Origin of the sequence: uncultured Erythrobacter sp. (assembly GCF_947499705.1) — a bacterium.
In the GTDB taxonomy this organism is placed as follows: Bacteria; Pseudomonadota; Alphaproteobacteria; order Sphingomonadales; family Sphingomonadaceae; genus Erythrobacter.
The window spans coordinates 392,069-448,635 of the sequence record NZ_CANMPJ010000002.1 but is presented as its reverse complement, the minus strand read 5'-3'; the positions used below and the strand labels follow the sequence as shown (position 1 = coordinate 448,635).

At 60.7% G+C, this 56,567-nt stretch carries 55 protein-coding genes (1 of these 55 cut by a window edge); 21 read left to right on the top strand and 34 right to left on the bottom strand.

Annotated features, from left to right (window positions below):
* Positions 1-3: 3 nt before the first annotated feature.
* A complete protein-coding gene (locus tag Q0837_RS15015; protein WP_298470732.1) occupies positions 4-285 on the bottom strand; it encodes a S4 domain-containing protein in 282 nt (93 codons plus the stop codon).
* Positions 282-2,843 carry a helicase-related protein gene (locus tag Q0837_RS15010; RefSeq protein ID WP_298471785.1) on the bottom strand — a complete coding sequence of 854 codons (2,562 nt, stop codon included), beginning with the start codon at positions 2,841-2,843 and terminating at the stop codon, positions 282-284. The genes Q0837_RS15015 and Q0837_RS15010 overlap by 4 nt, the downstream gene beginning before the upstream one ends.
* A gap of 328 nt (positions 2,844-3,171) precedes the next feature.
* Between Q0837_RS15010 and Q0837_RS15005 the strand changes: the two genes are divergently transcribed.
* Genes Q0837_RS15005 through Q0837_RS14985 form a run of 5 tightly spaced genes read left to right on the top strand, consistent with a single transcriptional unit; the run spans position 3,172 to position 7,558 of the window.
* Positions 3,172-4,827, top strand: a complete 1,656-nt coding sequence (locus Q0837_RS15005) for a M23 family metallopeptidase (protein ID WP_298470731.1) — start codon at positions 3,172-3,174, stop codon at positions 4,825-4,827.
* A gap of 57 nt (positions 4,828-4,884) precedes the next feature.
* Positions 4,885-5,880, top strand: a complete 996-nt coding sequence (hemB, locus tag Q0837_RS15000; RefSeq protein WP_298470729.1) for a porphobilinogen synthase — start codon at positions 4,885-4,887, stop codon at positions 5,878-5,880.
* Positions 5,873-6,445: a GNAT family N-acetyltransferase gene (locus Q0837_RS14995; RefSeq protein ID WP_298470727.1), complete on the top strand. Its 573-nt coding sequence runs from the start codon at positions 5,873-5,875 to the stop codon at positions 6,443-6,445. The genes hemB and Q0837_RS14995 overlap by 8 nt, the downstream gene beginning before the upstream one ends.
* Positions 6,438-6,989: a GNAT family N-acetyltransferase gene (locus Q0837_RS14990; protein ID WP_298470725.1), complete on the top strand. Its 552-nt coding sequence runs from the start codon at positions 6,438-6,440 to the stop codon at positions 6,987-6,989. Before Q0837_RS14995 ends, Q0837_RS14990 begins: the two co-directional genes overlap by 8 nt.
* The gene (locus tag Q0837_RS14985) at positions 6,977-7,558 is read left to right on the top strand and encodes a gamma carbonic anhydrase family protein (protein ID WP_298470723.1); all 582 of its coding nucleotides are present in this window, start codon (positions 6,977-6,979) and stop codon (positions 7,556-7,558) included. Before Q0837_RS14990 ends, Q0837_RS14985 begins: the two co-directional genes overlap by 13 nt.
* A gap of 188 nt (positions 7,559-7,746) precedes the next feature.
* Here Q0837_RS14985 and Q0837_RS14980 read toward each other — a convergent pair whose 3' ends face one another.
* Positions 7,747-8,259 carry a DUF1993 family protein gene (locus tag Q0837_RS14980; protein WP_298470721.1) on the bottom strand — a complete coding sequence of 171 codons (513 nt, stop codon included), beginning with the start codon at positions 8,257-8,259 and terminating at the stop codon, positions 7,747-7,749.
* Positions 8,260-8,310: 51 nt separating this feature from the next.
* A complete protein-coding gene (locus tag Q0837_RS14975) occupies positions 8,311-9,903 on the bottom strand; it encodes a cisplatin damage response ATP-dependent DNA ligase (protein ID WP_298470719.1) in 1,593 nt (530 codons plus the stop codon).
* A gap of 98 nt (positions 9,904-10,001) precedes the next feature.
* Between Q0837_RS14975 and Q0837_RS14970 the strand changes: the two genes are divergently transcribed.
* Positions 10,002-10,313 (top strand): hypothetical protein, encoded by a 312-nt coding sequence (locus Q0837_RS14970; RefSeq protein ID WP_298470717.1) that lies wholly within the window; start codon positions 10,002-10,004, stop codon positions 10,311-10,313.
* Between the two features lie 22 nt (positions 10,314-10,335).
* Here Q0837_RS14970 and Q0837_RS14965 read toward each other — a convergent pair whose 3' ends face one another.
* From Q0837_RS14965 to Q0837_RS14945, 5 genes are all read right to left on the bottom strand, one after another.
* Entirely contained in the window at positions 10,336-11,367 is a 1,032-nt protein-coding gene (locus tag Q0837_RS14965; protein ID WP_298470715.1) for a ligase-associated DNA damage response exonuclease, read from the bottom strand.
* Positions 11,368-11,404: 37 nt separating this feature from the next.
* Positions 11,405-13,474, bottom strand: a complete 2,070-nt coding sequence (locus Q0837_RS14960; protein ID WP_298470713.1) for a S9 family peptidase — start codon at positions 13,472-13,474, stop codon at positions 11,405-11,407.
* A gap of 93 nt (positions 13,475-13,567) precedes the next feature.
* Positions 13,568-14,479, bottom strand: coding sequence for an ADP-ribosylglycohydrolase family protein (locus Q0837_RS14955; RefSeq protein ID WP_298470712.1), 912 nt, complete (start codon positions 14,477-14,479; stop codon positions 13,568-13,570).
* Between the two features lie 12 nt (positions 14,480-14,491).
* A complete protein-coding gene (gene clpA / locus Q0837_RS14950) occupies positions 14,492-16,903 on the bottom strand; it encodes an ATP-dependent Clp protease ATP-binding subunit ClpA (RefSeq protein ID WP_298470710.1) in 2,412 nt (803 codons plus the stop codon).
* 119 nt (positions 16,904-17,022) lie between these two features.
* Positions 17,023-17,226: a DUF1192 domain-containing protein gene (locus Q0837_RS14945; RefSeq protein WP_298470708.1), complete on the bottom strand. Its 204-nt coding sequence runs from the start codon at positions 17,224-17,226 to the stop codon at positions 17,023-17,025.
* 125 nt (positions 17,227-17,351) lie between these two features.
* Between Q0837_RS14945 and Q0837_RS14940 the strand changes: the two genes are divergently transcribed.
* The 6 genes from Q0837_RS14940 to Q0837_RS14915 all read left to right on the top strand — a co-directional run bounded on the left by Q0837_RS14940 (position 17,352) and on the right by Q0837_RS14915 (position 23,848).
* Complete coding sequence (locus Q0837_RS14940; RefSeq protein WP_298470706.1) at positions 17,352-18,365, top strand: NAD(P)H-quinone oxidoreductase; 1,014 nt, start codon at positions 17,352-17,354, stop codon at positions 18,363-18,365.
* Positions 18,358-18,975 carry a glutathione S-transferase family protein gene (locus Q0837_RS14935; RefSeq protein WP_298470704.1) on the top strand — a complete coding sequence of 206 codons (618 nt, stop codon included), beginning with the start codon at positions 18,358-18,360 and terminating at the stop codon, positions 18,973-18,975. The genes Q0837_RS14940 and Q0837_RS14935 overlap by 8 nt, the downstream gene beginning before the upstream one ends.
* A 114-nt stretch (positions 18,976-19,089) precedes the next feature.
* The gene (locus Q0837_RS14930; RefSeq protein WP_298471782.1) at positions 19,090-20,025 is read left to right on the top strand and encodes a UDP-2,3-diacylglucosamine diphosphatase; all 936 of its coding nucleotides are present in this window, start codon (positions 19,090-19,092) and stop codon (positions 20,023-20,025) included.
* A 71-nt stretch (positions 20,026-20,096) separates the two neighbouring features.
* A complete protein-coding gene (locus tag Q0837_RS14925) occupies positions 20,097-21,134 on the top strand; it encodes a glycosyltransferase family 1 protein (protein WP_298471779.1) in 1,038 nt (345 codons plus the stop codon).
* Between the two features lie 103 nt (positions 21,135-21,237).
* Positions 21,238-22,014, top strand: coding sequence for a DUF1013 domain-containing protein (locus Q0837_RS14920; protein WP_298470702.1), 777 nt, complete (start codon positions 21,238-21,240; stop codon positions 22,012-22,014).
* 142 nt (positions 22,015-22,156) lie between these two features.
* Positions 22,157-23,848, top strand: coding sequence for a long-chain fatty acid--CoA ligase (locus Q0837_RS14915; protein WP_298471776.1), 1,692 nt, complete (start codon positions 22,157-22,159; stop codon positions 23,846-23,848).
* Between the two features lie 76 nt (positions 23,849-23,924).
* On the opposite strand, the gene Q0837_RS14910 is transcribed toward Q0837_RS14915, so the two are convergent.
* Complete coding sequence (locus tag Q0837_RS14910) at positions 23,925-24,347, bottom strand: polymer-forming cytoskeletal protein (RefSeq protein WP_298470700.1); 423 nt, start codon at positions 24,345-24,347, stop codon at positions 23,925-23,927.
* A 7-nt stretch (positions 24,348-24,354) separates the two neighbouring features.
* On the bottom strand, positions 24,355-25,452 hold the full coding sequence (locus Q0837_RS14905) for a M23 family metallopeptidase (RefSeq protein ID WP_298470698.1): 1,098 nt from the start codon (positions 25,450-25,452) through the stop codon (positions 24,355-24,357).
* A gap of 353 nt (positions 25,453-25,805) precedes the next feature.
* Here Q0837_RS14905 and Q0837_RS14900 point away from each other — a divergent pair, with 353 nt between their 5' ends.
* From Q0837_RS14900 to Q0837_RS14870, 7 genes are all read left to right on the top strand, one after another.
* Positions 25,806-26,462 carry a nicotinate-nucleotide adenylyltransferase gene (locus tag Q0837_RS14900; RefSeq protein WP_298470696.1) on the top strand — a complete coding sequence of 219 codons (657 nt, stop codon included), beginning with the start codon at positions 25,806-25,808 and terminating at the stop codon, positions 26,460-26,462.
* 123 nt (positions 26,463-26,585) lie between these two features.
* Entirely contained in the window at positions 26,586-26,942 is a 357-nt protein-coding gene (rsfS, locus tag Q0837_RS14895; RefSeq protein ID WP_298470695.1) for a ribosome silencing factor, read from the top strand.
* 128 nt (positions 26,943-27,070) lie between these two features.
* A complete protein-coding gene (locus tag Q0837_RS14890; RefSeq protein ID WP_298471773.1) occupies positions 27,071-27,493 on the top strand; it encodes a 23S rRNA (pseudouridine(1915)-N(3))-methyltransferase RlmH in 423 nt (140 codons plus the stop codon).
* Entirely contained in the window at positions 27,462-28,766 is a 1,305-nt protein-coding gene (locus Q0837_RS14885; protein ID WP_298470694.1) for a peptidoglycan DD-metalloendopeptidase family protein, read from the top strand. The genes Q0837_RS14890 and Q0837_RS14885 overlap by 32 nt, the downstream gene beginning before the upstream one ends.
* 133 nt (positions 28,767-28,899) lie before the next feature.
* Positions 28,900-30,237, top strand: a complete 1,338-nt coding sequence (locus Q0837_RS14880) for a S41 family peptidase (RefSeq protein ID WP_298470691.1) — start codon at positions 28,900-28,902, stop codon at positions 30,235-30,237.
* Between the two features lie 19 nt (positions 30,238-30,256).
* Positions 30,257-30,727: a disulfide bond formation protein B gene (locus Q0837_RS14875; protein ID WP_298470690.1), complete on the top strand. Its 471-nt coding sequence runs from the start codon at positions 30,257-30,259 to the stop codon at positions 30,725-30,727.
* A complete protein-coding gene (locus tag Q0837_RS14870) occupies positions 30,724-31,245 on the top strand; it encodes a demethoxyubiquinone hydroxylase family protein (RefSeq protein WP_298470688.1) in 522 nt (173 codons plus the stop codon). The genes Q0837_RS14875 and Q0837_RS14870 overlap by 4 nt, the downstream gene beginning before the upstream one ends.
* A 127-nt stretch (positions 31,246-31,372) precedes the next feature.
* Here Q0837_RS14870 and Q0837_RS14865 read toward each other — a convergent pair whose 3' ends face one another.
* A complete protein-coding gene (locus tag Q0837_RS14865) occupies positions 31,373-32,716 on the bottom strand; it encodes a nucleotide sugar dehydrogenase (RefSeq protein WP_298470687.1) in 1,344 nt (447 codons plus the stop codon).
* A 115-nt stretch (positions 32,717-32,831) separates the two neighbouring features.
* Between Q0837_RS14865 and Q0837_RS14860 the strand changes: the two genes are divergently transcribed.
* Positions 32,832-33,557 (top strand): hypothetical protein, encoded by a 726-nt coding sequence (locus Q0837_RS14860; protein WP_298470685.1) that lies wholly within the window; start codon positions 32,832-32,834, stop codon positions 33,555-33,557.
* Positions 33,558-33,563: 6 nt separating this feature from the next.
* On the opposite strand, the gene Q0837_RS14855 is transcribed toward Q0837_RS14860, so the two are convergent.
* A complete protein-coding gene (locus Q0837_RS14855) occupies positions 33,564-34,577 on the bottom strand; it encodes a GDP-mannose 4,6-dehydratase (RefSeq protein WP_298470684.1) in 1,014 nt (337 codons plus the stop codon).
* Positions 34,578-34,671: 94 nt separating this feature from the next.
* Here Q0837_RS14855 and Q0837_RS14850 point away from each other — a divergent pair, with 94 nt between their 5' ends.
* Positions 34,672-35,163, top strand: coding sequence for a hypothetical protein (locus Q0837_RS14850; RefSeq protein WP_298470683.1), 492 nt, complete (start codon positions 34,672-34,674; stop codon positions 35,161-35,163).
* Here the strand turns inward: Q0837_RS14850 and Q0837_RS14845 are convergent.
* From Q0837_RS14845 to Q0837_RS14745, 21 genes are all read right to left on the bottom strand, one after another.
* Entirely contained in the window at positions 35,160-36,389 is a 1,230-nt protein-coding gene (locus Q0837_RS14845) for a hypothetical protein (RefSeq protein ID WP_298470682.1), read from the bottom strand. The two genes, Q0837_RS14850 and Q0837_RS14845, sit on opposite strands and share 4 nt — an antisense overlap.
* Complete coding sequence (locus Q0837_RS14840) at positions 36,389-38,593, bottom strand: polysaccharide biosynthesis tyrosine autokinase (RefSeq protein ID WP_298470681.1); 2,205 nt, start codon at positions 38,591-38,593, stop codon at positions 36,389-36,391. Before Q0837_RS14840 ends, Q0837_RS14845 begins: the two co-directional genes overlap by 1 nt.
* Positions 38,594-38,608: 15 nt before the next feature.
* On the bottom strand, positions 38,609-39,331 hold the full coding sequence (locus Q0837_RS14835; RefSeq protein WP_298470680.1) for a polysaccharide biosynthesis/export family protein: 723 nt from the start codon (positions 39,329-39,331) through the stop codon (positions 38,609-38,611).
* 15 nt (positions 39,332-39,346) lie between these two features.
* Positions 39,347-40,828 (bottom strand): O-antigen ligase, encoded by a 1,482-nt coding sequence (locus tag Q0837_RS14830; RefSeq protein ID WP_298470678.1) that lies wholly within the window; start codon positions 40,826-40,828, stop codon positions 39,347-39,349.
* 4 nt (positions 40,829-40,832) lie between these two features.
* The gene (locus Q0837_RS14825) at positions 40,833-41,963 is read right to left on the bottom strand and encodes an NAD-dependent epimerase/dehydratase family protein (RefSeq protein ID WP_298470676.1); all 1,131 of its coding nucleotides are present in this window, start codon (positions 41,961-41,963) and stop codon (positions 40,833-40,835) included.
* A complete protein-coding gene (locus Q0837_RS14820; RefSeq protein ID WP_298470674.1) occupies positions 41,960-42,871 on the bottom strand; it encodes a hypothetical protein in 912 nt (303 codons plus the stop codon). The genes Q0837_RS14825 and Q0837_RS14820 overlap by 4 nt, the downstream gene beginning before the upstream one ends.
* Positions 42,868-43,914: a Gfo/Idh/MocA family oxidoreductase gene (locus Q0837_RS14815; protein ID WP_298470673.1), complete on the bottom strand. Its 1,047-nt coding sequence runs from the start codon at positions 43,912-43,914 to the stop codon at positions 42,868-42,870. The genes Q0837_RS14820 and Q0837_RS14815 overlap by 4 nt, the downstream gene beginning before the upstream one ends.
* A 118-nt stretch (positions 43,915-44,032) precedes the next feature.
* Positions 44,033-44,824 carry a WecB/TagA/CpsF family glycosyltransferase gene (locus Q0837_RS14810; protein WP_298470671.1) on the bottom strand — a complete coding sequence of 264 codons (792 nt, stop codon included), beginning with the start codon at positions 44,822-44,824 and terminating at the stop codon, positions 44,033-44,035.
* Between the two features lie 4 nt (positions 44,825-44,828).
* Positions 44,829-45,800 (bottom strand): GDP-L-fucose synthase, encoded by a 972-nt coding sequence (locus Q0837_RS14805; RefSeq protein ID WP_298470669.1) that lies wholly within the window; start codon positions 45,798-45,800, stop codon positions 44,829-44,831.
* Positions 45,801-45,803: 3 nt separating this feature from the next.
* On the bottom strand, positions 45,804-46,871 hold the full coding sequence (gmd, locus tag Q0837_RS14800; RefSeq protein WP_298470667.1) for a GDP-mannose 4,6-dehydratase: 1,068 nt from the start codon (positions 46,869-46,871) through the stop codon (positions 45,804-45,806).
* Positions 46,872-46,910: 39 nt separating this feature from the next.
* On the bottom strand, positions 46,911-47,639 hold the full coding sequence (locus Q0837_RS14795; RefSeq protein ID WP_298470665.1) for an FkbM family methyltransferase: 729 nt from the start codon (positions 47,637-47,639) through the stop codon (positions 46,911-46,913).
* Positions 47,640-47,723: 84 nt separating this feature from the next.
* The gene (locus Q0837_RS14790; protein ID WP_298470663.1) at positions 47,724-48,167 is read right to left on the bottom strand and encodes a DapH/DapD/GlmU-related protein; all 444 of its coding nucleotides are present in this window, start codon (positions 48,165-48,167) and stop codon (positions 47,724-47,726) included.
* Complete coding sequence (locus Q0837_RS14785) at positions 48,164-49,132, bottom strand: hypothetical protein (RefSeq protein ID WP_298470661.1); 969 nt, start codon at positions 49,130-49,132, stop codon at positions 48,164-48,166. The genes Q0837_RS14790 and Q0837_RS14785 overlap by 4 nt, the downstream gene beginning before the upstream one ends.
* Before the next feature lie 11 nt (positions 49,133-49,143).
* The gene (locus Q0837_RS14780) at positions 49,144-50,433 is read right to left on the bottom strand and encodes an O-antigen ligase family protein (protein ID WP_298470659.1); all 1,290 of its coding nucleotides are present in this window, start codon (positions 50,431-50,433) and stop codon (positions 49,144-49,146) included.
* The gene (locus Q0837_RS14775) at positions 50,430-51,026 is read right to left on the bottom strand and encodes a DapH/DapD/GlmU-related protein (RefSeq protein WP_298470657.1); all 597 of its coding nucleotides are present in this window, start codon (positions 51,024-51,026) and stop codon (positions 50,430-50,432) included. The genes Q0837_RS14780 and Q0837_RS14775 overlap by 4 nt, the downstream gene beginning before the upstream one ends.
* Positions 51,027-51,056: 30 nt before the next feature.
* Complete coding sequence (locus Q0837_RS14770) at positions 51,057-52,337, bottom strand: hypothetical protein (protein WP_298470656.1); 1,281 nt, start codon at positions 52,335-52,337, stop codon at positions 51,057-51,059.
* Between the two features lie 27 nt (positions 52,338-52,364).
* Entirely contained in the window at positions 52,365-53,231 is an 867-nt protein-coding gene (locus tag Q0837_RS14765) for a hypothetical protein (protein ID WP_298470654.1), read from the bottom strand.
* A gap of 21 nt (positions 53,232-53,252) precedes the next feature.
* Positions 53,253-53,774, bottom strand: coding sequence for a hypothetical protein (locus tag Q0837_RS14760; RefSeq protein ID WP_298470652.1), 522 nt, complete (start codon positions 53,772-53,774; stop codon positions 53,253-53,255).
* Between the two features lie 9 nt (positions 53,775-53,783).
* Positions 53,784-55,163, bottom strand: a complete 1,380-nt coding sequence (locus tag Q0837_RS14755) for a hypothetical protein (protein ID WP_298470651.1) — start codon at positions 55,161-55,163, stop codon at positions 53,784-53,786.
* Positions 55,160-56,272 (bottom strand): Gfo/Idh/MocA family oxidoreductase, encoded by a 1,113-nt coding sequence (locus Q0837_RS14750; RefSeq protein WP_298470649.1) that lies wholly within the window; start codon positions 56,270-56,272, stop codon positions 55,160-55,162. The genes Q0837_RS14755 and Q0837_RS14750 overlap by 4 nt, the downstream gene beginning before the upstream one ends.
* Positions 56,269-56,567: the 3' portion of a zinc-binding alcohol dehydrogenase gene (locus Q0837_RS14745; protein ID WP_298470647.1), read on the bottom strand. It continues 694 nt past the right edge of the window; only the last 299 of its 993 coding nucleotides appear in the window; the start codon falls outside the window, past its right edge; its stop codon occupies positions 56,269-56,271. The genes Q0837_RS14750 and Q0837_RS14745 overlap by 4 nt, the downstream gene beginning before the upstream one ends.

Here is a 56,567-nt window from a genome sequence, read left to right as displayed (position 1 = left end):
GATTTAGCCGCTTCGGTCAAGCTCACGATAATAGGACTTGGCAAGTGCGGGCGAAGCCCGTCGCTCGGGCAGCGAGAGCACCTCGACTACCCGAACATCGTTGCCGATTACTAAAGTCAACACGTCGCCGATACTGATATTCTCGGATGGTCGCAGCACATGTTTTCTATTGCGGCGCAAAGTGCGCTTCTCGATCATCGAACAGGCGATTGATCGGGTTCGGGCAAAGCGCAGGTAGACCAGAAGTCGGTCGATCCGGATGGTCTCCTGCGCGTTTTCGCTCATCCGCCGAGCAGATCCGCCAATCCATCGAATGCGCCGCTGGCGCGTGCTGGGCCGGTGTTGGACTTCTTATCGCGAGGTTTTCCGCGTTGATTGCGGTTTTGCGGCGATTTGGTGTTGCCGTTCTTTGGGCCGCCTTTGCGTTTGCCCTTGCGCTGATTGGCATGGCGAGGATGGTCTGGCCTCCCGCTGGTGCGGTTGGGCCGCCAGGTCCAACTGTCCGGCGCGGCTGGTCCAAATGCTCCCTCGGCCAGGGCGCGTGCGCGTTGAAGGCGGAATCCGGCGCTGCCGAGCAGGCGGCGCGCATTCTCCTCTTCGAGCCCGATGGAGATAGGCAGTGCTAGATCGAGTCGGAAACGTGGGTGACGCTCTTTGGACGTCTTATCCGTCGCCTTTGCACGGGCATCAAAGGCGGCGCGCAGGATCTTCTCCGCAAGGTCCACCCGGATTGTCTGACCGCCCGCCGGGCGATACCCCGCCGGAAGACGCTTTGCCTCGGCCAGAACGGGAAGCATTGCCGGTTCGAGCGGACGTTTGTCCAATCCCAGAGCGTGTAGAAGCTGCCGCGGCGCAGGCTTCAGCAGATCCCGCGCGAAGATGTCCAACGCGCCGAATGTCACCCCTAGTTTGCGCAGGAACGGGCGCATTTCCTTGGGCAGATGCTCCAGCCCAGCTTTTTCGCGGCTCACGACGCCGCGCGCATCGATAAGCGTGATCAACAGTGCGCGCGCCTGCGACCCAGCTTCGGGATTGCGCGCGGCTTCTGCCAGTTTGCGTAAGGGTGCCAATGGTTCGAGCTGCTTTTCGAGCCAGGCGGACAAGCCCGCCTCCAATTCCGTCCGCGGACCATCGGCAAGCATCGAGATTTCACGCGCCAAATTCAGGCGCGCTGCTCCAAAGTCCTCAGGCATCTCAATGGTCGCCAGCGAGCGCCCCTGCCAACAGATCGCGCCGCGCACCAATTCAAGTTCTGCGAGCCCTTCCCCCAGCAGCCATGTCGCCCGCTGCGCTAGGATAGACGGCATCGCCTTCTCGCCTGCCGACAGCAGCATCTTGCGGTCCGCCACGGTGGCATTGGGATCGACCGAAAACCGGAATCCGTCCAGCCGCCCGATCGCTTCACCTTCGACGGTCACCTTGCCATCGGGTTCGAGCGTCACGGGCAGCGCGCTGGCATCTTGTCCAAGCGATTTCATTAGTATTGTCGTCCTCCGATTCACGAACCGCTCGGTTAGCCTCGCATGCAGCGCATCCGAAAGCTTCGCTTCGACCGCACGGGCACGCGCCGCCATCTCATCACGCGCGAGCACCCAGTCTGGCCGCTGGCAGATATAGGCCCAGGATCGGATCGCGGCTATCCTTCCCTGCAAAGTGTCGATGTCGCCCTGCATCCGGTCGAGTTCTGCGATCCGTGCAGCGACGAAGTCTGCTCCCAAATAGCCTTCATTGAGATCCTGCCACAGCCTTGCGACAAAGCGGGCATGCGGATCGACGCCGATTTGGCGGAAGTCTGGTAGTGAGCACGCTTCCCAGAACCTTCGCACCGAGCCGTGCCCTTTGACGGTTTCGGCGAGAGGTTCGCTGGCGAGGCGTTTGAGTACCGCGAGATCAATTGCTTCCGGTGCAGCGCGCAGGACATCGTTTCGCGGCTTGCTTTCAAGATCGCCGATCAGGACTTTGACCGTGTCGAAACGCGGCTCTGCTTCGCGCCAGTAGAGTTTGGTCAGCGGCGCAAATTTGTGCTCCTCGATCGCGAAGACTTCTTCCTCGGTGAATTCGAGCGGAGCGCCCGAGCGTGAGCCTCCGCCTGCCAGCGTCCCAAAGCTACCATCGCGCTGGTGCCGTCCAGCACGGCCTGCGATTTGCGCCATTTCCGAAGGCGTGAGTCTGCGCTTGCGCTTGCCGTCGAACTTCGAAAGCGCCGCGAAAGCGACGTGATGCAGATCGAGATTGAGGCCCATGCCGATTGCGTCGGTGGCGACGATGTAGTCGACATCGCCGTTCTGGAACAACTCGACCTGTTTGTTGCGCGTTTCTGGCGAAAGTGCGCCCATGACCACCGCCGCGCCGCCGCGAAAGCGCCTGAGGGCTTCGGCCATCGCGTAGACTTGCTCGACCGAGAAGGCGACGACCGCACTGCGCGGCATCAGACGTGAAAGCTTGGTCGTGCCGGAATGGGTGAGAGTCGAGAAACGCGGGCGCTCGACCAGTTCCGCATCGGGGATCAACGCTTTGACGATTGGCTCCAGCGTCGCCGAGCCGAGAATCATGGTCTCTTCGCGGCCGCGCGCATTCAGCAACCGGTCCGTGAAGATATGGCCACGTTCGGGGTCCGCGCCGATCTGTGCTTCGTCGACCGCAACGAAGGCGTGCCCGCCTCCCATCCGGTCCATCGCTTCCGCCGTGCAGCAAAAATAGCGTGCGTCGGGTGGTTCGATCCGCTCTTCGCCGGTGATTAGCGCAACTGCCTTGGCGCCCTTGATCGCCCGAACCCGGTCGTAGACCTCGCGCGCCAACAAACGCAGCGGAAAGCCCATCATGCCGCTCGAATGGGCGCACATCCGTTCGATCGCGAGATGGGTCTTGCCGGTATTGGTTGGGCCGAGCACGGCGCGCACGCGGCTGTCGGAGGAATGCACTGTCACAACAAACAACATGTGTCAGGCGAAACCGGCTGGGGCAATGCCGCTGCCAAGCTGACCCACGGTTGGACGATATCAAACGCCGCTTTGCATCCGCTGCCCGCATAGGGGAAACACCCTACCGCGTATGCGAGTCGCTTGGCCGATGGTTAAGTGCATATTTACCTTGATTGGGCAGGGATAACCGCCAAGAACGCGCAAGAGAGTTGAGGTTGTGCACCGCACCATTGGGGCGGTCAAAGGACACATGTTGGATCACGCAAGCGATATGAGGGATGATGATCGGGCCGAGCCCGAACCCTTTGGCGCGGGCGCGTTGGTTCCATACCTCAAGAATGCGGCGCGTGCGGCACCTCCGACCAAGCAACAGGCGTACAAGCGTCAGGCGCTCTCTCGGGTGCGCAATTTCAGCGATCGCTACGACGAATGGAAGCTTTCGGCGAGTGCTTGGTTCGATGGACTCGACCTTGCGCCGGACCTTGCCGAGAATATCGGCAGCCGCAGGTGGTTTCGCGGTGTTGGTACGATGCTGGGGCTGGGTGCATTGGCGCTAGCCTTCTGGCCGAATATGACGCCGCTTGAAGCGCGTCCTGCGATGCCAGCGGATGAAGAGATCCGCGACGAGTTTCGCAGTCAGATGATCATGCCGCTGGCACTTGGTGCAGATAGCGGTCGCCGTATGGGGCCGACATCGGACGTGATCCCGCTCACCAACGCACCCGAGCGCCCGCAGATCGAATTGGTCGCAACGCTTTCGGAAGGCGACAGTTTCGCAACCATGCTGCGCCGAGCCGGCGTGTCTCGCGGTGATATTGGCCGGGTCAGCGCTCTTGTGGGCGAGGCCATGCCGGTGAGCGAGATCGCGTCGGGAACGAAGATCGACATTGTGCTTGGTCGCCGTGCCGGGCCCGATGCGCCGCGTCCGCTTGATGCTCTGGCGTTTCGCGCGCGGTTCGATCTTGAGCTCAAGATTGCAAAACAAGGCGAGGATGGCGAAGGCGCACTCACGCTTGAGCGCAATTTCATTCGCGTAGACGACACGCCGCTGAGATTGCGTGGGACCGTTGGACCGAGCCTTTACCGATCAATGCGCGCGGCGGGCGTTCCGGCGAGCGCTGCGCAGGAATATCTCAAGAAGATCGACGATCATGTCGATATGGACCGCGACGTGCGCTCAACAGATGAATTCGACATCATCGTCGCCTATCGGCGCGCGGCGACCGGAGAGCGGCAGGCCGGGCAATTGCTCTATGCCGGGATCGACCGCGGCGGAAAGCCCAAGACGCAGCTGATGCGCTGGGGTACAGAAGGCCGTTTCTTCGAAGCATCAGGCGTCGGCGAGCAGCGCCGCGGTTTGCTCGCACCGGTTCCAGGCCCGATCAGTTCGCGCTATGGCATGCGCCGCCACCCGATCCTTGGTTATCGCCGGATGCATTCGGGCATGGATTTCCGCGCACGTCGCGGCACGCCAATCGTTGCCGTGACCGATGGCCGGGTCGTTTCTGCCGGGCGCGCAGGCGGCTGCGGTATCACGGTCAAACTGTCGCACGGCAACGGTCTGCAGACCCGTTATTGCCATATGAGCCGGATGTCGGTGCGCAGCGGCCAGAACGTGAAGCGCGGCCAGGTTATCGGGTATGTCGGCTCGACCGGCCTTTCGACCGGACCACACCTCCACTACGAAATGTATCGTAATGGCCGCGCGATCAATCCGGCCAGTGTCTCCTATGTCACGCGGTCCGAATTGACGGGCACCGAATTGCTCGATTTCCGCCAGCAATTGATCAAACTGCGCGAGATCGAACCCGGCGCCGCGCTGGTCGATCTTGAGCCGCTCAAGACCGAAGTCGAAGAGCCAGTGCGGGAGATCGAGAAGATCGACAACGCGCAAGAGATCGACTGAGTTCGAACGCTCCGGCGTGATTGCGCCGCTTCGCAAATTCCGGCAACACTCCGCGCCATGACTGGTAGCTATCCCAACACCCGCCTGCGTCGCACTCGCGCCACAGGCTGGAGCCGAACTCTCCACCGCGAAACCATGCTTTCGCCGGCTGACCTGATCTGGCCGCTGTTTGTGACCGAAGGGCAGGGCGTAGAAGAGCCTATCCATTCGCTGCCGGGTGTTTCGCGCTGGTCAGTCGATGGCATCGTGGCCCGGGCAAAGGAAGCGGTTGCACTGGGCGTGCCGGTGGTCGCCCTGTTCCCGAACACGCAGCTAGACCGCCGCAGCGATGACGGCGCCGAAGCGCACAATCCCGACAATCTGATGTGCCGCGCGATCAAGGCGATCAAGGATGCCTGCGGTGACAATATTGGCGTGCTGACCGACGTCGCGCTCGACCCCTATACCAGCCATGGACAGGACGGGCTGCTCGACGACACCGGCTATGTCGTGAACGATGAGACCGTCGCGGTGCTGGTCGATCAGGCCATCAATCAGGCCGAAGCTGGCGCAGACATCATCGCCCCGTCGGACATGATGGATGGCCGCATCCACGCCATCCGCATGGCGCTGGAAATGGGCAACCATCCCAACGTCCAGATCATGAGCTACGCGGCCAAATATGCCAGCGCGTTCTACGGCCCGTTCCGCGATGCAGTGGGATCGGGTGGTCTGCTCAAAGGCGACAAGAAAAGCTATCAGATGGACCCGGCCAATAGCGACGAGGCTCTGCGCGAGGTTGGGTTCGATATCGCCGAGGGTGCAGACAGTGTAATGGTCAAGCCCGGCCTCGCCTATCTCGACATCGCAAGGCGTGTGAAAGATGCATTCGGTGTGCCGGTTTTCGCCTATCAAGTGAGCGGCGAATACGCGATGATCGAAGCGGCTGCAGCAGCTGGCGCAGGCGACCGCGACGCGCTCGTTCTCGAAACGCTGATGGCCTTCAAGCGCGCCGGCTGCAGCGGTGTTTTGACCTATCACGCACCGGTTGCAGCCCGACTTCTCAATGGCTGACTTTCGCCACGAAACCGAACGGCTGATCCTGCGCGATTGGCGTGAGGAAGATTGGGAGCCGTTCTGGCAGCACCTCAACACCCCCACTGTCATGCGCCATCTTGGCGGAGTTGCCGATGCCGAGACTCGCCAACGAGCGCAGGAACGGCTGATCCAGTACAATAACGAAGCCGGGCACACTTTCTGGGTGGTCGAGCGCCATGATGATGGCGGGCACTTATCCGATGAAATCCTCGGTTTTTGCGGATTGAAGCTCTGCAACGAACCGAAGGGCCCGATTGGCGACGTGGAAGCAGGCTGGCGGCTGCGCGAAGATGCTTGGGGCCGCGGCTACGCCAAAGAAGCGGCGCAAGCTTCGCTTGATCTTGCCTTTGAGCGGTTTGACGCGCCGCATGTGATTGCGCTGACTGTCGAGGAAAACGTCGCAAGCTGGGGCCTGATGAAGCGGCTTGGCATGAAGCGCCGTGAGGACATGGATTTCCCCGACACGGTCTCCTGGGCGCTTGGCGAAACCATCATCGTCTACCGGATCGAGCGGGACGAGTGGGAAGCGCAGCATGGGTGATCTTGTCCTCGAAACGGAGCGGCTGGTTCTGCGAAAGATCGACGAGAATGACGCGGTTCTGCAGCACCGGCTTTTGAACACGCCCACTGTGATGGCGCATCTGGGCGGGGTGAAGGAACTGCACGAAATCGAAGCGAAGCACGCCAAAACAATGGCGAGTTTCGCCCGCAACGGTTTTGGTTTCATGATGATGATCGAAAAGGCATCCGGCGATCTGGTTGGCCATGCCGGATTGAAGCAGGTCGATAATCCGCTCGCTGCCAATACCGGTGACTATGAGATCGGGTGGCTGGTTCGCGAGGATCGCTGGCGGCGTGGCTACGCATACGAAGCGATGAAAGGGGTACTCGAATGGGCTTTTGGCTCGATCGGCGCCCCGCATGTTGTCGCGTTGACCAGCGAGTCCAACATCGGAAGCTGGAAGCTGATGGAAAAGCTCGGCATGCAACGTCGCAAGGACCTCGATTTCGATGATCCCGGATTTCCGGCTGAGGACAATCCCACAATCCAGTATTCGCTCACCAAAGAGCAATGGGAGACCTGACCATGTATCGCCCCGGCGTGAACATCATTCCGATCCACGGCAAAACACCTCGCATTCACGAGACCGCCTTTGTCGCACCCGGATCGACCATCATTGGCGATGTCGAGATTGGGGCGGAAAGCTCGATCTGGTACAATTGCGTGGTCCGTGCGGACGTCTTCAAAATCCGGATAGGCGAGCGGAGCAATGTGCAGGATGGCAGTGTGCTGCATTGCGATCCGCCGCGGCCGGGAGATGAAGATGGCTCCCCGCTGATCATCGGAGACGATGTGCTGATCGGCCATATGGCGATGGTGCATGGCTGCACGATTCTGGATCGCGGGTTCGTGGGTCTTGGCGCGATTGCGATGAACAAGTCGGTCATTGGCCACGACGCGATGTTGGCCGCCGGTGCGATGCTGACTGAAGGCAAGGTCATGGAAGACCGCATGCTGTGGGCGGGTCGCCCGGCAAAGCCGATGAAGGAGCTATCCGACGCCGCGATTGCCGGAATGCGAGCGGGCGTGATGCACTACACCGAAAACGCCAAGGCGCATGCGGTGGCCGTGTTCGAGTGCGGCCTGGATTAGCGCCCCGACCGCGTCTTCGAAGTTGACACAATTGACATGCTTTCACCCGCCTATTCTGAGAACAAGTCTCTGACCTAAAAGAGAAAAGTAGGTCGAAAGCGAAGTTGACACTTGTCCAACTCGATTGCGGTTCACGATTTCAAAGAACCCCTTCGCCGTGGCACGAATTGACCCGTGTAGGAAAGTGATCAGCCGGGAGCCTGGCTGAGATGCTGCATCATGTGCGGGACCAGATCGGCCTTCCCAAGCTCCACGCCGTTGCTGCGCATGATCGCGTAGGCGATGCTGACGTGGAAATAGAAGTTGGGAAAGGCCCAGTCGCGCACATAGTCGGCGGCTGACAGGCGAAACTTCATGCCGTTGGGCAGGTCCAGATCGACCATTGCCTCATCGGCGATAAAGGCGTCGTCCGCGACAGTATCGAGCATGGCCAGCGTCTCCGCGATCCGGGCTTTTGCGTCTTCGAGGCTGGTTGGATCTTCTTCGTTCGATACGAAGTCGGCGTTGGCCAGGCTGTTGAGAGCTTGACGCGGGAAGTTTGCCAGCATGCGGATCTGCGTGGCGAACGGCAGCATATCGTCGGCCAACCGGCCTTCCATCAGAGTGCCGGCGGATTCGTGGGCGGCGGCCTTGCCGAGCATCCCGGAAAGCGCGCGGAGCATGTTGCGCCAGGTCGAAATAGTGTGGGTCTGTAGGGTCATAGCGAACTCCAGTTTCAATATGCAACTGGAATAGCGTGCCGTCCGAATAGGTCAATCTCTAATGAGTGCGCGCAGGCTTTCGATCCGATCCGCCTCGTGCACCGGCTTGTCCCAACGGATACGGTGGATGCGAGGGAAACGCATGGCGAGACCGCTTTTGTGGCGCTTCGACGAATGCACGCTGTCGAACGCGACTTCGAACACCAGAGTGCGCTCCACCTCACGCACCGGGCCAAAGCGGTTGAGCGTGGTCTGGCGGACGAGCTTGTCGAGCTTCTTAAGCTCTGCATCGGTGAAGCCGGAATAGGCTTTGCCCACGGGCAGCAGCTCTGCGCCGCTGTCAGGATCGCCGTCCCAACAGCCGAAAGTGTAGTCGGAATAGAAGCTGGAACGCCTGCCGCTGCCGCGCTGCGCATACATCAGCACGCAATCGATCAGCAGCGGATCGCGCTTCCATTTGTACCACAGTCCGACCTTGCGCCCGGCGATGTAAGCGCTGTCGCGGCGCTTTAGCATCAGCCCTTCGATCGCATCATCCCGCGCGCCTTCACGGATTGTGGCGAGGTGATCGAAGTCGTCTGCCTCCACAAGCGCGGAGAGATCAAAATGGCTGTCTGGCAAGCGCGGTATCAGCGTCTCAAGTGCGGCGCGGCGTTTGGTCCATGCGTGTTCCCGCAGATCGTCACCTTCGACGATCAAGGCATCGTACAGCCGAACAAAAGCAGGCGCTTCGGCGAGCATCTTTTTCGAGACCTTCTTGCGCCCCAGCCTTTGCTGAAGTGCATTGAAGCTAGCCGCGCCGCCTGCTTCACCGCCTTGCGTAACGCCGCGCACCAGCAGCTCCCCGTCGAGCACCGCGTCCATCGGCAGGACGTCGAGCAATTCGGGGAAGGTCGCCGAGATATCGTCGCCTGATCGCGAATAGAGCCGCGTCTCACCCGCGACCCGCACCAATTGCACTCGGATACCATCCCATTTCCATTCGGCGGCGTACTCGGTGAGGTCGACCACCGTGTCCTCTAATGGATGGGCCAGCATAAATGGTCTGAACAAGGGGCGGTTGGAAACATCAGGTGGGTCCGCGCCATCTGCCGCCCAGGCGAACAGCTCCGGATACGGCGCATCTAATGCGTGCCAATATTCCTCGACGTCTTCGACTGACACATCGAAGGCCTGCGCAAACGCGGTCTTCGCTAGACGCGCCGAAACTCCGATCCGCATTCCCCCGGTTGCCAGCTTGATGAGTGCAAAGCGGCCATTGGCATCAAGTCGATCGAGCAGCTTTGGTAGTTCGCTAGGCGCAGTCGCGCGGGTCAGGCCGGACAGAAGCTCGACAACCTGAGCTACAGTCGGTGGATCATCGTCGATCTCACCTTCCGGCCACAAAAGGCTCGCCGTCTCCGCCGTATCGCCGACAAAATCGCGGCTAAGCGACCAGAGCACCGGGTCTACGCGGTCCTTCATCAAATTGCGTATGGTCGAGCTTTTCACCGCCGGAAAGTCCAACTCCCCCGTCAGCGCGGCCATCGCCCAGCCGCGATCGGGATCGGGCGTTTCGCGCAAATACTCCGCCAGTAACGCAAGCTTGCGGTTGCGGCTGGTGGTGTAGATCAAGGCGTCAAGCAGGGCGGCAAAGCGCTTCATCGATTGGCTCTGGTGTCTTCATCGCACGGACATATCAACGCCTTACGGCTTTGCCGCACACGACTTCTCGTGACCCAACAGTTGAGGGAACCCAATTCATGAAGCTCACTTCGATCGCCGCGGCTCTGATGCTTGGCGCTGCCGTAACCACTCCTGCTTTGGCTGATGGTCACGGCGACCATGCAGAGGCGAAAGCTGCGAAATATACGATCGACACTCCGATCGAAAAGCTGGTAGCCGATGCAAAGGCCAAGGCGGTGCTTGAAAAGCATCTGCCAGGCATTGATCAGCACCCCGCCTACGGTGAGTTCAAGACGATGAGCCTGAAAGCGATTCAACCTTTCTCGCAAGGCGCGATCACGCCAGAATTGCTGGAGAAAATCGCCGCTGATCTCGCCGCGATGACATGATTCGGTGGCGCGGGCGAGGGTGCTAGTCATCCTCGTCCTCGCGCCCGACCAGAGCCAGAGCGCGGGCCTTTCGCTGCCTTAGCTCACACCAGCGCAGCAGCGCTTCTTCGCGGCCATGCGTGATCCAGGTTTCGGTGGGGTTCACTTCATCGATAGTCTGAGTGAGCTCATTCCAGTCGGCATGGTCGGAGATGACCAGTGGCAGCTCTACGCCGCGTTGCCGAGCGCGGCCACGCACCCGCATCCAGCCACTTGCCATAGCGGTGATCGCCTCGGGGAGACGACGAGACCAGCGGTCGTTGAGCGCAGAGGGCGGGGCGACGATAATCGAACCGCGCATGTCCTCTTTCGCGTGATCGCTGACCAGGCGAAGCTCGCCTAACGCAACCCCGTGATCCTCATACAAGCGGCGCATCTTCTCCATCGCACCGTGGAGATAGATCGGATCGCGATGGCCCGCAGCACGCAATTCGGCGATCACGCGCTGCGCTTTTCCCAGCGCATAGGCGCCGACCAGCACACAACCATCGGGATGGTCAGCCAGCGCCTTGAGCAGCTTCGCCATCTCGTCTTCAATCGGGGGGTGATTGAACACCGGCAATCCAAAAGTCGCCTCGGTGATGAAGATGTCGCAAGGCGTGACTTCGAACGGCGCGCAGGTCGGATCGGGGCGGCGTTTGTAGTCGCCGGTGATGATCACTCGCTCGCCCGCATGTTCGAGCAGGATCTGGGCGCTGCCTAGTACGTGGCCCGCCGGAATGTAGGTTGCTGCAACATTGCCGGGCAGCTTGATCGTCTCGCCATATTGGACCGGCGTCGCTTTGGTTGGGATCTCGCCATCCGCATCCTCTGCTCCGGTTTGGTAGCGCAGCTTCATGATCGCCAGCGTTTCAGGTGTTGCGACAGTTTCGCCATGCCCGCCGCGTGCGTGGTCGGCGTGACCGTGGGTGACCAGCGCGCGGTCCACTGCGCGGCCCGGATCGACCCAGCAATCTGCCGGGACGATATGCACGCCCCACGGTTCGGGCTTGATCCAGGAAAAGGGCGCACTCACGCCAAATTAAACCGCCGAATGCGCGCGCATGTTCCCGTTATTCCGCCGCTTTGTCGGTCCGGTACTTGTCGAACCAAGCGGTGACGGCATCGGTCTTGGCCGCGAGCTGGCTGGGCGACATGGTCAGGTCGCCGTGGCTGCCACCGGGCGTAACCAGCAGCGCGGTGTCGACACCCTGTAGTTTGAGCGCGCCATAGAATTGCTCGGCTTCGCCGCGCGGCGTCCGGTAATCTTCCGCTGCGACCAGAACCAGCGTCGGGGTTGTGATATTCGGCACAGCTTTCAGCGGCGAGCGATCCCAGTATTCCTCGGGCTTCTCCCACGGCTTGCCCTTCATCCAGTAGCGACCGAAGAATGGATAGCCGTCGCTCATCAGCGCCATTGTCGTCCAGTTGATCACCGGCTTGTTGGAGGCTGCCGCTGCGAACCGGTCGGTCTTGCCGACCATCCACGCGGTCAGGATGCCGCCGCCCGACCCGCCGGTGACAAACAGATTGTCAGGATCGGCATAGCCTTCTGCGACAGCTGCATCGACGGCCGCCATCAGCTCGGCATGGTTGGAGATCGGGTAGTTTCCATCAATCCGCGCCGCGAATTCAGCCCCATATCCGGTTGATCCTCCCGGATTGGTGAACAGCACGGCGTAGCCCTTGCTCGCATAGAGCTGATAATCGCTGGCGAAATGCGCGCCATAGGCCGCAAACGGCCCGCCATGGATTTCTAGGATCACCGGGACGCGCGTGCCCGGCTGGTAATCAGGCGGCAGCAGGATCCAGCTAGGAATGTTTGTTCCATCGGGTGCAGTTACCGAGATTTCGCGGGTTTCGCCGAGGCGCTTGCCTGACAGTTTCAGGTCGTTGAGCGCCGTGAGCCTGCGCGATTGCCTACCCCGCAAGACCGAGACATCCGCAGGGCGGACCGCGCTGCCGCTGGTGAAGGCGAGCGCGCCGCCATCCGAAACACTCCAATTGCCGCCGGCATAAGGGCGCGAATAGCCTGGGGTTACGATCCGCGCGGAAAGTGGATCGACGCTGCCCGAGGTGGAAACGCGCGCGACGCGGTAAACGCCGTCATCCTGATAGCCGGCGAATAGTCCGGCGTCGCTCCATTCGATGCTCTCGAAATCGCGATCAAACGACTCCGCAATGCGGCGTTTGTTCGATCCATCGGAGTCCATCAGGTAAAGTTCTGATTGGTGGTAGGCTTTGCCTTCATCATCGACGCCGAGATAGGCGATGCGCCGCCCATCAGGGCTGACTTGCGGGCTGAAATCGGGTCCGTCGCGGTCGGTCAGTGCGGTGATCGAACCCGCAGCCAGATCGATCGCGTAAATCTCACTATCGATCCCGGCGAGTTCCCAATCCTCATCGCGATTGCCGCTGATCAGGATACGGCTACCATCAGGTGTCCATTCAAGTGAGCCGGAATGGTTGCGATCGCCGGACGTCAGCTGGCGCGGTGCACCGCCAGTGGCCGCAACGACGAAAATCTGGGTGAAGCCCGGCTTCAGATAGCCCGCGCCGTCGATCCGGTAAGTGACCTTGTCGGTAATCGTAGGCGGCGCTTTCCATTCCGCGCCTTCGGGTTTGGGCGGGGCGCTGCCAAGGCTGACCGGTTTGGCGGGGACGCGCGCGGTGTAGGCGATTTGCGACCCATCGGGCGACCAGCTGATGCCGCCTGGGCTTTCGGGCAAAGCCGTGATGTTGGCGCTCGCGCCGCTTTCCATCCAGCGCACATGCAATTCCGGCCCGCCGCCGCTTTCGGTGGAGATATAGGCGATCCGCGATCCATCGGGCGACCAGCGCGGCGCAAAATGCGCGCCTTCGCCCGTGACCAGAGGAGTTTCCTCACCGCCCTCCACATCGATCAGCCAGATCGAGGTGACGGCGCTATCGGTCATGATGTCGTTGGTGCGCCGGACATAGGCGATCTTGGTCCCATCCGGGTTGATCTGCGGATCGGCGGCGACGCTCAGGCCGAACAGGTCCTTGCCCTCGAAATAGGGGCTGGGTGCAGTGGTATCGGAATTGTCGGTGTGCTCGTCAGCCGCAAGCGGGCTGGCGAGCACCATCGCTCCGGCTGCGAGGGAAAAGTAGCGTGCAAACATAATCGGCCCCGAATTGCTTCGGAGCCGATCAATCACAGATTACGCGGTATGGCCAGCATCACTTCTGCGACAGGTCGATTAAGCGGCGTGAAATCAGGCTTCGCGGATCAATCTCTCGCCAAGATCAATCAACTCGTCGCGCCACGCGAGCTTTTCCAGCCAGTCCGCAGGGATCGCCGACATGCCGTACAACGCTCCGGCGAGCTGTCCCGTGATCGCAGCGGTCGTATCGGCGTCATCACCAAGATTGGCGGCGAGCAGCACTGCTTCAGAAAAGCTGTCAGTGTTGGCGACGCTCCAAAGAGCAGCCTCAAGACTGTGCGCCACATAGCCGGAACTGGAAATCTCATCGCGGGCCTTATCGCGCCAGCCACCACTAAGGATTTCCGCAATCGGAGCTGAGGTTGCACATTCCTGACCCGCCGCCAGTGCCTGTTCAAATTCTCCGGTCCGAATGGCTTCTGCCAGGATGAGCGAGAATGCCTCGCAGGCCTCAAGACAAGTCTCTGCGGCATGGGTCACGCGGCCTTGATCCCGCGCCGCCTGCCGCATTTCGTCTTGCGGTCGTCCAATTCCCCAAAGCACGACTGGTGACAGGCGCATCAACGAGCCATTGCCTGCGCTCATAGGGTCGGTTGACCCGGCGAACGGATCGCCAGTGCTCTCGAAATGAGCCAGCGCGGTTTGCGTCGTTATGCCAATATCAAAGCAGTCGCCCGTCGGGCTGTACACACCCCATCGCCACCAATTCACAAAGCGGCTGGCCAAATCTCGCGCATTCAGGCCGTCATTCGCGGCGAGACTTTCAGCCAAAGCCAGAGCCATGGAGGTGTCGTCAGTCCAAACCCCCGGCTCCAGCTCAAACGGGCCGCCGCCAACCATATCGGTCAGCGGCGCGTAGCTGTCACGCGTCCGAAATTCGAGCGTCGTGCCCAGCGCATCACCGGCAGCGAGGCCGATGAATGCGCCAAGCGCGCGGTCATGCGCAGCGGAGCTTAGTGCCATCGCCGGCCTGGATCAGCCTTCGCTGCCGTCCGATTTGCCATTGCTACCAGAAGCTTCGGGCTTAGCGTCTCCGTCTTTCGCTGGCGGCGCTTTCTTTGCTGCCGGCTTCTTTTTTGCCGGTGGCTTGCGCTTTGGCTTTGTTTTCGGCGGAGCGGGTGTGAGTTCGAAGCTTGGTTTGCCGTCCTTGATGCTGACATGCACCTCGCCGCCATCGGCGAGCTTGCCGAACAGCAATTCTTCCGCGAGCGGCTGCTTGATCTTATCCTGAATCAGGCGGCCCATCGGACGCGCGCCATAGAGCTTGTCGTAGCCCTTGTTCGCGAGCCATTCGCGCGCATCGCCATCGAACTGGATGTGGACGTTCTGCTCGGCCAGCTGCAATTCAAGCTCGAGGATGAACTTGTCGACCACGCGGGCGACGGTGCTCTTGCCGAGATAGGCGAATGGCACAATCGCATCCAAGCGGTTGCGGAATTCCGGGGTGAACATCTTCTTCACCGCTTCGGAGCCTGCATCTTCCTTCGACACGTCGCCGAAACCGATGCCTTGGGTTGCCATCGCGGCGGCACCGGCATTGGTCGTCATGATCAGCACGACATTGCGGAAATCGACCGTCTTGCCGTGGTGGTCGGTCAGCCGGCCATTATCCATCACCTGCAACAGGATGTTGAACAGATCCGGGTGCGCCTTTTCGATCTCGTCGAGCAGCAGTACGCAATGCGGGTTCTGGTCGACAGCGTCAGTCAGCAAGCCACCCTGATCGTATCCGACATAGCCCGGAGGCGCGCCGATCAAGCGCGAGACGCTGTGGCGTTCCATATATTCGGACATATCGAACCGCTTGAGTTCGATCCCCATGATCGAAGCGAGCTGACGCGCGACTTCGGTCTTGCCGACGCCGGTCGGGCCGCTGAACAGGAACGAGCCAATCGGCTTGTCCGGATCGCGCAGGCCGGCGCGGCTCAGCTTCATCGCAGTGGCCAGGCGGGTGATCGCCTCGTCCTGGCCGAACACGACATGCTTCAGATCGCGATCGAGGTTTTCGAGCGCTTTCTTGTCGTCCTTGCTGACCGATTTCGGCGGGATGCGCGCCATAGTCGCGATGACCTGCTCGATTTCCTTGGCGGTGATCTTCTTCTTGCGGCGGCTGGGCGGAACCAGCATCTGCATCGCGCCAACTTCGTCGATCACGTCGATTGCCTTGTCGGGCAGCTTGCGGTCATTGATGTAGCGCGCCGACAGCTCGACAGCGGTTTTGAGCGCGTCGGGCGTGTACTTGACGTTGTGGTGCTCTTCGAATGCCGTGCGCAGACCTTTGAGGATCTTGATCGTGTCCTCGATGGTCGGCTCGTTCACGTCGATCTTCTGGAACCGGCGCAGCAATGCGCGGTCCTTTTCGAAGTGATTGCGGAATTCCTTGTAAGTGGTCGAACCGACGCAGCGGATCGTCCCACCTGAAAGCGCAGGCTTGAGCAGGTTGGAAGCGTCCATCGCCCCGCCGCTGGTCGCACCGGCACCGATCACGGTGTGAATTTCGTCGATGAACAGGATCGCGTCGGGCATGCCTTCCAGCTCGGCCACGACCTGCTTCAAGCGCTCTTCAAAGTCACCACGATAGCGGGTGCCCGCGAGCAGCGCGCCCATATCGAGCGAGTAGATCACTGCAGGGGCGAGCACTTCGGGCACATCGCCTTCGACGATCTTGCGCGCGAGCCCTTCGGCAATCGCTGTCTTCCCGACGCCGGGGTCGCCGACATAGAGCGGGTTGTTCTTTGAGCGGCGGCACAGGATCTGGATCGTCCGATCAACCTCGGGGCCGCGACCGATCAGCGGATCGACCTTGCCGGCTTCGGCCTTGGCGTTGAGGTTGACCGTAAACTGATCGAGCGCGGTCTCTTTCTTGTTGCCGCCTTCTTTAGTTTGCTCGGGATCGCCCGGCGCGCCTTCGTCGGAGCCTTCGGGATTCTTCGATTCGAGCTGGCGACCGCCTTTGCCGATGCCGTGGCTGATGTAACTCACCGCATCCAACCGGCTCATATCCTGCTGCTGCAGGAAATAGACCGCATAGGAATCGCGCTCGGAAAACAGCGCCACCAACACGTTTGCGCCCGTCACCGTGTCCTTGCCCGAGGACTGTACGTGCAGGATCGCGCGCTGAATCACCCGCTGGAAACCGGCGGTTGGCTGAGGATCGGCGTCGTCTTCGGTTTTGAGCGACTGATATTCCTGATCGAGATATTGCTTCACCACCTCGCCAAGCTCGGCAAGGTCGACCCCGCATGCCGCCATCACCTGCGCGCCGTCTTCGTCATCGATCAGCGCGAGCAGCAGGTGCTCCAATGTCGCATATTCGTGACGACGCTCCGACGCATTGGCGAGCGCGTTGTGCAGGGTTCTTTCGAGATTCTGGGCAAAACTGGGCATGAAGTGTCTCTAGTCGCGGGCAAAAAGGGCTCCGGGAGAGGGAGCGATGGAGAGGTAACAAAAGTAATATGGTGCAGTGACGCACAATTGCGAATCCGAATTAAGGAATTCCAACTGCGTCACTGAGAGGACTTCCCAAACAGCGCATCGGCAGCGGCGCGGTGGGCTGAGGCCTTGTCGCGGTGCGCCTTGACCCGGGCGATCTCCGTTTCGAGCAACGCGATACGCTCGGTCAGCTCGTCTTGGGAATATGGCGAAAGATCTTCAGTCGCGAGCTTGCTCGCGGCGTCTCCCTTGGGGCGGGGAAGATCAATGTCATCCATTGCTATCAACATCGCAAGACAGGCCGCTTGCTGTCAATGTGCGAGAGCGGTATTCGCTCCACCGGGGAAACGAGTGGTGGCCTTTGCGCTACACTCGCTTCGAAACAGGGCTAGGTGGGCACCAGATGACCGAGACTGTCATTCCTGATGTAATGAACGCGATTGGCTTTGCCGCGCCGGGCGGACCGGAAGTGCTTGCGCTGGAGCAGGCGGCGGTGCCGCAACCCGGCGCGCAAGATGTACTGATCAAGGTGGCCTATGCCGGTGTGAACCGCCCGGACTGCATTCAGCGCGCGGGGCACTATCCGGCCCCTCCCGGCGCTTCACCTATTCTGGGACTTGAGGTTGCTGGTGAAGTGATTGCTGCCGGGGCCGAGGTCCCGCGCGAGATGATCGGGGCAAGGGTCGCAGCTTTGACGCCGGGCGGAGGCTATGCCGAATATTGCACCGCGCCGTGGCAGCATTGCCTACCTGTGCCTGATGAAATGGATTTGAAGATCGCGGCAGCGCTGCCCGAGACCCTCTTCACCGTGTGGCACAACGTGTTCGAGCGCGGCATGGCGCGCGATGGTGAGCGGTTGCTCGTCCATGGCGGCACCAGCGGGATCGGTACGATGGCGATCATGCTCGCGAGAGCGTTCGACATCGAAGTGATCGTGACCTGTGGTGACGAAGCCAAGTGCGAAGCAGCGCGGCAGATCGGCGCGGACCTGGCGATCAATTACCGCGAGCAGGACTTTGTCGCGGCGGTGAAGGAGCACACGGGCGGTGAGGGTGTGAACATCGTGCTCGACATGGTGTCGGGCGATTATGTGCCGCGCAATCTCCAATGCCTCGCCGAAGACGGTCGCCATGTGACTATCGCGGTGCTCGGCGGGGCGAAGGCCGAGCTGTTCATTCCGATGGTGATGATGCGGCGGCTGACTCTGACGGGATCGACCCTGCGCCCGCGTTCCGATGCGTTCAAGGCGGCGCTGGCGGATGAGATTGCCGCAAATGCCTGGCCGTTGTTCACGACCGAGGAGCTTGCTCCGGTGATGGATCAGACCTTGCCGCTAGCCGAAGCCGCCGCAGCGCATGCGCGGATGGAAGCGGGCGAGCATATCGGGAAGATTGTGCTGGAAGTCACCGGTGGCTGAGGCGCTGCTCCTCCACGAAGACCCTCGCAGCGGCAATTGTTACAAGATCAAACTGACCGCTGCGTTGCTCGGGTTTCCGCTCGAAGCATATCAGTATGATATCCTGAAGGGCGAGACGCGGACGCCCGAATTTCTCGAGAGTATCAACGCTCATGGTCGCATTCCGGTACTCCAGATTGGCGAGCGGTTTCTTCCTGAGAGCAACGCGGCGTGCTGGTTTCTCGCCGAAGGGTCGCCTCTGATACCGGAAGACCAGTTCGACCGCGCGCAAATGCTGCGCTGGATGTTCTTCGAACAGTATAGCCATGAACCGAACATCGCGACTTTGCGATTCTGGTGCAAATTTGTCGGGCTCAACAATCTGAGCGAGCAGCAGCGCGATCAGATGACGGCCAAGCGGATCGCGGGTCAGGACGCGCTTTCCACAATGAACGGACATCTCGAAGGTCGCGATTGGTTTGTGGGATCGGCTGCTACACTCGCCGATGTTGTACTGTTCGCCTACACGCAGGTGGCGGAAGAGGGTGGTTTCGACCTCTCAGCCTATCCCGCCGTTCAGGCCTGGCTGAAGCGGGTCCCAACCTTGCCCAAATACATTGCGATGCAATGAGACAAAGTTGAGCTTTCGCGAAACGGTCACAGATCCGTGAATCGCCTGTAACAAACGTCTGCCAAGGCGCTCTGGACAAGATGCAAAGTCCAGGGATTTGCCATGACCGACTTTATGCTGTCCGACCCACGCAACGCTGCCGGATCTGACGATGAGCTGTGCGGCGCGGTGGCAAGTCTTCCTCTGGCCGAGCTCAACATTCCCGAGCCCGAAAGGCCCGAAAAGGGCGGGCCGGATCGGCGCAAATACCGCACGATCTGGATTAGTGATGTCCACCTCGGCACAAAAGGCTGCAACGCCGAGATGTTGATCGATTTCCTCGACCACACCGACAGCGAGACGATGTATCTGGTCGGCGACATCATCGACGGTTGGCGGCTCAAGAAGAAGTTCTACTGGCCATCGACCCACAACGACATCGTCTGGCGGATTATGAAACGCGCTAAGCGCGGGACGAAGATCGTCTATATTCCCGGCAATCATGACGAAATGTTCCGCCAGTTCACAGGTCTCAATTTCGGCGGGGTCGAGATCCGCCGCGCCGCCTTTCACGACACCGCCGACGGTCGCCGGCTGATGGTGCTGCACGGCGATGAGTTCGACGCGGTTATGCTGTCGCAGCGCTGGCTCGCCTTCGTGGGCGACTGGGCTTACGTCACCGCGATGCAGCTCAATGTGTTGGTGAACGCGGTGCGCAAGGCGATGGGCAAACCCTATTGGTCGCTGTCGAAAGCAGCCAAGCACAAGGTCAAAAACGCGGTGGAGTTCATCGGGAAATATGAGGAGGTTGTTGCCAAATCTGCGGGCGAGCGCGGGGTCGATGGTGTGGTCTGCGGCCACATCCACACAGCCGAGTTTCGCACCTTCGAATTTGGAGGAAAACCGGTTGAATACTGGAACGATGGCGACTGGGTCGAAGGTTGCAATGCTCTGGTTGAGCACCATGATGGAAGCATGGAAATCCTCAATTGGCCCGATGAGATCAAGCGCCGTGAGGCTCGCGAAAGTGCCCGGGTAACAATGGTGGACCGGGCCAAGGAGGCCGCGTGACCTCGCTGAGATCAGGCAGTTCTGATCAAGCGCCTCCAGCAGGCGCGCGGCCCGGTACCCATCCCGAATCCATCGCTATCGTCACCGATGCCTGGCACCCGCAGACGAACGGAGTGGTGCGGACGCTGACGACCACTTGTGACATGCTGCGCGACTGGGGGCACGAGGTCACGGTGATCTCGCCCGAACAATACCGGTCTTTTCCTGCGCCGACCTATCCCGAGATTCGGCTGGCCTTGACCTGGCCCGGCGCGGTGGGACGCGAACTCGCGCGGGTTGCCCCGGACGCAGTTCATATTGCCACCGAAGGTCCGCTGGGCTTTGCAGCGCGGCGCTATTGCGTGAACCGCAAAGTCCCCTTCACGACTGCCTACCACACGCAGTTCCCGGACTACATTTCGCGGCGCACTGGCCTCTCCACCAAAGTGTTCTGGCCCTATATTCGCTGGTTTCACGGCCCGGCGCAGCGGATCATGGTCGCGACCGAAACGATCCGGAAACAGCTTCGCGAACAGGGCCTGACCAAGCTGCATCATTGGAGTCGGGGCGTCGATCTATCGTGCTTTTCGCCTTCCGCTCCTCCTCCACCGGAATTCGCCGATCTTGCTGGCCCGATCCTGCTTTATGTCGGTCGGGTCGCGGTGGAGAAGAATATCGAGGCGTTCCTCAGGTGCGATCACCCCGGAACGAAAGTGGTGGTGGGCGACGGACCTGCGCTGTCTTCGCTCAAATCCAAATTTCCGGATGCGCTGTTCATGGGCAAGCGCACAGGCACTGAACTCGCCGGGTTCTATGCCGGAGCAGACGTGTTCGTCTTTCCGAGCAAGACCGACACATTCGGCCTCGTCATGATCGAATCGCTCGCTTGCGGCACCCCCGTCGCTGCTTACCCGGTAGCCGGTCCCATCGATATCCTGACTCAGCAAGTCGGCGTCATGGCTGACGATCTGGCAGGTGCAATCGATGGAGCACTCACCCGCGACCGCGCCCAATGCGCAGCTTTCGGTGCCGACTATAGCTGGGAATCCGCGACCCGGCAGTTTCTGAGCGGACTGGTAGCGCTGGAGGAAGAGGAATGCGTTTCGCTGCGGACGGCGCCGGCGATCTAGACACGTCACCCTTTTCCTTGCCGAACGCCCAGCATTCGCCTATCTACTCGCTCGCAACGGCCGCTCCGAAAGGGGCGGCCCTTCTATTTTTACGGAGATTCCTATGGCCCAGCCGACACCGCTGATGCCGCACGCCACCGCCACTTGGCTGGTCGACCACACCGGTCTGTCGTTCGAACAGATTGCCGAGTTCTGCGGACTGCATATCCTCGAAGTTCAGGCGATGGCTGACGATCTTGCTGGCAGCAAGTACACTGGGCGCGATCCTGTTCACGCCGGCGAACTGACCCTGGCTGAGATCGAACTGGGTCAGGCAGACGCGACTTATTCGCTCAAGATGCACAAGGCCCCTGTCGAAGTGACGCGCACCAAAGGTCCGCGTTACACGCCGGTGTCGAAGCGTCAGGACAAGCCTGATGGTATTGCGTGGATCCTGCGCAATCACCCGGAAGTGTCCGATGCGCAGATTTCCAAGCTGATCGGCACCACCCGCAACACGATCGGCGCGATCAAAGAGCGTTCGCACTGGAACATCCAGAACATCCAGCCGAAGGATCCGGTGACCCTGGGCCTGTGCTCGCAGCGTGAACTTGATGCGGTCGTGGCCAAGGCTGCCAAGCGCGCCGGAATCGTTGAAGAAGCGGCTCCCGTCGATGCCGATGCTCGTTCAGATAAGGACAAGCTGATCGAAGAGCTGCAGGCCGAGCGCGAAGCCAACGTCAAAGCTGCAGCCGAAGCCGCGCAGGAAGCCGAAGCCGAAGCATGGCTCGCGGCGAAGCGCGCAGCCGAAGAAGCTGGCGAAGATGCGGCACCAGCCGCACCTGACGCCTTTCAGACGCCCGAAACAGCGCCGACGGACGACGAAACGCCGTCCGAATAAGGACTTACGCGTAAACGCTGTCCCGGTGCGGGACGGCGGGCAATCGCTTCGCCGAATAGGCCGTGCAAATTGTGCGAAAATCCCTCATCACAGGCGTGCGAAACGCTTGTGATGAGAGGGGTGTTCAGCCATGGCTACTGACATGAATGTCAATAACGCCTCCTACAATCATCCCACGCCCTGGGACACCAAGTTCGACTCCCTCACACTGCCGGAAATGTTCGAGCGGACCGTGCAGCATAATCCTGCGGCGCCGTTTCTCCATTTCCTCGGGCGGACCTATTCCTACCGCGAAATGTTCACCGAGGCGCAGCGTTTTGCCGCTGGCTTGCAGGAGATGGGCATTGAAAAGGGCGACCGGGTGGGGCTCTTCCTGCCCAACGTGCCGATCTACGCCTCCGCCTATTATGGCGCGATGATGGCGGGCGCGATCGTGGTCAATTTCTCGCCGCTCTATTCAGTCGAGGAACTGGCCTGGCAGGTCGGCGACAGCGGCACGCGGGTGCTCGTCACACTCAACGTGCCCGAGCTTTACGACACCGCCAAGAAGGTGCTGGCGTCGTCGGAGCTGGAGCGGCTGGTCGTGGGATCGCTTGCCGATATGCTGCCGTGGTACAAAGGCGCAGCGCTCAAACTGCTGAAGCGCAGCCAGATTGCCGATGTTACTTTCGACACCGAAGTGCGCAGCTGGTCAAACGTGCTGGGCGAGTGGGAATGGGCGGCGTGGCAGGCGGGCACAGTCCAGCCGCTTGTGAAACTGGACCCGGTCAAGGATCTGGCACTGCTGCAATATACTGGCGGCACCACCGGACGGCCGAAGGGTGCCATGCTTGGCCACAATCAGCTTGCCACTAACGCGCAGCAGGTCGCTGCGATCAATCCGTTCGACAATCCGCGCGACGAAGTGTTCATGGGCGCGCTGCCGTTCTTCCACGTCTTCGCCAACACCAGCCTGCTGAACCATGCGGTCGCCAGCGGCGGCTCCATTGCAATGGTCCCGCGCTTCGAAACCAAGCAGGTTTTGCAGACTATCGAGAAATATCGCGCGACCGGCTTTCCCGGCGTGCCGACGATGTTTCAGGCGATGCTCGACCATCCGGATCTCGCCAAAACCGATCTGTCATCGCTCAAGGTGTGTATCTCCGGAGGCGCGCCGATGCCGGGGCCGGTCCATGCGAAGTTCGAAGAGGTCACCGGCGTTCGGCTGGTCGAAGGCTACGGCCTGACCGAAAGCGCCGGGGTGGTCTCGGTCAATCCCTATGCAGGTACCCGCAAGCGCGGCACGATCGGGCAAGTCGTTGCGGGCACCGAAGTGATCCTGTTGGACAAGGAAGATCCAACCATACTGGCGCCAGAAGGCGAACCGGGCGAACTCGCGGTCCATGGGCCGCAGGTGATGCGCGGGTACTGGAACCGGCCTGAAGCCGCCGCTGATGCCTTCGCCGAGCGCGATGGCAAGAAATACCTGCGTACCGGCGATGTCGCAGTGATCGATGAAGACGGGTTCCTCTCGATCGTCGACCGGATCAAGGACATGATCGCGGTCGGCGGGTTCAAGGTCTTTCCGAGCGTTGTCGAAGACGTGATCCTTGAGCACGACGCCGTGAAGGAAGCGCTCGTGATCGGTGTGCCGGATGACTATCTCGGCGAGGTTCCGCGCGCTTACATTACGCTTGAAGACGGCGCGGGAACCTCCGGCGACGAGCTACGTGAGTGGCTTAACTCCAAGATCGGCAAGCATGAGCGCGTCGATCAAGTGGTGATCCGAGAAGAACTGCCGAAGACGATCATCGGCAAGCTGGATCGCAAAGCCCTGCGAGCCGAAGTCCTCTGAGGCCGCCCAGCAAGAACACGAGCCGAAGTTCTGGAAAGGTTTGGGAAGCGAGGAGGCGGTAGTGAGCCGCCCCTACTCAGGTCGCGATCTTGAGCTGAGCCTGATCGGGATCAGCCTTGGGCTTCTCGATCTTCTCGGCCGCTTTCGGGGTCGCATTGGCCGCCTGACGCTGTGAGTTCGGGGCGAACCGTCCGTCGACCTGCGCGCCCTGTTCGATCGTCAGCGCGTCATAATGAACGTCGCCCTGGATCTCTGCCGTTTTGAGGATCACTAATTCACGAGCGGTGATCGAGCCATTGACCCGGCCAGAGAAGCGCGCGGTTTCCGCCATCACGCCGCCCAGAATCTGACTGCCTTCGCCTTGAACGAGCGACGAACATTTGATGTCGCCTTCGATCGTGCCATCGACATGAAGATCGGCCGAGGCGGTGATGTCGCCTTTGATCTTGATGTCGGAACCGATCACGGAAAAAGTCGAATTCGAGGAGCCACTGGCCATAGTCTTCTTACTCTGCGGTCGTTGCGGGGGTGCTGGTGCGGGCCGTTCCGGCTCCGCGGATTTCTTTGAGAACATCGGGAGCGGTCTCCAGGAACTTGCGCGGATTGACCGCGCGGTCATTGATACGGACTTCGAAGTGCAGGTGCGGCCCCGTGGAACGGCCAGTGCTGCCGATGCCGCCAATCGTCGCTCCGGCACCGACCTTTTGGCCTACAGTGGCGCCCAGACGCGACATGTGCGCGTATCGGGTCATCATGCCATTGCCGTGCTGGATCTCGACGGTTTTGCCGTAGCCGGATTTCCAGCCTGCAAAGGTGACGACACCCTTGGCCGCAGCGTAGATCGGCGAGCCAACCGGGCCTTTGAAATCGATGCCGTTATGCATTGCGCCGCCGCCGGTGAACGGATCGCGGCGGAAGCCGAAGCCGGATGAAATATCCTGGCCTGCGGGCACGACCTGCGGAATGCCTTCAAGTGCTTCTTCGAGCACAGCCATGCGCGACAGGCTGAGGCCGAGGCGTTCGAACCGTGGGTCAAGCTCACCATGCGAGGTCTCGAGCAATTCCAGCGGACCACCCACGGCTTCGCGTGCATTGGCTGTCATCGCGCGCGGATCGAGGTCTAGCATCCGCATCGCCTCTTCGGCTTTCTGTGCGCGGTAATCGGCGTAGCGCGTGATGCGTTCGACAAAAGCGAGCTGGCGTGCTTCAACCTCGGCGAGGCCGCGCGCTTGCGGGATCATCGCGCCGACCTTGTCGACGGTCTTCTCGGTTTCTTCGGTGGAGTCGGTGACGTTAACGCCAGCGTCACGAATTTCTTCGGGCAGCATCGGCAGCATCGCGTCGAGGAATTCCTGACGGCCGTCGAGCTCTTCGATCACCCGCTCCAGATCGTTGCCATAGGCATCGATGCGTTCCTGCGCCGAGGCGACCTTCGCCTTGTCACTTTCGAACGAGGCAAGTTCAGCTTCCGCCTGATATTGGCTCCATGCCATCACGCCCATCGAACCGGCCCAACCGATTGCGAGCGCAGCAGCACACGCAGCGCCAGTCATTTGGACGCGCGAAGATATCTTGATGAAGCGCACTTGACCCTGCGAACGCATGAAGAATTCGCGATCAGGAAACCAATCGCGTACGCGCTCTAGCCACGGTCGTGCGGAATTTGTGTCAGACAAGGCGGCCCCGTTTTTTGGTTCTTGTTCCTTGGGCAGCGGAGCTACCAACGCAAATCGCCCGGGTCGAATCGAAGTGTTAACGTTGCCGCCGAACCGATGCGGAATCGGGGTGAAACGTTCACCTCTGGGCAATCTGTGCTGAATCAGGGCAGATTCGAGAGAATTGTACGAACGCGACACAATGTTTTCGAGGCCGATTCGCCAAGACTGACATGATTCGCTGGCCCTGCTAATGCTGCCGTTGATCGGAGCTTTGCAGACTGAAAGAAGGCCCAAATCTTTTGAGAAAATCGAGCCAGCGAACCGGTCTTTTAGGCGGCAGTTTCAACCCTGCGCATGGCGGGCATCGGCGCATCACCCGCTTCGCGATGGACGCGCTTGGTCTTGATGAATCATGGTGGCTTGTGTCTCCGGGAAACCCCCTAAAACCCAAGTCAGGAATGGCCCCGCTTTCCGCGCGCCTCATGTCGGCTGAAGCGCAGGCGCGGCGTGCTCCAATCGTGCCCACCGCGATCGAATTGCAGCTCGATACGCGCTTCACCGTGGATACATTGCGCAAGCTGAAACGGCGCTATCCCAAGCGCGAATTCGTATGGCTGATGGGGTCCGACAACCTCGTGCAGTTCCACCGTTGGAAGCACTGGCGCGCCATAGCGAGGACAATGCCGATTGCAGTGATTGCAAGGCCCGGCTATAACGCGGATGCCATGACGAGCCCCGCCATGGCCTGGCTCAGACGCTATCGTGTGTCTGCCGCCAGTTTTCGGAAACGGGGGCAATGGAGCGCACCGGCCCTGGTGTTCATGCGTTTCGATCCAGATGCTCGCTCGGCCACGGCCATTCGCCGTGATCATGCCGATTGGGCGTCGCAATATCGAAACACATCTGTGCGCGACCGACTGACATTCCGTCAGATCCAACCAAGGGAGGACGCATGAGGCGCCTGAACCGCGTTTCTGTCCGCATTCCTGTCTGCCCCGCAATCTGGAGACTTCTGCTTGCCTATGACACAGGCACAAACCTCAACGGCAACCGCCGCTGCATTGAACAAGGTGGCAATTATGGCTGCTAAAATGCCCACGCACGAACTGCACGATCTGGTGATGAGCCAGCTCGACGATGATCAGGCGCAGGAAATCGTCTCGATCCCGCTCGAGGGGAAAAGCTCGATTGCCGATCACATGGTGATCGCGAGCGGTCGCTCGACCCGGCAAGTGGCGTCGATGGCGCAGAAATTGGCCGAAAAGGTCAAGCAAGCCGGCTTTGGTCCCGCGCGGATTGAAGGTCTGCCGGCTGCCGACTGGGTTTTGATCGATGCTGGCGACGTGGTCGTCCACTTGTTCCGCCCCGAAGTGCGCAGCTTCTACAACCTTGAACGCATGTGGTCGTTCGAGGGCGGTGAAGCGGCGGCGTCTTGATTTGAGGCAGCCCATCCGGGCTGCCGTATCCTCGCTCACGCGGCCTTAAGGCCGCATCGCTGCGGGCGGCCGGTCGGCCTTGCGGTCCGCGAGCGGACCGTTTGGTTCCAGGCCACGGATCAATTTCTATCCTCCTCCACGTCATCGCTCGCGGAAAGATCGCTCGCTCGCCCGAAGCGGAGCTGGTTGCGCGCTATGAGAAGCGGCTGACTTGGCCGGTGAAGCTCACCGAATTGCCCGAGACCGGCGGCAAAATTCCGGACCCTCAATCCCCGCACAAAACCGTGTTGCTCGACGAGCGCGGGAAGGCGATGTCCTCGGAAGACTTCGCCGCACTGCTTGGGCGCTGGCGTGATGATGGGATGCGGGAGACGCGCTTTGTGCTTGGCGCGGCGGATGGGCATTCCGATCAAGAACGTGCCGATGCGGATCTGCTGCTCGCTTTTGGTCCGGCGACTTGGCCGCATCTGCTCGCCCGGGCGATGCTGATGGAGCAGCTCTATCGCGCGACGAGCATTCTTGCCGGACACCCCTATCATCGGGCAGGGTAAGCCGATGGAGCGCAACACACTTTTCCTTGGGGTGACCGGTCTGGCAATCATCGCCGCTTTGGCTCTGGCCGTGCCCGATGGCAGCGCGCAGCGTGATGTCGCAGTCATGGAGCCGGACGAAGCACAGGCCGAACTGCAGCGCGCCACGCGGGAGAGCCAGCGCGCCGAAGCACGAGCCGAGCGGCTTGCAGCCGAGGCCGAAGAAGCAACTGAAGCCGCTGACAAAACCGCTCGCGAAGCCGCTGCAATCGCCGCCCGTATTCAACGCTCCGAAGCCGATATCGCTGCTGCGCGCGCGCGGTTCTCGCTCGCCCGGAATGAACGCGGTGCCTTGTCCGCCCGTCTGGCCGAGCGTCGGCAGCCGCTTGTTCGGCTGACCAGCGCGTTGCAAACCACGGCCCGCCGCCCGCTGGCCTTGTCGGCGCTGCAACCCGGTTCGCTCAAAGATCTGGTCTATGTCCGCGCAGTGCTCGACAGCGCGGTGCCGGAAATTCGGCAGCGGACCTCCGCCTTGCGCGGCGAACTGGAAAGGGGACGCGAGCTTGAGCGTCAGGCACAGCAAGCGCTTGCTAACCTGCGAACCAGCGAAGAGGACCTCCAGTCCAAACGCGCTGAATTGACCGAGCTTGAAACCCGCCAGCGGCTGGCATCGACCGAAGCCCGCAGCAGCGCCTCGCGCGAAGCTGAGCGGGCCTTGGCACTCGCCGAAGAAGCGCGCGATCTCGACGGATTGATCGAGCAAATCGACGAAGCAGCAACCCTGCGCCGCGAGTTGGCCGCTTTGCCAGGACCGATGGTGAGGCCAGCGGGCCTGGTGATGCCTGCCCCGTCCGCAACCGAAGCTGCGGCGGCCTCCGATGAAACGCCTGATGCCGACCCATCGCCGACAGTCACCGCGAACACGCCGCCGCCGTCCGATTTCCAGTTGCCGGTACAAGGCCGCACCATTGCGGGCTTCGGGGAACTGCGCGGAAGCGGGCTTCGCAGCACCGGGCTCTCGCTTGCTCCTGCTGCAGGCGCGCAAGTTGTGGCTCCCGCGACTGGGCGAGTGGCTTTCTCCGGTCCTTATCGGGGATTTGGCCGAATCGTGATCATCGAACATGCAGGGGGCTGGACCAGCCTGATAACGGGTTTGGATCGCACCACAGTTGATGTCGGCGACCAATTGATCGGTGGTAGCCCCATCGGTGTCGCCGCTCAGGAAGAGCCTGCAATCACAATAGAATTGCGCAATGGCGGCGGCCCTGTGAACCCGCTGCGATTCCTCGGGTAGCGCGCCGAACGGTTTAGAACTTGCGCCTTGGCATGACCCTTCGTGGGACGCTGTGGGCGGTTCGACCGGTAATCATCTGGCGTTCAGCCATGCAAACCTATATCCACCGAGTCGAAAGGAGCCTCTCTTTCCCATGAAAATTGCTGCTTTGCTGCAGAGTGCAGCGCTCGTTACTGCGGTCGCCCTGATTCCCACCGCCACCGCCTCAATGGCGCAGGTGGATGGCCGGGCTGGACCGGAATTCTCGAAATTGTTCGCGACCTATCAGCGGATCAAGGCGAGCTATGTCGAACCGGTCGAGGACGATGTGCTGGTGCGCGGCGCGATTGACGGGATGCTGGCGGCGCTCGATCCGCATTCGGGCTATCTCGACGGCAGCGATCTGCAACGGCTCGAAACCATGATCGACGGCAATTATTCCGGGCTCGGCCTGTCGGTCGTGATGGAAGACGGCGCGGTAAAGGTAATCTCGCCATTCCGCGGCAGTCCGGCTGATGAAGCCGGGATCAAGGCTGGCGATTTCATCACGCACCTGGATGGCGAGCTGATTTACGGCGGCGAGCTGGACGATGCGGTTGCGCGGATGCGCGGCAAGGCGGGCACGTCGATCAAGCTGACGATTTTCCGCCCGGGCCGCGACGAGCCGCTCGAAGTGCCTGTGACACGCGGCGTGATTGAGCTTGAGCCGGTTACGCACTCGCTCGAAGCGGGCAATATCGGCGTCATCATGGTCAACGAATTCTCCGCCGATGTTGGCGCGGACGTGTTCAACGCATGGGGCGAGATCCAGAAAGAAGCGACGGGCCGCGTGAGCGGATTGATCCTCGATCTTCGTTCGAATCCTGGCGGCTCGCTCGATGAAGCGGTTGCCTTGTCCGACCTGTTCCTCGATTCGGGCCGGATCGTCTCGCAGCGCGGACGCGCTCGGGGCGAAACCTTGCTCTACGATGCAGAGACCGTGTTCCGCGGCGATATGGCCGAGGGCGTTCCTGTCATCGTGTTGATCGACGCGGGTTCTGCTTCGGCGTCCGAGATCGTCGCTGGTGCACTGCAGGATCACCGCCGCGCGCTGATCATGGGCGATCGCAGCTTCGGCAAGGGTTCGGTGCAATCATTGCTCCCTCTGGGTTCCGATGCGGCGCTAAAGCTGACGACGGCACGTTACTTCACCCCGGCAGGCAAGTCGGTGCAGGAAGGCGGGATCAATCCCGACATCTCCGTGCCGCAGCTTTCCGATCCGGACCTTGCGTTGCGCCAGAAATACCTGACGCGCGAATCCGATCTGCGCGGCCATCTGATCAACGAGTTGGGCATCAAGGACGAAGAGCTGGAGAACGACAAGGTCGATGATCCGCGCTTCCAGCAGACTGCCGAGCAGCTCGAAGAGAAGGGCATTGAGGATTTCCAGCTGCATTACGCGCTCGAAACACTGCGCCGCACCACCAAGAGTTCGGTGGCGCTGCGCGACTGACGCGATTAAGTAGCGCCGCATGACCCGTTTGCAGCAAGCCAAGCTGCTCGCCTTTGCGATCCCTGCGGGATTGCTCGGCGGCGCTTACATCTCCCAATATGGCTTTGGCCTGTACCCGTGCGAAATGTGCTGGTGGCAGCGCTGGCCGCACTTTGCCGCCATCCTCTTCGCGCTTTTGGCATTTGTAACAGCTCCTGCCCGGCTTTGGACGAGCCTTGCGGCGATTGCGATCATCGTTTCGGGCCTGATCGGGGCGTTCCATGCCGGTGTTGAATATGGCTGGTGGGAAGGGATCACAGGCTGTGCCACGCTTTCGACCAATATCGACGTAATGGACCCGTCCGCTGCGCCAATCCATCGCTGCGACGTTGCGCCTTGGAGCCTCTTCGGGATTTCTCTCGCCGGATGGAATTTCCTCTTCTCTACACTGGGTGGACTCACCATCTTAGGGCTGAGCTTGGGAACGGGCGCCAAACAGGAGCAGGTATGAAACGCGACGAACTTCACCGCATGATCCGGGTCGACCAGGCCGGCGAATTCGGCGCGACACGGATCTACGAAGGTCAGCTTGCCGTAATGGGTGATCGCGGACCGCATTCGGCGGAGATTCGCCATATGGCCGAACAGGAAGAGGGCCACCGCGCGAAATTTGACGCGTTGATGGCCGAACGCGGCGTGCGCCCCACGGCTTTGCAACCCTTCTGGTCGGCGGCGGGTTATGCGCTGGGCGCAGGCACGGCATTGCTTGGCCCCGAGGCCGCGATGGCTTGCACCGCAGCGGTCGAAGAGGAGATCGACAAGCACTATTCCGAGCAGCTCGACCGTTTGCAGGATACGGGTGACGATCCGGAATTGGCCGACATGATCGAGGAATTCCGCGAAGACGAACGTGAGCACCGCGATGCGGCTTTGGCGAATGGAGCGGAGAAGGCGCCAGCCTATCCGCTGCTTTCCGGAGCGATCCGGCTGGGATGCCGCATCGCAATCAAGGTAAGTGAGAGAGTCTGATTTTCGCACCCCATCCGGGGTGCGAGTTGTCCTCCCTACGGTCGTTCAGCTTCGCTTCCCTCGCTCATGCGATCAAAGATCGCGTCGTTGCGGACGGCCAGTCGGCCTTGCGGTCGCTTTGCGACCGTTAAAGCGCCCAGTAAATCACGTCGTCTCTGAGGTCTTCGCGCTTAAGCGCTGATTTCACGTCAACCAGCACACCACCCTTTTTGAGCCGCGCGGTAAGTTCTGCGCCCTCGGCCACATAGTCGGCGTGATCCACTGCGAGGATTAGCGCGTCCAGATCGGTCAGGTCCTCCGATGCGGTCAGCTCCACGCCATATTCGTGTTTCGCCTCTGCCGGGTCTGCCAGTGGATCGCCGATCAGCGGTTCGATGCCGTATTCGCCAAGTTCCGCGAGTATGTCCGGCACTTTGGAGTTCCGAATATCCGGTACGTCCTGCTTGAAGGTAAGTCCCAGCACTCCGACCCGCGCCTGACTTAGCGGAATATCACGTGAAACCAGCAGCTTCACGGCTTTCTGTGCGACCGCTTGCCCCATTGAATCATTGATCCGACGACCTGCAAGAATGACCTCAGGGCGATAATCGAGCTTCTCCGCTGCTGCCGTGAGGTAGTACGGATCGACGCCGATACAGTGACCGCCGACCAATCCTGGCGTGAAGGGCAGGAAGTTCCACTTCGTGCCAGCTGCCGCGAGCACATCCTTCGTCGGGATCTCCATTTTGTCGAAGATCAGCGCAATCTCGTTCATCAGCGCAATGTTGAGATCGCGCTGCGTGTTTTCGATCACCTTGGCCGCTTCAGCGACCTTGATGCTCGGTGCTTCGTGCAGGCCCGCATCGACAATTGCGCTGTAGATCGCGCGCATCCGGGCCAGCGCCTCGGGGTTTTCTGCGGCAATAATCTTGGTGATGCTTTCAAGCCGGTGGACCGTATCGCCCGGATTGATCCGTTCAGGTGAGTAGCCGAGCGCAAAGTCGCGCCCTTGTTTCAGCCCTGAATGTTCAGCCAGCAATGGCCCGCAATATTCCTCGGTCGCTCCAGGGAATACGGTGGACTCGAACACCACCAGCGCACCTTCGGACAGGCGTGGGCCGATAGTCTCGCAGGCCGAACGCAGCGGTGTCAGGTCAGGGCGGCGCTCTTCGGTGATTGGTGTTGGGACAGTGACGATGATCGTCGTCGCCGCGCGAAGCGCTTCGGGATCGTCCGATACGGCAAGGCCGCACGCATCGAGCCGTTCATCGTCGATCTCGCGGGTGAAATCGTGTCCGGCTCTGAGCGACCGAATCCGGCGTTCCGAAATGTCGAAACCGACCACGCGGCACCCCTTGGGCGCGAGGCGTTCAGCAAGAGCAACGGCGACCGGCAAGCCAACATAGCCAAGGCCAACGATTGCTATGGTTTCCAGCTCTGCGGACACCTCCCCCAGCGGGACGGCATCGGTTTTTTGAAATGGAGCGTTCATGACACCGCTCTTTGCAAAAGAAGGTCAACATTCCGCTAACCATTCGCCGCGTTCCAATTGACAAGTGCGGAGCTGAGGGCTTCAGACTTGGTTCACGCACCGGCACTCATAGCCTATGGGTAAATTTGCGCATGGCAGAAACGCCGACGTCACCGACTTGAAAGGTTCCAAAATGTTGCTCTCCCGGTTGAAGACATGGAAGCGTATGGGCGTGATCGCGACGCTTGCTGTCGCTGCTCCGCTTGCTGCGCAAGACGACACTTTGGTCGACGATACGCAGCCTGCGCTAAGTGATGATGTCCAGATCGCCTATGTTTACGGCGATGACGAAGCGCCGCCGTGCCCCGAAGGCGACATCTGCGTTTTTGCGCGGCTGCCGGAGAATGAGCGTTTCCGTATTCCACCTGCGCTGCGCCTGTCGGACAACCCCGACAACACGGCATGGGCACGCCGGGTCGAAAGCCTGGAGCTGGTCGGCGCGTTTGGCACCAATTCGTGCAGCCCGGCTGGGGCTGGCGGAATTATCGGTTGCACCCAGCAGCTGATCAATGACGCGTATCGGGATCGCGCCGAAGGTGAGGACATCCGTTTCGGCCAGCTGATCGAGCAGGCACGGCAAGACCGTCTGTCCACGATCGACGCCGATGCCGCATCCGAGCAGCGCCGCGTAGAACAGATCGAGCGCGAATACCTCGAGCGGCTTGAGCGCGAACGCGCAGGCGCTCTGCCGGGTGAAGTCGAAGAAGCATCCGGGCCGCCTCCGCTGATCGAAGGCAATGAGGGCACTGGCGGTGAAACTGAGCCGGAGCCAGCACCTGAGCCCGAAGAACAGCCGCTCTAAGCCGCGTCAGACCGCGTAATAATCGCGGTACCAAGCGACAAACTGGCGGATGCCCTCGCGAACATCGGTTTGCGGGCGGTAGCCGGTGAGTTCTTTCAGCAATGTCGCATCGGCCCAGGTCGCGGGCACGTCGCCTTTCTGCATCGGCATGAAGTTCTTAACCGCCTCGCGTCCGCATTCCTCTTCGATTGCGGTGATGAAATCCATCAGCCGCACCTTGTCGCTGTTGCCGATATTGGCCACGCGCCATGGCGCAACCGGGGAAAGACTATCCCACTCGGGAATGTCATCGGCGCTTTCGGGGCGCTCCGGCGCAGCGTCGATCAACAGGCGAATGCCGCGCACCAGATCGGTCACGTAGGTGAAATCGCGGAACATCTCGCCATTGTTGTAAATGTCGATCGACGTGCTTTCGAGAATACCCTTGGTAAACTTGAACAGCGCCATGTCCGGCCGGCCCCACGGACCGTAGACCGTGAAAAAGCGGAACATCGTTGTCGGTAGGTTCCACAGATGGGCGTAAGAATGCGCCATCGCTTCATTCGCCTTCTTGGTCGCGGCGTAGAAAGTGAGCTGGGTGTCGCATTTCTCGCGCTCGTCGAACGGCATCTCTTCATTCGCGCCATAGACCGAGCTGGTGGAAGCCATCAGCAGGTGATCGACCTCCAGCTCGCGCGCGCATTCCATCACGTTGAACGTGCCGATGAGGTTGGAATCGAGATAGGCGCGCGGGTTTTCGAGGCTGTACCGCACCCCTGCCTGCGCCGCGAGGTGGACGATTACATCGGGCTTTTCTGCCATCGCAAGTGCGTGCAGCGCATCGAAGTCTTCGAGCATCCCGATATTCGCGCTGAAATGCTGGTTTTGCAGCAGCATCTGATGCCGCCGCTCTTTCAGGCGCACGTCGTAATAGTCGGTCATCCCGTCAAAGCCGACGACGCGAAAGCCCTCGGCAAGGAGCAATTGCGCCAGATGAAAGCCGATAAATCCGGCCGAACCGGTGATGAGTACCGTGCGCATGCCCTATGGGCCTCCTGTCGCTGTGCCGCGTCTAACCGGCGCGGGCGTCGCACAAGTTCTGGACAAAGAAAACCCGCTGCGACAAGAGCGCGGCATGACTATCCCCCTCCAGCGTCGCCCATTTCTATTGCTCGCTCCGTGCCTGATCGCGCTGGCTGCGGCTGCCTGTTCTTCAGGCCAGGATGCAGCGGAGGGAAGTGTCGCCGAGGCAACTGATCCGCCCGGAGCTGCCTTACCCCTGTCGATTGGCAGAGAGGTAACAGAAGAGGGCGATGGTCTGTTCGAAATCGCGGTGCATTGCGCTGCGGCATTGGACCTGACGGCGGAACGACTGGCGCAAATGTCGGACAACCCGCAATCGCGCGAAATCGCTTTGCTGGGCCGTGCCGAAGATCACTTCGAAGCGCGAGCTGAAGATGTGAAGGCAACTGCCACTGACGTGGCCGGGTCAACCGCGGCCGCAATCGCGCGCCGTCGGGCTGAAAAGGCGGACGAAACAACCGAACAGGCGCAGTTGGCAATTGCTTGCTTGCGGCGGTTTGGAAACGATGTGAGCGCACAGACTGGCGCGCAGCTGGCGCTCTAATTCGCCGGTGAGAGCCTGGCTTCGGCCAGCACCAGCTTGAGATAGCCGGTTCGGATAGTCGTATCGGCCGACACCAGAACCAATTGCGCTGGGCATCCGGCGGGCACCGTGAACGCGGCGTCCATCTCGAATTCTTCTGCGATGTCGAACACTTCGTTCACTAGCGGATCGGCACCCTGGCTACCGGCACAGACAATGCGCCAGCTGGCCTGATCCTGCGTGCCGAAATCCTCCGCGCGGAATGACGCGCTCATCGAGTAACGACCGGGCTCAAGCGCCAGCAGTTTGCGCGCCACCGGTCCGGTGTAGCCGGCTTCCATTTCGGCTTCGATCTCCACCATCCCTTCGCCCTGGGCTGACGCAAGGACAAATGGTTCGATGCCGTCGATGGAGAAGGGCTGCCATGTCACCGGGCTGTAGGCTTCGGCGGTCGATGCACCGGTCAATTCGAGCCCGTTGGCGACAGTCTTGTCCGCACCGTTGATGCGCCGGAAATGATCGATTGCCTCGCGGTAGTTTTCCTTTGCGACCAGTTGTGTGAGCAATTCGCGATCAAGCGAGGAATAGGCCGAACCTTCGGGGAAACCGCCTGAAAGTTTCGCTAGCTCCGCAATCGCCACAGGGTCTTTGGTGTTGGACACGGCAAACCGCAGGAAACTCTCAAGCCACGGGGGTGTGGACTTGATGTAGGGGACGAAGCGCTCGCGAATGGTCTCGCTTTCAAGCGCGTCGGTCAGCACCGGATAGAGCACGGCGCTGGTCGATTGCTCAATTCGCAGCGCGGTGTCGTAATGCCTGAGCGCGCCAGCGACATCGTTGCGCTCCACTGCGTCTTGGATCAGCCACAACTGCGCCCCCGCATCGCGCCGCTCCATCCGTTCGGAGACCGCCATCTGCTCGCGCACGCCAGGCAGATCGGCATTGGCGGCACTTGCCAGGCCGTAGAGGCGAAAGGCCGAGGCGTTGATCGGAAGGTCGGACACCGATTGGCGGACGATGCCGAGAATCGCGTTGTCGCCGCCTTTTGGAATTATGCCTGCCGCATGATTGATCTGCGCGTTACGGACAAGCGCAACGGGATCGTCGTCGTCAATCGACAGGGCAAGGGTCGGCAAGTCCGAATGGAACACGTTGACCGCCGCGCTGGTGGCTGCGCCATAGGCGACAAGCAAAGTGCCCGCGACGGCGGCCAGCAAACGCCCGGTTGGACGCGGCAAGCTGACCATCAATCGTTGTCCCGGTCGCGGCCATAGCCATAGCCGTAGCCATAACCGTAGCCGTAACCTTCAAGCCCGTTGCCTTCGAATTTGGTGAAGATCGCGCCGACCAGTGGCGCTTTGCCGCTGCGCAGTCGATCGAGCGAGTTGTTGATGCCCCGTGCTGCAACGCCGCGCGCTTCGATCACGAAGGCAACGCCGTCCACCGCCTGTGCCAGGAGCGGAGCATCGGCCAGGCCGAGCAGCGGCGGAGCGTCGACGATGACGTGATCGAACCGGTCGCCCAGCGCATCGAACAATTCCTTCACCTGATCGCTACTCAAAAGCTCGGCGGCGCTCGGCGGGCTTGCGCCAGCGGAGATCAGCGAAAGGTTTTCGAATTCGGTCTGCTGGATCACTGCACTGGCTTCGGCCTGCTGGGCAAGAATGTTCGAGAAGCCGCTCTCATTCGGCAGCTCGAGCAATTTATGCGCCGATGGCGACCGCATATCGGCGTCGATCATCACCACCTTCTTGCCGGTCCGCGCCAGAACCGATGCGAGCGCGAAGCCAGTGGTGCTCTTGCCCTCTGCCGGGCGTGTACTGGTCACCATCAACACGCGCGGAAGGCCGGAACTGGTTGCCAGCGCCAGGTTCGACCGCACGGTCAGATAGGCCTCGGACACATCCGATTTCGGATCCTGCACCAGATCGATGACATCGTCGTCGTTGGGTGTGGACGGAATAACACCGAGCAATGGCAATCCCGTAAGCGGCGTGACCTGCGCTGGGTCGCGGATACCCTCTTCGAACTGTTCAAGCGCGAAGACTGCAGCGCCTGCAACGGCGAGACCGCCAAACAGCGCAACCAGTAGATTAAGCGGCAGGTTGGGCGACGATGGGCCTCCCGGGACCTGAGCTTGATCAACCAGAGTGATGTTGTTCGCCGCCACACCAGCAACGCCGATTTCCTTGTAGCGCTGCAACAGCCCGTCATAGAGCTCGCGGTTGGTGTCCACCTCGTTCTGGTAGATGTTGTACTGGATCCGGTCGCGTTCCTGCGTGTTCAGACGCTCTGTCAGCGCTGCAACCTTGCCGCGCAGGTCGTTCTCGCGTGCCTGAGCCGCCTGGAAGTCTGCCTGCGTGCTTCCCCGCACACGACTTTCCTCGCGCGAGATGGCCTTTCCAAGCTCTTCAATCTGCACTTCCAAAGCGCGCGCGGCGGGATAGCCAGGCTCAAACTGCACCATCAGCCGAGCATATTCCGCCTCGGCAGCTGAGCGTTGCTGACGCAGCGCATTGATTGTGGAATTGTTGACCAGATCGGCATTGGTACCGCCCGCAGCACGGGCACGTGCTTCGAGCTGAACGCGTTGCTCGGTTGCTTCGAGCAGCGACTGGTTCATCGCCTGAAGGTCATACTGCACCAGCGTCGGTGACGAGACCGTCCGACCGTCTTGTTCGACCCGGTCGAGCACCACGATGCCTTTGGAATTGGCATAATTCACCAGCTGAGTCTGCGATTCCTCGACCCGTTGGCGCAGTTCGGCCAGGCGCCGTTCGAGGAACGAGCGCGCATCGGCGGTCGATTCAAACCGGCGGTCCATGCTGTCCGCCATGAATTGCTCGCCCCATTCATTGGCGATCTGTGCTGACAGCGTCGCATTGGCGCTGGTGTAGCTGATATCGACCAGAGCCGAACGCGGGATGGGCGAGATTGAAATATGGCCGAGCAGCAAGCCAACAGCGGCCTTGCGCCGCCTTTCCAGCGTCTCACGGCTGGTCGCCGCGTCTTCCGAGCCAAGCCACGGCGTGGTTTCGGGGTCCAATCCGTGCGCTTCGAAGAACGCGAAATTGTTCGCGAGGCGCAGCTCACGCGCAACCCGCTCACCCACACTGCGTGCGGCGAGCAATTCGTATTGCGTGTCGTAGAATTCCTGATCGAAGCGGCGATCGGTTTCCTCCAGCCCTTCGACATTGGTGACGCGCTGATCCTGACGGCTAATCTCGATCCGCGAGGACGCCGTGTATTGCGGCGTTGCCAGCAGCGTGAGCACAAGCCCGGCGAGCAGCGCCAGCGTCACGATCGCAAGGATTACCCATTTGCGGCGCTCGAGGATGCCGAGATATTCGCGCACCAGCGGCATTTCGCGGCCAGCTTGTTCGTAGCCACCATTGTTTTCGGCGGTGTCGAAGATCGCGTCGTTCTGATCGGCGGGTTGAATGGCGTTCACGGTTACTATTCCGCCTTATCGATTGAGAAGAATGGTCAGCGGCGTGACGAGGATGGTGGCCGCGCCAACGACATCGTCGAACAGGCGGCGCGCATCGGAATCGCCCACGACGACCGTGTCGTTCGGATAGATACGCGGATCGTCATAGGCGCCGCGACTGATCGCATCGAGGTTATACAGCGTCGCCATGCGCTGGCCGCCGACGGTGCGAAAGACAATCACATCGCGGGCATTGCCATACTCGGCCAGACCGCGGGCGGTTGCTACCGCTTCGATCAACGTAGCTTCGCCGACAACCGGAAAGACTCCCGGTTGATTGACTTCACCATAGACGGTGAAGGTGCGGTTCTCCGAGGAAACGAGGTTGGTCGTGACCTGCGGTTCGCGGATGTAGTTGCCTTTGAGCCGGCCTGCGATCTTTTGCGAGATCTCGGCTGTCGTCATGCCCGACACATCGACATTGCCGATCAGCGGAAAGCCGATCTCACCATTGGCATCGACCCGGACGCGGCGATTGCTCAGTTCCGGAATGCCGAAAACGTCAATCATGAGCGTGTCGAACGGGCGAATTCCGCCAAATTCGGCGCTAGCGTAAAGGTCGCTCGCCATCGGAGGCGGCAGATCGCCTTCGATCACTTGCAGACCAGGTGCGCCGCCGATGGGTTCAGGCGTCGTCGCACAGGCGGAAAGCGCCAGCGCTCCAAGTGCCAGAATGGCCGAATTGCGTATTGCCTTCATGCTACCGGCGATCCTTCAATTATCTGTCTGCGGCCGTGTCTGAAACGACCCCTCATTTGTCATAAAGGCTGGTTTTCCAGCGCTTTGACCAAACCCGTCGCCATCTGACTGGCCTAGAGCCTGACCGGCCCGAGGGAAAGCCATCCAGACCGATGCCAGCGCCGCAAGGCAAGCCAGCGCCGGGACGCGGAGGGGGTAATCGACCGCGCTCCAAAGGCCAAGAACAAAAAGAACAACTGCGCCGGCCAGCCCCAAATGGACTTCAAGCTGTCCGGTCTTGCTGCGCGCGATCAATCCGATCGTGTTGCGCGCAAAGGCCAACAGCGCGAGTGCCATCAGCGCGATTGCCGGAATGCCGCCTTCAAGCGCCCATTCAAGCCAGTCATTATGCGCGTGGTTCCAGTAGCTGGTGCCGAGCATGTCGCTGGGTTCATGCACCTGGAAAATCTCAACGAACGACCCGACGCCTGATCCGAATGGCAGGTATTGCGGCAGGAATTCGATCATCGTTTCCCACACAACGAAGCGGAATTCCTCAACCGGGCTGGTGCCGGAAATGCGGGTGAAGCTTTGCGACTGCGTGAGCAGCAGGGCGAACCCGCCGAGCATGGCGACGCCGAAGGCTCCGAAGGCATAGGGCACCCATGGCAGGCGTCTGTCGCGCCGCCTGTGGCGCAGCTCTGGCCGCATTGGACGGGCGCGCCAAACCAGCCAGCTTGCCCCGAGCGACACGAGCGACAGCGCGATCCCTGCGCGTGAGCCGGTCGCTGCCGCCATCATGATCGCCAGCACTGCAATGGCCGCGCACGCGGTCTGGATAAGCCCTTTGCGCGGCCCCTTCGCCCGGGCCGCCAGCAATGTCAGCAGCGGCAAGATGCAGACTTGCAGTGCCGCCATATGGTTGCGGTTGGCGAAGAAGCCGGTGGGTGAACCGGTGTTGGTGACGTCGTAGAAATACAGCGCTCGGCTAAAACCACCGATGGCCTGGACCATACCCCAGATAGCGCTCGCAAAAGCGGCTCCGATGACGAGATAGACCAGCTTGCGATGGTCTTCGCGGTCGATCTGGACCGCCAACACCATGGCGGCAGCGGGGACAAGCATGGCGTAAAAGGCATTCCAGCCGCGATAAGGGACGAGGCTGATTTCGCGCCATGGTTGCAGCCCGCCTGCCGCTTCGCCTGCGGCAATCGCCAGCTCGCGTCCGGGCAGCGCCTGCCAGATGACAGGCGGCAACGGGATCAAATGAAGCAGGATCAGGCCGAGAATGGCGGCCATGAATCCGAGCGGCAGCTTGAATTCTCTCCATTGCTTCTTGGTCAGCGAGTAGAGGCCGATGCCGAGACAGATCACGGCAATGGGCCTGAGGAACATAAGCGACGTGATGTCGTCGCGCGATCCGCCGCCCATCAGAAACGCGCATACGAGCAGCACCACCAACGTGATGAACGGCACGTGCGCACCGACATATTTCAGGGGGGAGCGCGACCGGGCCATGACGTTACTTCAGCAGGCCTTTGCTGCGCATCTCTTCAAGACTGGCTTCGTAGGCGCTCGCCTGCGGGCCGGAGGCCTTGGCCCATTCGACCAGTTCGGCGATGCCGCGTTCGAAATCGTATTCGCATTGGAAGCCAAGCGCATCGTTGATCTTGGTCATGTCCGCGTAGTTGTGGCGAATATCGCCCAAGCGGAAATTGCCGCTGACGCTGATCGGGGTTTCGGCCTCGAACAGCCGGACGAGCGTTTGAGCGACCGTCATTACGCTGACAGGCACGCCGGTTCCGACATTGAAAACTTCGTTGGCCGCGGCGGGGTGAGTCAGCGCGAGTGCGGTGGAACTCACGACATCTTCGACAAACACGAAATCGCGGCTTTCGGTGCCGTCTTCGAAGATGTTGATCGGCTTGCCCTGCATGATCAGGTTGGAAAAGATCGAGAGAATGCCGGTGTAAGGGTTCGACAGAGACTGACCGGGGCCGAACACGTTCTGATACCGCAGCGCCACGCCTTCGATCTCGATCGAGGGGCAGACAGTCATCACCAACTGCTCCTGCACCTGTTTGGTGATGCCATAGACCGAGCTGGGATGGATCTTGCTGTCTTCATCGGTCGCAACGAGTGCTAGCTCGCCTTCGACACCCGGATATTTCACCGCGAAATCGCCCGCTTCCATGTCCGGTCCGGCGCGCTCGGTCGGATAGACATACGAGCCATCGGGCGCGCGATAGCGGCCTTCGCCATAGATCGAGCGTGAGGAGGCGACGACCACGCGCTTCACGCTGTGTTCCTGATTGGCGAGAATATCGAGCAGCAGCGAGGTGCCGCCAATGTTGACCGAATTGTAGCGCTCAATCTGGTACATCGACTGCCCGGTGCCGGTTTCAGCTGCGAGGTGGACGATGGCGTCGTGGTTGGGGACCAACTGTTCGAGCGCCGCGCAGTCGGTCACATCGCCGTGCACCAGATTGGTCGCAGCGGCCAGCTTGGCATAAAGCGCGGTCTCTTCCGGCGCATCGCCGTGGACCTGCGGCAGGAAGTTGTCGAGCACGGTCACTCCATGCCCTTCGCCCACCAACCGCAAGGCCAGCCGCGAGCCGATAAAGCCCGCACCGCCGGTGATCAGGACATTCATTCGGCGGCCTCGCTCGTGAGCGGTTCGATCAGCGACACGGTCTGCTTGATATTGCCGGGCGAAGAGGCTCCGAACACGACCGACTGAATGTTGAGCCGGTTGATGTAATCGTACGCTTCCGGAGCCGGGACCGCGCCGCTCGCGAGCGTCGACATCGCCATGACCGGGTATTTCGCGCCGTCATTGGTCGCCAGCAAAGCCTCGTATTCGGGCACGCCGGGCGACATCAGATAGCCGATCTTGTTCACCGAAGCGCAGATCACCACACCTTCGATGCCCCATTCTTCCAGCTTTTTACGCAGGAACGGCAGGTTCTGTGTGATCAGCCCTGGCCACGCACCGAACCGTTCCTTGATGTACTCGCAATAGGCGACAAACGGGTCCGGCACGTCGTAACCGAGCATGAGATCGACGATAATGTTCTGTAGGAAGACTACCTGGACATCGAGCCCGTCATAGATCGCCATTTCCTCGTCGATCAGCATCTTCATCAGCTTGACCGCATCGAGCGTGGCGACCGCGCTCGCGCCGCGCACCATCTTGCCGAGCGCCGATTTCGCGCCCTTGTTGAACAGGATTTCCTGAACCGCGCCGACCATTCCCTTGTCATTGACCATTGCGGCATATTTGTGCGGATAGGGGATCGAGGGATACCATTTGAGGTGGCCGTATTTCGCCGGATTGGCGCGGAATGCGTCGCAAATGCCCTTCGCGCGGTCGTTGCTGTTGAGCATGATCGCGTCGATCCCGGCGTCGATCGCGTGGTCGTACACCGCCATCACGTTTTCGAGCTTGGCAAAGCGTTCGGCGCGTTCCTGCGCCTTGTCCTGGCTCATGTGATTGATGCCGAAGAACTGGTTGTCGCCGAAGACAATCCGGTCGATCGGCTGTTCGTATTTGGCGGTCATGCGGCGGCTCCTGCGCGGCGAATGGCGGCGTCATCGGCGAACAATTGCTCGATCACGCGCAAATTCGCCGCTGCATCGGCAAACGTGCAGCGCACTGGTTTACCTTCTCGGATGGACGCAACAAAGTCGAACAGCTGCGCGGTGTATTCGATCCCGCGAACATAGAACGGCACATTGGTGTGCACATCGGTGATGTACAGCTGGTTCCAGCCCTCTTTCAGCCCATACTTTTCGCTTGCTTCCTTGAGGTGGATCTTCGCGCCGTGCTGATCGACCTGGATCTTGCCTGCGCTGCCGAACACTTCGAACTTGTTGGTCGGCTTGCGATAGCTCGCATCGGACCAGTTCACGTACATCGTGCCGCTCAGACCGCTGTCGTAAAACAGCGAAGTCGAGACAATGTCCTCGACCTGCTTCGAATAGACCTTCGACAGGCTGGTCCCGCCGACGCGATCCGGTGCGCCGAAGAAATAGGCGATCAGGTCGATCGCGTGGCTCGCCATTTCAAACACCGCGCCGCCGCCATTGGCATGGCTTGCGCGCCAACCGGCATCACCGACATCGCGAGTGATCGTCGGGCTGAACATCTCGCTGCGGAACCGCAATGGCTCACCGATCAGGCCGTCTTCGACCAACGCCTTGGTCTTCGTGAACATGTCGTTCCAGCGGTTCACATAACCAACCTGATTGATCAGGCCTGCCGCATCATAAGCAGCCGCAAAGCGTGCGCCTTCAGACGCGTCGAGCACGAACGGCTTCTCGCAGAATGTATGCAAGCGGTGTTCGAGCACCGCATCAAGGATCTCTGGGTTGTAAGCCGGAGGGGTGCAGACAAGCACGCCGTCCAGCTCTTCGCCTTTCAGCAGACCCTTGTAATCCTTGTAGGTCGAAACCTTCGCATATTTGCCGAGCATAGCCGTGATCAGCTTAGACGGATCGGCCACGGATGTGATGTTCACATCCTCATGCGCGTTGGCGATGGAATAATGGGTGATCCCCATACGCCCGGCGCCAATGATGCCGAACTTGAGTGGAGTGGTCATGAACCTGATCCGGGTGCAATGAAGGTGACCGGGAATGCATTGTCCCGGAGATGCGACTCTGTCGCGGTCTCTAGCGCTTGCCTAGGGCAAGTCAAACGGTTGCGGCGGGCTGATAGCGTCATGAGCCGAGCTGTTTCTGCTTGCCGCTGAACCGGCCGACGAAACCGCGCCCCATCGCGCCGAACATCCATGCGAATGACCAATAAAGCCGCTTGGCGCGCGCCTTGGGCTGCACAACGAGGCGGAACAGCCACTCCATCCCTGTCTTGCGGATGATCCATGGGGACCAAGGGATGCGGCCCGAATGGTAATCGAATGCCCCGCCCACACCACTCATCCACGGTACATCGGCCTCTTCGAGCAAATCTGCGACCATCGCTTCCTGTTTGATCAGGCCCAGTCCGACCCAGACGATATCGGCCTTGGTCCGCTTGATATCGGCGATCACTTCGGCGCGTTCTTGGGCGGTGAGCGGGCGGAAGGGCGGCTCGTAGATCCCCGCGACGATCATGCCGGGGAACTGTTCTTGCAGGCGTTTGCCCATCTCCTCTGCCGAGCCATCCGCCCCGCCAAGGTAATAGTGCCGCCATCCACGCGAGGCACCGTAGCGCGAAGCATCGAGTTGCAGGATCGGGCCATTATAGCGGGTGACCTCGTCGCCCGCCGCCTTGGCCGCGATAATCACGCCAACCCCGTCGCACAGCGAGAAATCTGCGCCGCGTACATAGTCCCCATGCGAAGGAATGCGCCGCGCGTGATAGATACTCTCAGTGTTGGTGATCGAGATGTAGTGGCCGGTCGAGCGTTCCTGGATCGCCCTGTCCATCGCCGCCAGCACGTCTTCGTGATCGTCGACATCGATAGGAAAGCCATCGACCATGACCCGGTGTTCCGGTGTCGCTTTACCCATGGTGCTAGCCCACTTCGCGCATCGCGCCCGCGTCCAGTTCGGCGCGGAACCAGTCATAGGTTGCGGCAATGCCTTCTTCGAGCGGGATCGACGGCGTCCAGCCCAGTCCGGTGAGCTTGGCGGTGTCGAGCAGCTTGCGAGGGGTGCCATCGGGCTTGGAGAGATCATGGACGATCTCGCCTTCAAACCCGACGATGCGGTTCACCAGCTTAACAAGGTCCAGTATCGAGATATCTTCGCCGCAGCCGACATTGACGTGGCCGTGATCGGAGAATTCCTTGAGCAGGAACACGCAGGCATCGGCGAGATCGTCGACATGCAGGAACTCGCGCTTGGCAGAGCCCGTGCCCCACAGCTCCATGCTGTCCGCGCCAGCCAGCTTGGCTTCGTGCGCTTTGCGGATCAGCGCTGGCAGCACGTGGCTGGATTTCAGGCTGAAATTGTCGCCGGGGCCGTAGAGGTTGGTCGGCATGGCGGAGATGTAATCGCGGCCATGCTGTTTGCGGTAGGCCTGACCCAGCTTGATCCCGGCGATCTTGGCAATGGCATACCATTCGTTGGTTGGCTCGAGCTCACCGGTAAGCAGCTCATCCTCGTTCATCGGCTGGGCCGCGAATTTCGGGTAAATGCATGACGAACCGAGGAACAGCAGCTTTTCGACATTGCTGCGATGCGAAGCCTCGATGACGTTCGCCTCGATCATCAAATTGTCGTAGAGGAAATCCGCCGGATAGCTGTCATTGGCGAGGATTCCGCCGACCTTCGCCGCCGCGACGAACACCGCATCGGGCTTCTCACGCGCGAACCACGCACGGGTCGCGGCCTGGTCCATCAGGTCGACGTCTTGCCGGGTCGCCGTAAGGATCTCGCAGCCTTCGCTTTCCAGCCGCCTGGCAATCGCCGATCCCGCCATTCCGCGATGGCCGGCGACGAACACGCGTTTGCCTTTCAGGTCATAGGAACCGCCGAATGCCATGACTCAGGCGTCTCCGTTGGTGACGTCTTCGGCGCGCATCACTTCGAAATCGGCCTGCACCATTTCGCGGGCAAGATCGCGCGGGCCGGTTTCATGCACCCAGCCGAGCTTTTCCTTGGCCTTGGTCGGATCGCCGAGCAGCAGTTCCACCTCGGTCGGGCGGAAATAGGCCGGATCGACTTCGATCAGGCAGCGCCCGTCTGCGGTTGAATAACCCTTTTCCTCGATCCCTTCGCCTTTGAATTCGACCGGGATGCCGGCGTCTTCAAACGCCCAGCGCACGAATTCGCGCACTTCGGTCGTTTCGCCGGTGGCGAGTACGTAATCGTCCGGCTCATCCTGCTGCATCATCAGCCACATGCCGCGCACATATTCGCGGGCATGGCCCCAGTCGCGCTTGGCATCGAGATTGCCGAGATAGAGCTTGTCTTGCTTGCCGAGCGCAATTGCGGCAGCGGCGCGGGTGATCTTGCGGGTCACGAAGGTCTCGCCGCGCAGCGGGCTTTCGTGGTTGAACAGGATGCCGTTGGAGGCATGCATTCCGTAAGCTTCGCGGTAATTGACCGTGATCCAGTAGGCGTAGAGTTTTGCGGCTGCGTACGGGGAGCGCGGATAGAACGGGGTGGTCTCGCTCTGCGGCACTTCCTGCACGAGGCCGTAAAGCTCGGAGGTGGAAGCCTGATAGAACTTGGTGGTTTTCTCCAGCCCGAGGATGCGGATCGCTTCCAGCAGACGCAAGGTTCCGATGGCGTCCGAGTTGGCGGTGTATTCAGGCGTTTCAAAGCTGACTGCGACGTGGCTTTGCGCGGCGAGGTTGTACACCTCGTCCGGCTGCACTTCCTGCATGATGCGGATCAGGTTGGTGCTGTCGGTCAGGTCGCCGTAATGGAGCACGAAGCGTTGATTGTCGGTGTGCGGATCCTGATAGATATCCTCGATCCGGCCGGTGTTGAACGAGGACGAGCGCCGCTTCACCCCATGCACTTCGTAACCCTGATCGAGCAACAGCCGCGAAAGATACGCGCCGTCCTGCCCGGTAACTCCAGTGATCAGTGCTTTCTTGCCAGTCATCAAAATGCTTTCGGAAATAGGAATGAGGAGAAGAGCCGATTAGGCCTTGAAACTGTCGCTTGCAAAGACGGGATCGTCGTCGCGGGCGAACATAAGGTCGATCTGCCACAGCGCGCCGTCGCTCGGGCGGTTGAGCACATCGACGAGGTGCGTCACGCGAAAGCCCTTGGTCGCCATGAACGTGATCATTTCATGAAACAGCAGCGTCTCGGGCGTGTGACGGAAATTGTAGGCTTCCATCACGAGGAAGCGCGTTTCCGACAGCACCTTTTCAGCGCTGCGCAAGATCGGCATTTCGAAGCCGTGCGTATCGAATTTGAGGAAGTACGGGCCTTTGAGGCCTTTCATCTCGGCGATGGCGTCGACTGAATGGACCGGCACTGTGCGGGTTTCGCCTTCGCTGCCATGCACGCTCGACCCGTCGAGATCATCGGTGACGGCCAGCTCGGCGGTCCCGCCATCGTCTTCGCCAGCGACAGCGGAGACGAAATCGAACCGGTCGCTCTCGCCCTTCAGCTGCTCAAGATAGGGCAGGCGTTCGCGCAACGGATCGACACCGACAATGCGCGCTTTCGGAAACATGCCGAGCGCCATCCGGCTCCAGTCGCCCCGCGCTGCACCGAGATCGAGAATACTCTCGATCCCGTGGTCGCGCCCGGCGAGCCAGCCGAGGGCATATTCCATGTCGATCCCGGCGCGATAGAGCTGCGCGCCGGTCGGGGCGAGCACCTTGTTGGCAGCCTGAAGGATCTTCTTTTTTGCGCTCATGGCTAGTTTTGTCCTTGATCCGGGCGCGCCCTACACTTGGGGGACGGATGTTACAACGCTTCGATTGCTGCACCTGCGAAGAGTTTAGAGGTGGATGCCTTCCATCGCGATGCCTTCGCGCACGACCTTTGCCGGATTACCCGCGACAATCGTGCCTGAGGGAACGTCCTTGGTGACGACCGCGCCTGATCCGATCACGCATTCATCGCCGATCCGCACGCCGCCCATGATCACCGCGCCGATCCCGATCACGCACCATTCGCCGATATAGGTGTGCACCTTCTCGCCATCGTATCGGCCAAGGCTTTTGCGCGGGATCAGCTTGTGGCTGAGGATCGTGACCCGGCTGGTCAGGATCGTATGCGCGCCGACATGGATGCCCTGCGGGAAATAGCGGTCAAGGTTGAGCCCGCGCTCGATTTCGCAGGTCGGGTGAATGTCGTACCCGCTCAGCTTGTAACGATACCAGCGCAGCCATTGCACGCGCTTGGCAATGCTCTGCCGCAAGCCTTTGGTCTCTTCGCTCATGCGGCGGCTACCCTTTCCTGCTCGACCAACTGCCGCGCCCAGCTGTCTATCCCAAATGCTTCAACGTCGAGATCGGAGGTAATCGGGCGGGCGAGAAATTCTGGCACGGCGGAGAAATCATAACCGTCGACCAGCAGGAAGCGGTCGTCTCGATAGAATGGTTCGTCGAGAATGCGCTTGTTCTCGGTCACGATCTTGCGACCCGCGCACATGTTCTCGATCAGCCGCATCGTGTAGCCGGATTGCTTGTGATTGGCGAAATCGAACGTCCCGCGCGACGCTTCGAGCATGTCGACGATTCCGTCGAAACTAAGGCTTTTGCCGGTCACGCCGGGTAGTGATTTGCGGGCCTTGAGCAGTTTCATCTGCACCACGGGCGAACATTTGAGATGGAACCTGGTCGAAAGCCCATTGGCCTCGCAAAAGGCGTGCAGCCGGGCGAGCGCTTCAAAGCGGTGCATGGTGCCAATCGCGCCAACGAAATAGAGATCCTGCGCCTTGGGTCGATCATGATCGATTCCGAAAAAGCGCGGGATAGCGAACAGGGGGAGGTATCCGATCCCCAATTCCTTCGCATCGGTGGGATCGAACGTCGCCGCATGGTCGAAATGCTTCAGCCAAGGCCGGTAATCGTGTGTTGTCAGCGAATCCCAATTGTAGAGCACGAAGCGGGCATCGGGGTGCAGCGTACGCAGCCGCTCCAACGCGGAATGCTGCATGTGGTGGCACTGGATAAACAGGACCGTGTCGTAGCCTTTGCCTGCGCTGCCTTCGATCAGCGCGTCGTGATAGGCGGCAAGCCGTTTGGCATACGCTCCGCCTGCCAGTTTTTTCGCGGTCTTGCTGGCAAAGCTCGCGTCTTCGATCGGGTGGAAGTCGACTTCATGCCCCAGCCGCTCAAGCGCTGAGCAAATCTCTTTCGCGTAGGCAAAGTAATCGATGCCGATGAACAGGATGCGCGACATGTCAGGAACGCTCAGGCGCGCTGCGGCTGCATCGGCCGATTGCGACTGCGACCTCTAAGAAGCCCGGTCACGCGCTGTGGACGGATCAGCAGCCCGCTGAATGCCACCATCAGCACGATTGGCGTGAAGAACAGCGATTCAGCCATCAGCGACAGGAAGATCAGTCCGGCAAACAGGAAGCGAGGTCGGAACATTCTCTGGAACATCAGGCCGAGAAGGAAGATGATCGACAGTGGTATCCCCACACTGAACAGCAGCACCACTACGCCGTTGGTGTTGCCGCGCTCTGTGATGTTGTCGCGCGATAGATTGGCGTCGCGATAGCCGACCCGTGCGGAGACATCGAAGTACTTCTCGTAATCAAAACCGATCCCGGTCAGCGGTTTTTCTGCCGCCACAGCCAGTCCGGTGCGCAGATCGTATTCGCGCGCTTCGGCTGATCCGCTCAGAGCGCCGTAGAATTTCTGACTGACATTGAATGTCATATACGCAGCAAGCGGTAACAACAGGATCGGCACAAACACGAAAACGCCGACTTTCTGCCGCCGGTTCGCGGTCTTCAGCCAAAGTAGATAGGCCCAGCCGAACTGGATCATCATGATCACAACCCCGGTGGTCGATTGTGTGGCCAACACAGCAAAAGCTGCAAGCCCGATATCGAACCAAGAATGCTTGCGAACGAACAAGCAGATGAACAGGAAGATGTTGAGATAGATCTGAAAGACGCCTGGTTCAAAGAAGAACCCGTCAGGCCGTTTCAGCAGCGACCCGGTCTCAATAAGCTCGTGATAGGTGAAGACGTAGAACAGAGTGTTGTAGACGGTGTCGTTGACCTGAAAGGTGGTGAAAAGCCCCCCTGCGACAATCACTGCTATGGGAGTCAGGATCGATTGAAACGACATCAGTTTCAGGATCGGGTAGAGATCATCGGCAAGCTTGCTGCGGTTCTCGTCAATATAGACCAGCAACATCGCCAATCCGGCAATGAAGTTCGCGTACCGGATGGTGATTGGTAGCAACTGGAAGCTCTCACCCCCAATGAGCGCTACTGCCCCAACGGCGATAAGCAACAGCCAGATCAACACGAATTCAGGGCGGAACAGTCGCAATGGATTGCGCAGCGCAAAGCACAGGATCAACACGATTGCGAGCAGAGGCTCACGTGGAATCGACAGCAGGCCGCCCGAAATCAGCATTGCCCCAAACAAAGCAATTTGCCGCAAGCGCTGGCGCAGTTTCGGGTTGGTGATCTGGCCGGCCCTGCGCGGGGCCTGAACGTTCGGGGCTGCGGTCGCGCTCATTCGCGGAACTCTCCTTCGGGAGTCGTGCGATACCAGCCCTCACGCTTGCTGCAATAGCGCTTGACGATGCGCGCGGGTGCACCGGCGGCGACGCAGTGGTCGGGAATGTCGCTGGTCACGACGCTGTTTGCGGCGATCACGCATTGCTTGCCGATCGACGCCCCGGAGATACAGACATTCTCCCCGATCCAGCTCCCATCGCCGATTGTGACTTCTGAAAGCTGGGTCAGGCCCTGATCGCGGACGGGCGTGGCGGGGTCTTCGAATGTGTGGCGATTGTCGGCCACGAACAGCCGGTCAGCCGTGAGCACGCCTTCGCCAAATTCGACCCGTTTGGTGACGACGATATGCGCGTGGTTGCCGATCATGGTACGCGCGCCGATCTTCAGGACGGGCGGTTCGGCATGCTCCTTGAGCGCGGCGATATAGGCACCGAATTGCAGTACCGCTTCGTCACCGAAATGGCAGTATCTCGCGCCGAATATCCGCAAGGGACGCACGATCCGAACTCCGCTGCCAACGCTGCCGAATAGCGGCGCGAGCAGCCGGTAAAACAGGATCGAGAGGAAGTCGCGGATACGGAAATGCAGCATGGCTACTGTCTTGTTGCGTGAGGCGCGCGCCTACACGCTCGCCCGGTTCGCGGCAAGTTGCGGGCTGAACAGGCGAAATGCGGGATGACGGCGCGACAATCGCCACCAGCCTATCACCAGCAGTACCGCCATGAGTGCGTAGATGCCGCTGCGCAGGATGATGACGCCATCGAGGCTGAATGTCTCGCCGACCAGAAGGGCTCCGCCGAAAGTCAGCAAAGTCGCAACCACGCCTGCGCCGTAGGCGACGATGTACCAGGTGTAGTCGATCACCACGTTGTAGGTCAGCGCGAACGGTGCCGAGAGGGCGAAGGCAATCAGGCCCGGCGCCAGCAGATAGACCCAGCGCAGGTCGGGCACATATTTGGGCAGAACAAGTCCTAGCAATGGCTCGGCCAGCAGCCAAAGAGCCAGCGCGGCAGCGGTGCAATACCCAAGGGTGATACCGAGCAGGTTGCGCAATTCTCGCGAAGTTGCCGAGGCTTCGCCTGCTTTCCAGTGCCGCACGATGCCGGGCAGGAATACCTGCTGCACCAGGTTCGGGGCCATCTGGAAAAGGGTCAGGAACAGAAACGCGAGATACAGCCGTCCGAGCGGTTCGAGGCCCAATTCACTCGAAACGTAAGTGCGCTCGATCAGCGAGTTGAACTGGATCGCGATGCTGGTGAGGAACAGGGTGAATCCGGCGCGGAACACCACCCCGCCAAGACGCTTGGAATAACGAAGACCTTTAGGCCGGAGTACCGCGCCGCTGGCAAGCGAGAGTGTGGCAAACAATACCGGCTGGATCGCAATCGAGGCCACTGCAATCAATGCGGGGTCAGCATTCACGCCATTTACGAACAGCAACGCAACCACTGCCAGCGAGACCAGCATCGATGCGCCGTTAATCAGATTTGCCGCCTTGAGCCTCCCGGCGGCGACCATCTCGTTCATCATCCACGCGCGCAGCAGCGAACAGATGCCCCCGAGTGCGGTTAGCGCAGCGATAAGGCGGTAGAGGCTGCTATCTAGCCAGATCGATGCAGCCAAGGCGACCAACGCAATGATCCCGGCGATGATCGCAAAGCCGGTGTAAGCGAGATCGATGATGCGCTGCTTGTACTTCGGCCCGGCATGGCACAGCAGCCTGTAGCCGCCATTGAGCAGCCCGAAATGCAGCATCCCTGAAAACAGGATCGCAGCCTGCACAAGCGCAATCAGACCAAGATCGGCATATCCCAGCGCGGTCATCATCGCCACGCCGCGCACCAGCATGAGCACATTCACACCAAGCCCGATGGCAACATAGGCGGAGCGAGAATTCATCATGGCAGAGAGGCTCAGGCGAGCCAGCGATCAGACCTGCAGGATCGAATCGATGTATTCGCCCGAAAGATCGGGGCGGACCTTGCGCGCTTCGGCGGCGGCCTGCGCGCGGTGCTGGCCGAGTGGGGCCATCATCTCGGTGTAGGGCACGTGCGTGTTGAAGGTCACGAAGACCGCCGTGCGCGGGATCTTGCAGCGGCTGCCGAAGTGATAGCAGGTGGCCGGGTCCATCAGGATCGCCGAGCCGGACGGGCCGTAGAAGGTCTCGAATTCGTCGTTGCCGATCTCTGCGGCGATCTGATCATCGGTCAGGCGGCGGATGATCGGTGAACGCTTCACTTTCTTGCTGACCTGCTTGTCGACGAACACGAACGGGCCGTGCTCATCGGTGGTCACGTCGTTCAGGTACATGATGAAGTGCAGGCTTTTCGCGTCGCCATAATCGCGGTGCCATTTCTGGCTCTCACGCAAGTCGCCCGAGGTCGGGAACGAGCGCGCGACCTGAATGCTGGCGAAGGAGAACTTGCCATCGAAATAGGCCTGCGCAGCGCCGAGGATCCCTTCGGAGAAAGCCAGCTGGAACAGCGGGTTTTCGGCATTGAAGTCGTCGGGCCGCACGACGTTTTCGAATGGGTGACCGTTATCGGTCGGAACCACTTCGTCGCCGCGGGGCATGTAGATGTCGCGGATCGCGGCGAGCTGATCGGGATCGATTGGCACGGCCGGGCAATAGCCAAGCGTGTTCAATTGCTTGAGACGCTCTGCGTCAAAGTCGTACTCGCGCGGCGGTGGTGCGGCATGGCCGGTCAGCTGGTTCTTGACCTTGCCAAGCTTGCGCACGGGCACGAGCCGCCAGCGCAGGAAGCTCGCTGTTTCTTTGAGGGCTGTGCTTGCCATCGTTCATTCAATCCTTGTCGGTCAGCGACTGACCCAGATGTCGCTCGGCACTTCGTCGCTGATCCGTTTGGCCGGGATGCCAACGTAAGTGCCCGGCTGCGTAATGGAACGGTTGACCAGCGACATCGCTCCCACGACGACATCGTCGCAAATGTCGACCGGGCCGACCACCACCGTGTTTGCGCCAATAACGACATTGTCGCCCAAGCGGAAGACATCACCGGTCGCGTGGCGGGCGAGATACTCCGCATCATCGGGGGCAGGACCAACGAATTTCGCGCCCGCATTCACGGCGACACGGCCTTTCGACACGATCCCGTTGCCGCCGAGCAGCACGCCCGCCGGATGCGAAATGCGCAGCTTCGCGACTTTTACGCGGTAGCTGGTGACATCGACGCCGAAGCGCCACAGCAACGTGCGATCGATCAGCATCGCCATGAAACGCCCGATCAGCGGCATCTTCGTGTGGAACCATGTCGAAACGCGCATCGTCGCGCGAATGTTGGATTCCACCATCCAGAGCTTGAGCAAAAACCGCTTCATGACGCTTAACTAGCTATCGCGCTCGCGCTCGGCAATTCCCGCCCCGATGCAGATCGCCTCGCGGACCTTCGCGATATTGTCGGCATCGTAGAGCTTGGGATTGGGCAGCGGGCGGCCTTGGTGGCTGAATTCAGCAAGGCTGGCGACGAAGCGGCGTGCGTCTTCGGGATTGACCCGCTCGATCTGTTCCACCGGGGTGCGCATCGCATCGCGCAGTTCCTGCCATGTCTCGATCCGCCACACGCCCGGCACGCTGTCCCAGTAGATATCCCCCATCACGAACACGCATTTGCCGATACAGGCCGCTTCCCATCCGACACTGCTGGTGAGCGTGACGACGCGCTCACATCGCGCCAGAACTTCGCGGCTGTGGACCTCGGCGGGCAAGAACGCGAGGTTCGAATAGCGCGCGCGAATGTCCTGGAACTTGGGCCGCAGCAGTGCGCCCTTGTCGACCGGATGCTCCTTTACCACCAGCGTTTGGTGCGGGCCGAGGCATTTGAGGATATTCTCGATCGTGGCGACCTGGTTGGAGAAGAACTCGCTCATATAGTTGAGCGTCGCCTCGGGCTCCTGATGCAGGGGGTAGAGCACGATTTCGCGCTCCTCCGGAATGTCCGTCAGCGCGTCGTAGCTTTTGGTGAAGCTGGCGGCGAAGACCTGCGGGCGCTTGGCATATTCTTCGGTGTAGGTCTCGTAGCGGAATGCGCCCGGCCTGGTGGAATCGCGCGAAGTCCGGTCGCGCCACTTCCATAGCGCAGACTTGACGAGGCCAGTGACGAGCGGCCTGAGATTGCGCCGCCCGGCAAGATTGCGGACGTAATACGGCTTGTAATCGCTCTGCCGCACCTGATCGAGATAGGCATCCGCCATGGCGAGGGTGCGATCGGTCGGTTCAGGCAGGTCGAGCGCCTGTCCCGACAGCGTCAGCGGATCGGGCAGCCAGTAGAAATAGCCTTCGATCACGCAATACATCGGGGCGAGGTATTTGATCTGTCTTGGGCGCGTCTCGATCAGCAGCACCTCGGAAATCTCGATCGCGATCAACTCGTTGCACACCGCTATCGGTTGATGCTCATCGAGCAGCGCCCGCCAAAAGGCGATTTCCTTGCCGAGGATGGTGAGCCGTTCGGACTGCGAATAGCGACCGAGAAACCGCTCCGACATCAGCGAGGTGAGCAGGTAATGCTCAGGCACTTCGGCGGGCGTGATGGAGTCGAATTCGGCCTCGAAGCAGGCTGCGACCTCGCAGCCCTTGGCACGGACCTGGTCGGCTTCCTCGCGGGTCAGGGTCACATAGACCGCGTCATAACGCTCGTCCTTCAGTTCGGGGTAGAAACCCGCCTGAAATCCGCGCGCGAAGAACAAAATCTTGGGCTTGCTGCTCATGCCGGGGCGTCGCCTGTGCGGCCTTCGATGAAGAGATCAGGGTCGATTGCGTCCAGCGTTACCGGGCGACCGCCTTCGAAATGGGATTGGACGATGGCGAACAGGATGCGTTGGCCGGTCACGATATCGCGTTTAAGTGCGGTGTTGGCGGCGCGCGCCTCTTCGTAGCCCTTCAAACAATCGGCCAGTTGCAGGATCGGTGCGAGCGCCCCTTGCGGCAGGTCGGGCGCGGTGAAAGCTTGGATTTCCGGTTCGTGATAGGGGTTTGCGCCAGCTGGATTTGTGTCACGCGCGGCGTTGGGGTCAGGCTTGGCGCGCCCCGACTGCCACAGCGAATGCCCATTGCTCGTCACCGCGATCTGCGCAGTCTGGCAGGCCATGCGGAAATCGGTCCCCGGCATGCGGGTGATGTGGCCGGAAAAGCCGCCCTCGAACCAGATCGTTGCCCCTTGCACGACGGGATCATTGATGATCCGCGCGCCGTCTCGCTCAACCGTGCCGAGCCGTGCCTGAACCGCTTCGACTTTGGCACCGGCGGCGGCGAGCAGGATCAGATCGACCGTGTGCGGGTGCGACCAATAGAGCGTGCGCGCGCCAAATTCGGCATGCGCCTCAAGCAGGTCGCCATAGGCACCTGACTGCGCGCGCGCGACCGCTTCCTTGTAGATCGCAAAATGCCGTCGCACCGCGCCCAATGTCATGAACACGTCGTCGCGGGAGAGCAGTGTCTCAAGCTGCTCCAACTCCGCGACTGAATTGCAGATCGGCTTTTCGACATGGAGCGCGCGCGTGCCAGCCGCGATGCAGTCGGCAATCATATCCGCGCGGCCAATCGTGCGAGTGGCAATCCCGGCGAGGTCGGGTGCGCCAGCAGCGAGCATTGCGGAATGATCGGTGTGGTTGCGCGCGACGCTGTAATGTTCGGCGGCGCGTCTGGCGTTCTCTTCGTGCGCATCACAAACGGCCACGAGGTCGATCCCGTCGGCCTCCGCAAATGCCTCGGCGTGCGCGGAAGGCAGGAAGCACTCCGGCCCGTACTCACGCACGCTCGGCGAGGTGAACGCACCCATCCGGCCGCAGCCGATCACCGCCGCTGTCAAATCGCTCATGCGTTCCAATCCAGCAGATAAGTGATCGCATCATCCTTGCGCGCGTCGAGATCGGCATAGGCCTGCGCGATGTCTGGGCCCGGATAGCGTCCCGAAAGGATCGGTGCAGGATCGATACGTCCACTTTGGATGGCATCTGCCAAGAAGCCGATATTGTCGCGTTGGTTGAACCGGGCAAAGCCCCGCGTGTCGTTCTCGAGCGGTGACCAGCCGACTGCCTCGATGCGCAGCTGCTTCATATAGAAATACTCGCTGGCGAGCGGGTTGAAGTCTCCCGGCGCTGCATTGCGCCCGG

What these genes read in the sequence shown, in the direction of transcription:
- Q0837_RS14930 (WP_298471782.1), top strand. Translation starts at nt 19,090, where the DNA reads ATGCTGTCCGACCCACGCAACGCTGCCGGATCTGACGATGAGCTGTGC.
- Q0837_RS14810 (WP_298470671.1), bottom strand. Translation starts at nt 44,824, where the DNA reads ATGGGTAAAGCGACACCGGAACACCGGGTCATGGTCGATGGCTTTCCT.
- Q0837_RS14865 (WP_298470687.1), bottom strand. Translation starts at nt 32,716, where the DNA reads ATGAACGCTCCATTTCAAAAAACCGATGCCGTCCCGCTGGGGGAGGTG.
- Q0837_RS14785 (WP_298470661.1), bottom strand. Translation starts at nt 49,132, where the DNA reads ATGTCGCGCATCCTGTTCATCGGCATCGATTACTTTGCCTACGCGAAA.
- Q0837_RS14805 (WP_298470669.1), bottom strand. Translation starts at nt 45,800, where the DNA reads ATGGCATTCGGCGGTTCCTATGACCTGAAAGGCAAACGCGTGTTCGTC.
- Q0837_RS14995 (WP_298470727.1), top strand. Translation starts at nt 5,873, where the DNA reads ATGGCTGACTTTCGCCACGAAACCGAACGGCTGATCCTGCGCGATTGG.
- Q0837_RS14990 (WP_298470725.1), top strand. Translation starts at nt 6,438, where the DNA reads ATGGGTGATCTTGTCCTCGAAACGGAGCGGCTGGTTCTGCGAAAGATC.
- Q0837_RS14765 (WP_298470654.1), bottom strand. Translation starts at nt 53,231, where the DNA reads ATGGCAAGCACAGCCCTCAAAGAAACAGCGAGCTTCCTGCGCTGGCGG.
- clpA (WP_298470710.1), bottom strand. Translation starts at nt 16,903, where the DNA reads ATGCCCAGTTTTGCCCAGAATCTCGAAAGAACCCTGCACAACGCGCTC.
- Q0837_RS14870 (WP_298470688.1), top strand. Translation starts at nt 30,724, where the DNA reads ATGAAACGCGACGAACTTCACCGCATGATCCGGGTCGACCAGGCCGGC.
- Q0837_RS14905 (WP_298470698.1), bottom strand. Translation starts at nt 25,452, where the DNA reads ATGCGTTCGCAGGGTCAAGTGCGCTTCATCAAGATATCTTCGCGCGTC.
- Q0837_RS14815 (WP_298470673.1), bottom strand. Translation starts at nt 43,914, where the DNA reads ATGACCACTCCACTCAAGTTCGGCATCATTGGCGCCGGGCGTATGGGG.
- Q0837_RS14845 (WP_298470682.1), bottom strand. Translation starts at nt 36,389, where the DNA reads ATGGTCAGCTTGCCGCGTCCAACCGGGCGTTTGCTGGCCGCCGTCGCG.
- Q0837_RS14775 (WP_298470657.1), bottom strand. Translation starts at nt 51,026, where the DNA reads ATGCTGCATTTCCGTATCCGCGACTTCCTCTCGATCCTGTTTTACCGG.
- Q0837_RS14795 (WP_298470665.1), bottom strand. Translation starts at nt 47,639, where the DNA reads ATGAGCGCAAAAAAGAAGATCCTTCAGGCTGCCAACAAGGTGCTCGCC.
- Q0837_RS14875 (WP_298470690.1), top strand. Translation starts at nt 30,257, where the DNA reads ATGACCCGTTTGCAGCAAGCCAAGCTGCTCGCCTTTGCGATCCCTGCG.
- Q0837_RS14915 (WP_298471776.1), top strand. Translation starts at nt 22,157, where the DNA reads ATGAATGTCAATAACGCCTCCTACAATCATCCCACGCCCTGGGACACC.
- rsfS (WP_298470695.1), top strand. Translation starts at nt 26,586, where the DNA reads ATGGCTGCTAAAATGCCCACGCACGAACTGCACGATCTGGTGATGAGC.
- hemB (WP_298470729.1), top strand. Translation starts at nt 4,885, where the DNA reads ATGACTGGTAGCTATCCCAACACCCGCCTGCGTCGCACTCGCGCCACA.
- Q0837_RS14860 (WP_298470685.1), top strand. Translation starts at nt 32,832, where the DNA reads ATGGGTAAATTTGCGCATGGCAGAAACGCCGACGTCACCGACTTGAAA.
- Q0837_RS14855 (WP_298470684.1), bottom strand. Translation starts at nt 34,577, where the DNA reads ATGCGCACGGTACTCATCACCGGTTCGGCCGGATTTATCGGCTTTCAT.
- Q0837_RS14755 (WP_298470651.1), bottom strand. Translation starts at nt 55,163, where the DNA reads ATGAGCAGCAAGCCCAAGATTTTGTTCTTCGCGCGCGGATTTCAGGCG.
- Q0837_RS15005 (WP_298470731.1), top strand. Translation starts at nt 3,172, where the DNA reads ATGTTGGATCACGCAAGCGATATGAGGGATGATGATCGGGCCGAGCCC.
- Q0837_RS14920 (WP_298470702.1), top strand. Translation starts at nt 21,238, where the DNA reads ATGGCCCAGCCGACACCGCTGATGCCGCACGCCACCGCCACTTGGCTG.
- Q0837_RS14940 (WP_298470706.1), top strand. Translation starts at nt 17,352, where the DNA reads ATGACCGAGACTGTCATTCCTGATGTAATGAACGCGATTGGCTTTGCC.
- Q0837_RS14955 (WP_298470712.1), bottom strand. Translation starts at nt 14,479, where the DNA reads ATGGCACTAAGCTCCGCTGCGCATGACCGCGCGCTTGGCGCATTCATC.
- Q0837_RS14770 (WP_298470656.1), bottom strand. Translation starts at nt 52,337, where the DNA reads ATGATGAATTCTCGCTCCGCCTATGTTGCCATCGGGCTTGGTGTGAAT.
- Q0837_RS14980 (WP_298470721.1), bottom strand. Translation starts at nt 8,259, where the DNA reads ATGACCCTACAGACCCACACTATTTCGACCTGGCGCAACATGCTCCGC.
- Q0837_RS14780 (WP_298470659.1), bottom strand. Translation starts at nt 50,433, where the DNA reads ATGAGCGCGACCGCAGCCCCGAACGTTCAGGCCCCGCGCAGGGCCGGC.
- Q0837_RS14970 (WP_298470717.1), top strand. Translation starts at nt 10,002, where the DNA reads ATGAAGCTCACTTCGATCGCCGCGGCTCTGATGCTTGGCGCTGCCGTA.
- Q0837_RS14910 (WP_298470700.1), bottom strand. Translation starts at nt 24,347, where the DNA reads ATGGCCAGTGGCTCCTCGAATTCGACTTTTTCCGTGATCGGTTCCGAC.
- gmd (WP_298470667.1), bottom strand. Translation starts at nt 46,871, where the DNA reads ATGACTGGCAAGAAAGCACTGATCACTGGAGTTACCGGGCAGGACGGC.
- Q0837_RS14825 (WP_298470676.1), bottom strand. Translation starts at nt 41,963, where the DNA reads ATGAATGTCCTGATCACCGGCGGTGCGGGCTTTATCGGCTCGCGGCTG.
- Q0837_RS14835 (WP_298470680.1), bottom strand. Translation starts at nt 39,331, where the DNA reads ATGAAGGCAATACGCAATTCGGCCATTCTGGCACTTGGAGCGCTGGCG.
- Q0837_RS14945 (WP_298470708.1), bottom strand. Translation starts at nt 17,226, where the DNA reads ATGGATGACATTGATCTTCCCCGCCCCAAGGGAGACGCCGCGAGCAAG.
- Q0837_RS14985 (WP_298470723.1), top strand. Translation starts at nt 6,977, where the DNA reads ATGGGAGACCTGACCATGTATCGCCCCGGCGTGAACATCATTCCGATC.
- Q0837_RS14830 (WP_298470678.1), bottom strand. Translation starts at nt 40,828, where the DNA reads ATGGCCCGGTCGCGCTCCCCCCTGAAATATGTCGGTGCGCACGTGCCG.
- Q0837_RS15010 (WP_298471785.1), bottom strand. Translation starts at nt 2,843, where the DNA reads ATGTGCGCCCATTCGAGCGGCATGATGGGCTTTCCGCTGCGTTTGTTG.
- Q0837_RS14790 (WP_298470663.1), bottom strand. Translation starts at nt 48,167, where the DNA reads ATGAGCGAAGAGACCAAAGGCTTGCGGCAGAGCATTGCCAAGCGCGTG.
- Q0837_RS14880 (WP_298470691.1), top strand. Translation starts at nt 28,900, where the DNA reads ATGAAAATTGCTGCTTTGCTGCAGAGTGCAGCGCTCGTTACTGCGGTC.
- Q0837_RS15015 (WP_298470732.1), bottom strand. Translation starts at nt 285, where the DNA reads ATGAGCGAAAACGCGCAGGAGACCATCCGGATCGACCGACTTCTGGTC.
- Q0837_RS14975 (WP_298470719.1), bottom strand. Translation starts at nt 9,903, where the DNA reads ATGAAGCGCTTTGCCGCCCTGCTTGACGCCTTGATCTACACCACCAGC.
- Q0837_RS14850 (WP_298470683.1), top strand. Translation starts at nt 34,672, where the DNA reads ATGACTATCCCCCTCCAGCGTCGCCCATTTCTATTGCTCGCTCCGTGC.
- Q0837_RS14760 (WP_298470652.1), bottom strand. Translation starts at nt 53,774, where the DNA reads ATGAAGCGGTTTTTGCTCAAGCTCTGGATGGTGGAATCCAACATTCGC.
- Q0837_RS14750 (WP_298470649.1), bottom strand. Translation starts at nt 56,272, where the DNA reads ATGAGCGATTTGACAGCGGCGGTGATCGGCTGCGGCCGGATGGGTGCG.
- Q0837_RS14820 (WP_298470674.1), bottom strand. Translation starts at nt 42,871, where the DNA reads ATGACCGCCAAATACGAACAGCCGATCGACCGGATTGTCTTCGGCGAC.
- Q0837_RS14960 (WP_298470713.1), bottom strand. Translation starts at nt 13,474, where the DNA reads ATGTTTGCACGCTACTTTTCCCTCGCAGCCGGAGCGATGGTGCTCGCC.